At 72.4% G+C, this 57099-nt stretch carries 49 protein-coding genes and 2 pseudogenes (2 of these 51 cut by a window edge); 37 read left to right on the top strand and 14 right to left on the bottom strand.

The features are described 5' to 3' along the window. Positions 1-603: the 3' portion of a serine/threonine-protein kinase gene (locus tag AB5L52_RS20465; RefSeq protein ID WP_369365467.1), read on the top strand. 1344 nt of this gene lie to the left of the window's left edge; 603 of the gene's 1947 nt are visible here — the last part of the coding sequence; its start codon lies beyond the left edge, outside the window; its stop codon occupies positions 601-603. Between the two features lie 57 nt (positions 604-660). Here AB5L52_RS20465 and AB5L52_RS20460 read toward each other — a convergent pair whose 3' ends face one another. Then, the gene (locus AB5L52_RS20460) at positions 661-1410 is read right to left on the bottom strand and encodes an SLATT domain-containing protein (protein ID WP_351025935.1); all 750 of its coding nucleotides are present in this window, start codon (positions 1408-1410) and stop codon (positions 661-663) included. Between the two features lie 244 nt (positions 1411-1654). On the opposite strand from AB5L52_RS20460, the gene AB5L52_RS20455 reads away from it, so the two are divergent. From AB5L52_RS20455 to AB5L52_RS20430, 6 genes and pseudogenes are all read left to right on the top strand, one after another. After that, positions 1655-1999, top strand: a complete 345-nt coding sequence (locus AB5L52_RS20455) for a YbaB/EbfC family nucleoid-associated protein (protein ID WP_351026212.1) — start codon at positions 1655-1657, stop codon at positions 1997-1999. A gap of 51 nt (positions 2000-2050) precedes the next feature. Beyond that, positions 2051-2650 carry a recombination mediator RecR gene (recR, locus tag AB5L52_RS20450; RefSeq protein WP_351025937.1) on the top strand — a complete coding sequence of 200 codons (600 nt, stop codon included), beginning with the start codon at positions 2051-2053 and terminating at the stop codon, positions 2648-2650. Then, entirely contained in the window at positions 2643-3305 is a 663-nt protein-coding gene (locus AB5L52_RS20445) for a DUF5063 domain-containing protein (protein WP_351025939.1), read from the top strand. Before recR ends, AB5L52_RS20445 begins: the two co-directional genes overlap by 8 nt. A gap of 131 nt (positions 3306-3436) precedes the next feature. Further along, positions 3437-3625: pseudogene (locus tag AB5L52_RS20440) on the top strand (type II toxin-antitoxin system RelE/ParE family toxin); the annotation flags it as partial. After that, the gene (locus AB5L52_RS20435; protein ID WP_351025944.1) at positions 3622-3954 is read left to right on the top strand and encodes a helix-turn-helix transcriptional regulator; all 333 of its coding nucleotides are present in this window, start codon (positions 3622-3624) and stop codon (positions 3952-3954) included. The pseudogene AB5L52_RS20440 and the gene AB5L52_RS20435, both read left to right, overlap by 4 nt. Positions 3955-4012: 58 nt before the next feature. Beyond that, a complete protein-coding gene (locus AB5L52_RS20430) occupies positions 4013-4918 on the top strand; it encodes a hypothetical protein (protein WP_369365462.1) in 906 nt (301 codons plus the stop codon). On the opposite strand, the gene AB5L52_RS20425 is transcribed toward AB5L52_RS20430, so the two are convergent. Further along, complete coding sequence (locus AB5L52_RS20425; RefSeq protein ID WP_351566674.1) at positions 4908-5636, bottom strand: sulfite exporter TauE/SafE family protein; 729 nt, start codon at positions 5634-5636, stop codon at positions 4908-4910. The genes AB5L52_RS20430 and AB5L52_RS20425 overlap by 11 nt on opposite strands. Before the next feature lie 240 nt (positions 5637-5876). On the opposite strand from AB5L52_RS20425, the gene AB5L52_RS20420 reads away from it, so the two are divergent. The 4 genes from AB5L52_RS20420 to AB5L52_RS20405 all read left to right on the top strand — a co-directional run bounded on the left by AB5L52_RS20420 (position 5877) and on the right by AB5L52_RS20405 (position 10601). Continuing rightward, on the top strand, positions 5877-7148 hold the full coding sequence (locus AB5L52_RS20420) for an aspartate kinase (protein WP_351566782.1): 1272 nt from the start codon (positions 5877-5879) through the stop codon (positions 7146-7148). A 31-nt stretch (positions 7149-7179) separates the two neighbouring features. Next, positions 7180-8232 (top strand): aspartate-semialdehyde dehydrogenase, encoded by a 1053-nt coding sequence (locus AB5L52_RS20415; RefSeq protein ID WP_369365459.1) that lies wholly within the window; start codon positions 7180-7182, stop codon positions 8230-8232. A gap of 336 nt (positions 8233-8568) precedes the next feature. Continuing rightward, positions 8569-9243 (top strand): SigE family RNA polymerase sigma factor, encoded by a 675-nt coding sequence (locus AB5L52_RS20410; RefSeq protein WP_351025954.1) that lies wholly within the window; start codon positions 8569-8571, stop codon positions 9241-9243. A 344-nt stretch (positions 9244-9587) separates the two neighbouring features. Continuing rightward, positions 9588-10601: a hypothetical protein gene (locus AB5L52_RS20405; RefSeq protein WP_369365456.1), complete on the top strand. Its 1014-nt coding sequence runs from the start codon at positions 9588-9590 to the stop codon at positions 10599-10601. A 42-nt stretch (positions 10602-10643) separates the two neighbouring features. On the opposite strand, the gene AB5L52_RS20400 is transcribed toward AB5L52_RS20405, so the two are convergent. Then, on the bottom strand, positions 10644-11450 hold the full coding sequence (locus AB5L52_RS20400) for an SURF1 family protein (protein WP_369365454.1): 807 nt from the start codon (positions 11448-11450) through the stop codon (positions 10644-10646). 67 nt (positions 11451-11517) lie between these two features. Further along, the gene (locus tag AB5L52_RS20395; protein ID WP_369365452.1) at positions 11518-12297 is read right to left on the bottom strand and encodes a class I SAM-dependent methyltransferase; all 780 of its coding nucleotides are present in this window, start codon (positions 12295-12297) and stop codon (positions 11518-11520) included. Positions 12298-12440: 143 nt separating this feature from the next. Here AB5L52_RS20395 and AB5L52_RS20390 point away from each other — a divergent pair, with 143 nt between their 5' ends. After that, on the top strand, positions 12441-14258 hold the full coding sequence (locus AB5L52_RS20390; protein WP_369365450.1) for a prolyl oligopeptidase family serine peptidase: 1818 nt from the start codon (positions 12441-12443) through the stop codon (positions 14256-14258). A 59-nt stretch (positions 14259-14317) separates the two neighbouring features. Here the strand turns inward: AB5L52_RS20390 and AB5L52_RS20385 are convergent, their stop codons facing one another. Then, positions 14318-16144 (bottom strand): NAD-binding protein, encoded by a 1827-nt coding sequence (locus tag AB5L52_RS20385; RefSeq protein WP_351025970.1) that lies wholly within the window; start codon positions 16142-16144, stop codon positions 14318-14320. Positions 16145-16312: 168 nt separating this feature from the next. Here AB5L52_RS20385 and AB5L52_RS20380 point away from each other — a divergent pair, with 168 nt between their 5' ends. Both AB5L52_RS20380 and AB5L52_RS20375 read left to right on the top strand, forming a co-directional pair. After that, complete coding sequence (locus tag AB5L52_RS20380) at positions 16313-17323, top strand: permease (protein ID WP_369365448.1); 1011 nt, start codon at positions 16313-16315, stop codon at positions 17321-17323. Further along, positions 17320-18051: a TIGR03943 family protein gene (locus AB5L52_RS20375; protein ID WP_369365446.1), complete on the top strand. Its 732-nt coding sequence runs from the start codon at positions 17320-17322 to the stop codon at positions 18049-18051. The genes AB5L52_RS20380 and AB5L52_RS20375 overlap by 4 nt, the downstream gene beginning before the upstream one ends. 45 nt (positions 18052-18096) lie before the next feature. Here AB5L52_RS20375 and AB5L52_RS20370 read toward each other — a convergent pair whose 3' ends face one another. Beyond that, positions 18097-20154 carry an NAD(+) synthase gene (locus AB5L52_RS20370; protein WP_369365444.1) on the bottom strand — a complete coding sequence of 686 codons (2058 nt, stop codon included), beginning with the start codon at positions 20152-20154 and terminating at the stop codon, positions 18097-18099. Between the two features lie 208 nt (positions 20155-20362). Here AB5L52_RS20370 and AB5L52_RS20365 point away from each other — a divergent pair, with 208 nt between their 5' ends. Then, positions 20363-21346 carry an ATP-binding cassette domain-containing protein gene (locus tag AB5L52_RS20365; RefSeq protein WP_351025993.1) on the top strand — a complete coding sequence of 328 codons (984 nt, stop codon included), beginning with the start codon at positions 20363-20365 and terminating at the stop codon, positions 21344-21346. Next, positions 21343-22137, top strand: coding sequence for an ABC transporter permease (locus tag AB5L52_RS20360; RefSeq protein ID WP_351766581.1), 795 nt, complete (start codon positions 21343-21345; stop codon positions 22135-22137). Before AB5L52_RS20365 ends, AB5L52_RS20360 begins: the two co-directional genes overlap by 4 nt. 18 nt (positions 22138-22155) lie before the next feature. Here the strand turns inward: AB5L52_RS20360 and AB5L52_RS20355 are convergent, their stop codons facing one another. Both AB5L52_RS20355 and AB5L52_RS20350 read right to left on the bottom strand, forming a co-directional pair. Next, on the bottom strand, positions 22156-25302 hold the full coding sequence (locus AB5L52_RS20355) for a BTAD domain-containing putative transcriptional regulator (protein WP_369365442.1): 3147 nt from the start codon (positions 25300-25302) through the stop codon (positions 22156-22158). 71 nt (positions 25303-25373) lie between these two features. Further along, a complete protein-coding gene (locus AB5L52_RS20350) occupies positions 25374-26786 on the bottom strand; it encodes a hypothetical protein (RefSeq protein WP_369365440.1) in 1413 nt (470 codons plus the stop codon). 538 nt (positions 26787-27324) lie between these two features. Between AB5L52_RS20350 and kdpB (AB5L52_RS20345) the strand changes: the two genes are divergently transcribed. The 4 genes from kdpB (AB5L52_RS20345) to AB5L52_RS20330 all read left to right on the top strand — a co-directional run bounded on the left by kdpB (AB5L52_RS20345) (position 27325) and on the right by AB5L52_RS20330 (position 31943). Next, positions 27325-29478: a potassium-transporting ATPase subunit KdpB gene (gene kdpB / locus AB5L52_RS20345; RefSeq protein ID WP_369368940.1), complete on the top strand. Its 2154-nt coding sequence runs from the start codon at positions 27325-27327 to the stop codon at positions 29476-29478. 390 nt (positions 29479-29868) lie between these two features. Next, positions 29869-30696: an SDR family NAD(P)-dependent oxidoreductase gene (locus AB5L52_RS20340; protein ID WP_369365438.1), complete on the top strand. Its 828-nt coding sequence runs from the start codon at positions 29869-29871 to the stop codon at positions 30694-30696. Between the two features lie 125 nt (positions 30697-30821). Continuing rightward, entirely contained in the window at positions 30822-31598 is a 777-nt protein-coding gene (locus tag AB5L52_RS20335; protein WP_351766575.1) for a GNAT family N-acetyltransferase, read from the top strand. Between the two features lie 66 nt (positions 31599-31664). Next, entirely contained in the window at positions 31665-31943 is a 279-nt protein-coding gene (locus AB5L52_RS20330) for a ribosomal protein L7/L12 (protein WP_351026010.1), read from the top strand. A 42-nt stretch (positions 31944-31985) separates the two neighbouring features. Here the strand turns inward: AB5L52_RS20330 and AB5L52_RS20325 are convergent, their stop codons facing one another. Further along, the gene (locus tag AB5L52_RS20325) at positions 31986-33560 is read right to left on the bottom strand and encodes a Na+/H+ antiporter (RefSeq protein WP_351026013.1); all 1575 of its coding nucleotides are present in this window, start codon (positions 33558-33560) and stop codon (positions 31986-31988) included. Positions 33561-33798: 238 nt separating this feature from the next. Between AB5L52_RS20325 and AB5L52_RS20320 the strand changes: the two genes are divergently transcribed. The 11 genes and pseudogenes from AB5L52_RS20320 to AB5L52_RS20270 all read left to right on the top strand — a co-directional run bounded on the left by AB5L52_RS20320 (position 33799) and on the right by AB5L52_RS20270 (position 47831). Then, positions 33799-36420 carry an ATP-binding protein gene (locus tag AB5L52_RS20320; protein WP_351026016.1) on the top strand — a complete coding sequence of 874 codons (2622 nt, stop codon included), beginning with the start codon at positions 33799-33801 and terminating at the stop codon, positions 36418-36420. Then, positions 36420-37217: a DUF4118 domain-containing protein gene (locus AB5L52_RS20315; protein WP_351026019.1), complete on the top strand. Its 798-nt coding sequence runs from the start codon at positions 36420-36422 to the stop codon at positions 37215-37217. Before AB5L52_RS20320 ends, AB5L52_RS20315 begins: the two co-directional genes overlap by 1 nt. Positions 37218-37463: 246 nt before the next feature. Beyond that, positions 37464-39305, top strand: a complete 1842-nt coding sequence (locus AB5L52_RS20310) for an APC family permease (protein WP_369365436.1) — start codon at positions 37464-37466, stop codon at positions 39303-39305. A 47-nt stretch (positions 39306-39352) separates the two neighbouring features. Beyond that, positions 39353-39586: pseudogene (locus AB5L52_RS20305) on the top strand (hypothetical protein); the annotation flags it as partial. Next, positions 39583-39735 (top strand): hypothetical protein, encoded by a 153-nt coding sequence (locus AB5L52_RS20300; protein ID WP_351026023.1) that lies wholly within the window; start codon positions 39583-39585, stop codon positions 39733-39735. The pseudogene AB5L52_RS20305 and the gene AB5L52_RS20300, both read left to right, overlap by 4 nt. Positions 39736-39992: 257 nt before the next feature. After that, positions 39993-40082: a K(+)-transporting ATPase subunit F gene (gene kdpF / locus AB5L52_RS20295; protein WP_023547871.1), complete on the top strand. Its 90-nt coding sequence runs from the start codon at positions 39993-39995 to the stop codon at positions 40080-40082. An 8-nt stretch (positions 40083-40090) separates the two neighbouring features. Further along, positions 40091-41752 carry a potassium-transporting ATPase subunit KdpA gene (gene kdpA / locus AB5L52_RS20290; RefSeq protein WP_351026026.1) on the top strand — a complete coding sequence of 554 codons (1662 nt, stop codon included), beginning with the start codon at positions 40091-40093 and terminating at the stop codon, positions 41750-41752. Further along, complete coding sequence (gene kdpB, locus AB5L52_RS20285; protein WP_369365433.1) at positions 41752-43881, top strand: potassium-transporting ATPase subunit KdpB; 2130 nt, start codon at positions 41752-41754, stop codon at positions 43879-43881. The genes kdpA and kdpB (AB5L52_RS20285) overlap by 1 nt, the downstream gene beginning before the upstream one ends. A 7-nt stretch (positions 43882-43888) precedes the next feature. Then, on the top strand, positions 43889-44521 hold the full coding sequence (locus AB5L52_RS20280) for a potassium-transporting ATPase subunit C (RefSeq protein ID WP_369365432.1): 633 nt from the start codon (positions 43889-43891) through the stop codon (positions 44519-44521). A gap of 81 nt (positions 44522-44602) precedes the next feature. Beyond that, a complete protein-coding gene (locus tag AB5L52_RS20275; protein WP_351026033.1) occupies positions 44603-45286 on the top strand; it encodes a response regulator in 684 nt (227 codons plus the stop codon). Position 45287: 1 nt separating this feature from the next. Beyond that, positions 45288-47831 (top strand): sensor histidine kinase KdpD, encoded by a 2544-nt coding sequence (locus tag AB5L52_RS20270; RefSeq protein ID WP_351566731.1) that lies wholly within the window; start codon positions 45288-45290, stop codon positions 47829-47831. Positions 47832-47877: 46 nt separating this feature from the next. On the opposite strand, the gene AB5L52_RS20265 is transcribed toward AB5L52_RS20270, so the two are convergent. Further along, positions 47878-48444 carry a universal stress protein gene (locus AB5L52_RS20265; protein WP_351026037.1) on the bottom strand — a complete coding sequence of 189 codons (567 nt, stop codon included), beginning with the start codon at positions 48442-48444 and terminating at the stop codon, positions 47878-47880. Between the two features lie 274 nt (positions 48445-48718). Between AB5L52_RS20265 and AB5L52_RS20260 the strand changes: the two genes are divergently transcribed. Together AB5L52_RS20260 and lysA are read left to right on the top strand one after the other, a co-directional pair. Then, the gene (locus tag AB5L52_RS20260; RefSeq protein WP_351026038.1) at positions 48719-49057 is read left to right on the top strand and encodes an SAV_915 family protein; all 339 of its coding nucleotides are present in this window, start codon (positions 48719-48721) and stop codon (positions 49055-49057) included. A gap of 14 nt (positions 49058-49071) precedes the next feature. Beyond that, positions 49072-50406 carry a diaminopimelate decarboxylase gene (gene lysA, locus AB5L52_RS20255; protein WP_351026039.1) on the top strand — a complete coding sequence of 445 codons (1335 nt, stop codon included), beginning with the start codon at positions 49072-49074 and terminating at the stop codon, positions 50404-50406. 97 nt (positions 50407-50503) lie between these two features. Here lysA and AB5L52_RS20250 read toward each other — a convergent pair whose 3' ends face one another. Together AB5L52_RS20250 and AB5L52_RS20245 are read right to left on the bottom strand one after the other, a co-directional pair. Further along, positions 50504-51877, bottom strand: a complete 1374-nt coding sequence (locus AB5L52_RS20250) for an ATP-binding protein (protein ID WP_369365429.1) — start codon at positions 51875-51877, stop codon at positions 50504-50506. After that, complete coding sequence (locus AB5L52_RS20245; protein ID WP_351026042.1) at positions 51874-52545, bottom strand: response regulator transcription factor; 672 nt, start codon at positions 52543-52545, stop codon at positions 51874-51876. The genes AB5L52_RS20250 and AB5L52_RS20245 overlap by 4 nt, the downstream gene beginning before the upstream one ends. A 151-nt stretch (positions 52546-52696) precedes the next feature. Between AB5L52_RS20245 and AB5L52_RS20240 the strand changes: the two genes are divergently transcribed. From AB5L52_RS20240 to AB5L52_RS20230, 3 genes are read left to right on the top strand one after another with little or no spacing between them, the layout of a single operon-like run. Further along, on the top strand, positions 52697-53359 hold the full coding sequence (locus tag AB5L52_RS20240; RefSeq protein ID WP_351026044.1) for a DUF4956 domain-containing protein: 663 nt from the start codon (positions 52697-52699) through the stop codon (positions 53357-53359). Further along, positions 53356-54192 carry a polyphosphate polymerase domain-containing protein gene (locus AB5L52_RS20235; RefSeq protein ID WP_369365426.1) on the top strand — a complete coding sequence of 279 codons (837 nt, stop codon included), beginning with the start codon at positions 53356-53358 and terminating at the stop codon, positions 54190-54192. Before AB5L52_RS20240 ends, AB5L52_RS20235 begins: the two co-directional genes overlap by 4 nt. Continuing rightward, entirely contained in the window at positions 54189-55040 is an 852-nt protein-coding gene (locus AB5L52_RS20230) for a phosphatase PAP2 family protein (RefSeq protein WP_369365423.1), read from the top strand. Before AB5L52_RS20235 ends, AB5L52_RS20230 begins: the two co-directional genes overlap by 4 nt. 57 nt (positions 55041-55097) lie before the next feature. Here AB5L52_RS20230 and AB5L52_RS20225 read toward each other — a convergent pair whose 3' ends face one another. After that, complete coding sequence (locus AB5L52_RS20225; RefSeq protein WP_369365421.1) at positions 55098-56015, bottom strand: hypothetical protein; 918 nt, start codon at positions 56013-56015, stop codon at positions 55098-55100. A gap of 96 nt (positions 56016-56111) precedes the next feature. Then, positions 56112-56684: a hypothetical protein gene (locus tag AB5L52_RS20220; protein WP_369365419.1), complete on the bottom strand. Its 573-nt coding sequence runs from the start codon at positions 56682-56684 to the stop codon at positions 56112-56114. 183 nt (positions 56685-56867) lie between these two features. Between AB5L52_RS20220 and AB5L52_RS20215 the strand changes: the two genes are divergently transcribed. Further along, on the top strand, positions 56868-57099 hold the start of the coding sequence (locus AB5L52_RS20215; RefSeq protein WP_369365418.1) for a PucR family transcriptional regulator. Its footprint extends 980 nt past the window's final position; only the first 232 of its 1212 coding nucleotides appear in the window; it begins with the start codon at positions 56868-56870; its stop codon lies beyond the right edge, outside the window.

Here is a 57099-nt window from a genome sequence, read left to right as displayed (position 1 = left end):
CGGCGTAACGGGCGGTCCACCGTGTTGCTCGTCGTGGTCGCGCTGGTCGTGGCGCTCGGTGCCGGCGGCTCGGTGTATGCGTTGATGAACAACAGGGGCGGTGGCCAGGCCGAGGGGGACGGGCGGAGCAGTTCCGCACCCCACGCCGACTCCGGGGGTGCCGGTGACGGGACCTCGGGGGCACCCGACCCCACCTCGTCCACGCCGTCCGGCTCGGCCTCCTCCTCGTCCGCGTCCACGGACGGGGTCGTCCCGGGCGGCTACCTGGGCACCTGGCGGACGGCGATCGACAACACCAACGGGAACAACACCCGCCAACTGACCATCCGGCAGGGCCAGGTGGGCGACAGCGTGCTGACGCTGGTCGCGGACGGGCCGACGGAGGACGGTGGCACGTACCACTGTGTCTTCGCCGCAAAGCTCGCCCAACAGCCGGGCGCCAACGGCTCGTTGGAGATGGGACCGTCCACCGTCACCAGCGGTGAACCCGCCTCCTCCTGCACCCCGGGCGAGGCCACCGTGGTCACGCTGCTGCCGGGCGGCAGGCTGAAGCGGGCGAAGGCGGGCGGCGAGGAGAGCCTGACGTACACCAAGCAATCCTGACCCCGTCGGCGCGGGCAGGCGAAACCCCGCCCCCCGACCTGCCTGGCGGGACCTGGCCTAGCGGGGCTCCGGCGGTCGCTGGCGCGGCATGTTCGGGCGGGTTCCGTTCGCCGGGGGCAGGGGGGAACGGCCCCCGGAGCCGCCCGCCTCCTGCCGTGGCACGTACGTCGCCGCCGCCTGGATCCCGAGCGGTGCCGCCCCGGTGCGGAACTCCACCATCCAGTCGGTGGTCTCCGTGCGGACCAGTTCCGTGATGTCCTCCGAGAAGCGGCGCAGGACTCCGAGGCACCGGTCCGCCGCCTCGCTCGCCGTGCCCTCCGCCGGGCCCAGCACCTCCCGGATGCTCTCGGAGGCCCAGTCGTACTGCAACGCCTGAAGACGGCGCTGCACCGCCTGCGCCGTGGCCACGTCCCGCATCCAGCCCGACGTCACGCCGAAGAACCGGTCGACGCCGACGCAGGAGACCGCGATCAGCAGCGCCAGACAGCCCCACGGCGCCACCCCGCGGGCCGCGCCCGCCAGGTCCAGCAGTGGCAGCGCGGCACCGGCCACCGCGCCCGCCGCCGCGGCCGACCGCAACGCACGGGCGCCGCGCCGCTTCCACACCCGGTCCCGCAGATACCAGGACGCCGTGTCCAGCGCCCCGCGCTCCACCCACCGGTACAGCTCGTCGAGCCGCTCGGCGGGCTCCCCCCAGTCCCCGAGCGGAAAGGCCCGCCCGATCAGATCGCCCGGCCGCAGCCCGGCCGCACCCTCGCCCCGCCCGTCCTGTGGCGGACCCTCGGGCTGCATCTCCGGCTGACCCACCCGGCACTCCCAACTGATCACTGATCACGACCGGTCACGCAGCGTGACACAGCTTTCCGACGCGCGGCATCCTTCCTACCGCCCAATGGGTGGCGAAGAAGGAACTTTCCCAGCTTTTCCGCCCGGAAGAGGGTCTTGATCAGGTATAGGCCTGCTGGACTTCTCACTCGAAAGAGTGGCGGGGCGACGGGGCCGTGGACCACGTAGGCTCATGCTCAAGGAGAAGAACGTAGAGGAGCTGATCGTGATCCCCGGTGGTGGCCAGCCCAACATGCAGCAGTTGCTCCAGCAGGCCCAGAAGATGCAGCAGGATCTCCAGCGGGCGCAGGAGGAACTGGCGAACACGGAGGTCGACGGGCAGGCGGGCGGCGGTCTGGTGCAGGCCACCGTGACCGGTGCCGGTGAGCTGCGGGCGCTGAAGATCGACCCGAAGGCCGTGGACCCGGAGGACACCGAGACCCTCGCCGACCTGATCGTCGCAGCCGTACAGGCGGCCAACGAGAACGCGCAGTCGCTCCAGCAGCAGAAGCTCGGCCCGCTGGCCCAGGGCCTCGGCGGCGGCACCGGCATCCCCGGTCTGCCGTTCTGAGGCCGGGCCAACTACGGTACGTACCGAAAGGTCTCCAGGAAGGGCATTCCGGTGTACGAAGGCGTGGTCCAGGACCTCATCGACGAGCTGGGGCGGCTGCCCGGCGTCGGTCCCAAGAGCGCGCAGCGGATCGCCTTTCACATCCTGCAGGCCGAGCCGACGGACGTGAAGCGGCTCGCGCAGGCGCTCATCGAGGTCAAGGCGAAGGTCCGCTTCTGTGCGACGTGCGGCAACGTGGCGCAGGAGGAACTGTGCGGCATCTGCCGTGACCCGCGCCGTGACCCCTCGGTCATCTGCGTGGTGGAGGAGCCGAAGGACGTCGTCGCCATCGAGCGCACCCGCGAGTTCCGCGGGCGTTACCACGTCCTCGGCGGCGCCATCAGCCCGATCGAGGGCGTCGGTCCCGACGACCTGCGTATACGAGAACTTCTCGCGCGGTTGGCCGACGGGACGGTCACGGAACTGATCCTGGCCACGGACCCGAATCTGGAGGGCGAGGCGACGGCGACGTACCTCGCCCGCATGATCAAGCCCATGGGCCTGAAGGTCACCCGCCTGGCCAGCGGCCTCCCGGTGGGTGGCGACCTGGAATACGCGGACGAGGTCACTCTCGGCCGCGCCTTCGAGGGGAGACGACTCCTAGATGTCTGACGCCACACTGCACGCGACCGCTCAGAACCCGGACGATTTCGTGGTCCAGATCGCGGACCAGGTCGAGAGCTTCCTGGTGGCCGTCACGGAGGTGGCGAGGGGCGACGAGCCCGGCTCGACCGTGCCCTTCCTCCTCCTGGAGGTCTCCCAGCTGCTGCTGGCCGGCGGCCGCCTCGGCGCGCACGAGGACATCGTCCCCGAGGAGCGCTACGAGCCCGATCTGGGCCCCGAGCCGGACGTGGACGAACTCCGCGAGAACCTGGCCCGCCTGCTCGACCCGGTCGACGTCTACTCCGAGGTCTTCGACCCGTACGAGCCGCGCAAGGCCCCGGTCCCGGCGCGTATCTCCGACGACCTGGCCGACGTCATCACCGACCTGCGCCACGGCATGGCCCACTACCGCTCCGGCCGCACCACGGAGGCCCTGTGGTGGTGGCAGTTCTCGTACTTCTCCAACTGGGGCCCGACGGCCTCCGCCGTGCTGCGCGCTCTGCAGTCGGTCCTCATCCACGTCCGCCTCAACCAGCCCCTGGAAGAGCTCGACGGCCTCGACACCGACCAGGCCACCATGGGCGACGAGACCCTGGAGTTCGAGGCGGGCCGCGTGATGGCGGAGGAGATCGGCGCACCGCTGGGGATCCAGCGGGGGAAGTAGGGGCGAGTCCGCCCAGCGCAGAGGATGGGTGGATTCACCCGTTGAGCTGAACATATAAGGATTCCCTTCTGCCGGTAGGCGCCGTACGCTCAGATGCGGAGCATGAACTGGGAGATCAACCTCCACCCTGCACGGAAGTGCGGATTCTGTTCGTCTTCGACCCCAGGCGGGAGGCGATCCTGCTGGTCGCCGGAGACAAGTCGGGTCGCTGGCGGGAGTGGTACCGCGAGGCGATCCCGGTTGCCGAAGCCCGCTACGACGAGTACCTGGAGTACCTGGCGGTCGCCGACGAGGCAGAAAAGGACGGGAGGACTCGATGAGCCGGTACAGCAGCTGGGCAGAGGTCAAGCGGCGGCTGCGGGAGAACCAGCCTGAGGTGTCCGACGCCGAGTGGGAGTCCCGTAAGCAGGTGGCTCGAACGGCGACCGAGGCATACGTGGTTGGTCACCACCTTCGGGAGATCCGGGAGGAACAGGGGCTGACACAGGCGGAGGTGGCCAAGGTGGTGGGCATCTCCCAGGCCCGGGTTTCCCAGATCGAGCGGGGTGAGATCCACAATCTGGAGACCATGCGGATGTACGCACAGGCTCTCGGGGCCCGGATCACTGTGACCATCGAGTACGGCGATCGGGCCGCAGGGGCGGCTTGATCGGCGTTTTCGGTCATCTGCTCCTGGCTTCCCACCAGTTGGGAGTGACATGTGAGGCGTGACGAGTCATGTCGGACACCTGCATCAGATCCGGGAGCACATCACCGTCGAGGACAACTCGATGCGCTGGGTCACGCGGACCTACTGGTCGCGTACGCGCAGGTCGGCGGCCTGGTGGGAAGAGTTCGCCCGGGCGCGCAATGGCAGGATCGTGACCGACGGCTATGAGCCGGGGCTGGCCCGGGTCGAGGAGGCCGAGCCCGTCGGTCCGTCCGAGCCCGTCGGTCAGGCCGAGGCCGACCAGGAGCCGGATGGCGAGCCTCGGCCCAGTGCGGCCTACCAGGCTCTCGCGGAACTCCATGGCACAGACCCCCGTATGCCGCTGTCCGAATCCGACTGCCGGTCCCTCGAATCCCTTGCCGCGGAGTGGCTGTCGCGTGGCTCGACGCCCCAGGACATCACCCGCGCCCTCACCGGCGGACTCCCGTCCGAGGTCACCAATCCGGGCGGTCTCGCCCGCAAGCGACTGGAGAAGAAGATGCCCCCGAAGAAGTCCAAGGTGCGCCAGAAGAAGGCCCCGCTCCGCGCCCGGATCGACCGGGTGCTCCTGGCCTGCATCACGTGCGACGCCGACGAGCGGACCGTGGAGATCGTCGGTGGCGTGTGCCGCCCGTGCCGGGTGGAACTCGGGCTGACACGCCCGACGGCGAGCCGATCCCGTCCCTGCCGGAGATGCTTCTGGCCGGGCCGGTCTCCAGCGCCGTGGACGTGCACGCCTGGGCGGCCCGGGTGCGGGCGGCGGGCGGTCTGCGCACTCCTGCCGGCAAGGCGCTTTGGGAGGGCGTGTGAGCGTGCAGGACGTGCCGGTCCGGGCACCATGGAGCCGAGGGGCATCATCGCCTGGTTGTTCGGAATGGCCGGGCTCGCCCGGACGGCCTGCTGGCTCAAGGAGTTCAGCGACTGAGCCACATCCCCCACAGGCCCTTCGTCATCGCCGTGGCGCCGCCCGCCAGGGCCAGCGCGAGGACCAGGTGGCGGGCGCGGCGCTCGGGGATGCGGGCGGCGACCGCGTTGCCGATCAGGGCGCCGGTCGTCATCGCCGCGCCGACGACCGCCCACTGGGGCCCGGTCAGCCGGGGCGTGCCGTTCGCGGCGACGGAGAAGGCGTTGACGGCGACACCGTAGAACTGCGCGTTGGGGACGAACTCCCGTACCGTCCAGCCCGCGTTGAGTGCGTAGAGGGACACCGGCGGGCCGCCCACGCCCGCCGCCGTGTTCATGAAGCCGCCCAGCGCTCCCGCCGTCACCGCTCCCGTGCCGCCCTTGAGGGCCGGGACCCGGGCGCCGCGCAGCACGAGCAGGACGGCCGCCGTCACCAGTGCCCCCGTCGCCAACAGCAGGACGGGTCGCGGGAGTTGGCGCGTCGTCCAGGCGCCCGCCGGGACCGTGCAGGCGGCCGCCAGACACAGTGGCACCATCGCCGCCGGCCGGACCCGCCGCCAGCCGCCCGCCAGGCCCACGACGCTGATGGCGCCGGCCGCGCAGTTGGCGAGCACCACCCCGTCGGCGGGGCCGAGCAGCAGCACCAGCGCCGGTACGGCGACCAGGGCGAAGCCCATGCCGGTCAGCCACTGCACGCTCGCGCCGAGCAGGACGATCGCCGCGAGCAGGATGTCCGTCATGCCGCACCCCCCGTACGCCCCGTGCGTCTCCTTGATAGTTGAAACCTAATGCGGTTACGACTGTGACGCGGGGCACTTTTCCGCGTGGTCCGGCGGAGGCTGGGCAGATGCGGGACGCGGACGTCCGATGCCGCACCATTCGATGCCACCGATGTATGTCTCACCATGCGGGAGCAGGCCGGTGGAATTCGGGCGCTCGTTAGACTGAGCCGACACAAACGAACCGAGCGAGGAGCGCACGTGGGCCTTGTCGTGCAGAAGTACGGAGGCTCCTCCGTAGCCGATGCCGAAGGCATCAAGCGCGTCGCCAAGCGGATCGTGGAAGCGAAGAAGAACGGCAACCAGGTTGTCGTCGTCGTTTCCGCGATGGGCGACACGACGGACGAGCTGATCGATCTCGCCGAGCAGGTTTCGCCGATGCCTGCCGGGCGCGAATTCGACATGCTGCTGACCGCCGGGGAGCGGATCTCCATGGCCCTGCTGGCGATGGCGATCAAAAACCTGGGCCACGAGGCCCAGTCCTTCACCGGCAGCCAGGCAGGCGTCATCACCGACTCGGTCCACAACAAAGCCCGGATCATCGACGTCACGCCCGGCCGGATCCGGGACTCGCTCGACAAGGGCAACATCGCGATCGTCGCCGGGTTCCAGGGCGTGAGTGCCGACAAGAAGGACATCACCACGCTGGGCCGTGGCGGTTCCGACACGACGGCCGTGGCGCTCGCCGCCGCGCTCGACGCCGAGGTCTGCGAGATCTACACCGACGTCGACGGCGTGTTCACCGCCGACCCGCGCGTGGTGAAGAAGGCGAAGAAGATCGACTGGATCTCCTTCGAGGACATGCTGGAGCTCGCCGCCTCCGGCTCCAAGGTGCTGCTCCACCGCTGTGTGGAGTACGCCCGCCGCTACAACATCCCGATCCACGTCCGGTCCAGCTTCAGTGGGCTGCAGGGCACGTGGGTCAGCAGTGAGCCGATTGGGGACAAGAAGGTGGAGCAGGCCATCATCTCCGGTGTCGCGCACGACACCTCCGAGGCCAAGATCACGGTCGTCGGTGTGCCGGACAAGCCGGGTGAGGCTGCGGCGATCTTCCGGACCATCGCCGATGCCGAGATCAACATCGACATGGTCGTGCAGAACGTGTCCGCCGCCTCCACCGGCCTGACGGACATCTCCTTCACGCTGCCGAAGACCGAGGGCCGCAAGGCCATCGACGCGCTGGAGAAGAACCGGCCGGGGATCGGCTTCGATTCCCTTCGGTACGACGACCAGATCGGCAAGATCTCGCTGGTCGGCGCGGGTATGAAGACCAACCCCGGGGTCACCGCGTCCTTCTTCGAGGCGCTGTCCGCCGCGGGCGTGAACATCGAGCTGATCTCCACCTCGGAGATCCGTATCTCGGTCGTCACCCGCGAGGACGACGTGCCGGAGGCCGTGCGCGCCGTGCACACCGCCTTCGGGCTCGACTCCGACACCGACGAGGCTGTCGTCTATGGCGGCACCGGCCGATGACCGGCGCCACGACGCACGGAGGCGTACGACGATGACCGGCAAGCCGACGCTCGCGGTCGTGGGAGCGACCGGGGCCGTCGGCGCGGTCATGCTCCAGATCCTGTCCCAGCACGCGGACATCTGGGGCGAGATCCGCCTGATCGCCTCCCCGCGCTCGGCCGGCCGCAAGCTGGCCGTGCGCGGGGAGGAGGTCGAGGTGGTGGCCCTCAGCGAAGAGGCCTTCGACGGGGTCGACATCGCGATGTTCGACGTCCCGGACGAGGTCGCCGAGCATTGGGCGCCGATCGCCGCCGCGCGGGGCGTGGTCGTCGTCGACAACTCCGCCGCCTTCCGGCTGCACCCCGAGGTGCCGCTCGTGGTGCCCGAGGTCAACCCGCACGCGGTACGGACCCGGCCGCGCGGGATCATCGCCAACCCCAACTGCACGACCCTGACGATGATCGTCGCCCTGGGCGCGCTGCACGCCGAGTTCGGGCTGCGCGAGCTGGTGGTGTCGTCGTACCAGGCGGTGAGCGGGGCCGGGCGGGCCGGTGTGGACACGCTCCGGGCCCAGCTGTCCCTGGTGGCCGGGACCGAGCTGGGCACCAAGCCCGGTGACGTACGGCGGGTCGTCGGCGAGGACACCGGGCCGTTCCCGGAGCCGGTCGCGCTGAACGTCGTGCCGTGGGCCGGGTCGCTGCGGGAGGACGGCTGGTCGTCGGAGGAGATGAAGGTCCGCGACGAGGCCCGCAAGATCCTCGGGCTGCCGCAGCTGCCCGTCGCCGTGACCTGCGTACGCGTCCCCGTGATCACCACCCATTCCCTCACCGTCCACGCCCGCTTCCAGGGCGACGTGACGGTCGACCGGGCCCGGGAGATCCTCGCGACGGCGCCCGGGGTGGTGCTGTGCGACGACCCGGCCGCCGGTGAGTTCCCGACCCCCGCGGACGTGGTGGGCACCGACCCGACCTGGGTGGGCCGGCTGCGGCGGGCCCTGGACGACCCGACCGCGCTGGAACTCTTCGTCTGCGGGGACAACCTCCGCAAGGGAGCGGCGCTGAACACCGCGCAGATCGCGGAGCTGGTGGCGTCGGAGTTCTCCTGAGTGCCATTTGTAGGATCTCCGTAAGAAATGTGTTCAGAAGCATGGTCCGGACCACTTGAACCAGGCTGTACCGGCAACGGAAGATCACCACAGGAACCTCCTCCCCGCCCCGCGCAACCGCTTGCAGGGCGGGGAGCGTCTTTGCGGTCGCCCTTGCGGGGCCGTGGGCGTGAGGATCCTGGCGTGGGGGCGCCGTGATCGGGGCGTGGGGACGCCCGTTCATACAGGACATAAGGGAAGAGCGGGACGCATGACGGCACTTGACGTACGGCCGGATGTCGCACATGTGACACCCCGCACGTACAACCCTGGCGGGGGTGGGCGTGTCCAACTGGCGTGGCAGAGGTACTCGAACTCAGCGCGGCCCGCGGCGCGGCGGCCCTCCGGCCGCCCCGTGCGGCGCTCCGGCCCCGCACGCCCGGCGGCATGCCGGTGATCGCGCCCATGCCCGCAGCGCGGCCCGCCCGCATACCCAGTCAGCGTGACGACTCCGACGAGGCCGCGGCGACGGCCGCCGCCGGTACGACCGTCGACCACCTCACCGAGACCTACCGGGCGCACTACCGCTCGCTGCTCGGTCTCGCCGCGCTGCTCCTCGACGACACCGCCTCCTGCGAGGACGTCGTCCAGGAGGCCTTCATCCGCGTGCACTCCGCCCGCAAGCGCGTCCGCGACCCCGAGAAGACCCTCGCGTACCTCCGCCAGACGGTCGTCAACCTCTCCCGCTCCACGCTGCGCCGCCGCATCCTCGGCCTGAAGCTGCTCTCCAAGCCGATGCCGGACATGGCGAGCGCGGAGGAGGGCGCCTACGACCAGCTGGAGCGCCGCGACCTCATCAAGGCCATGAAGGGCCTGCAGCGCCGCCAGCGCGAGGTCCTGGTGCTGCGCTACTTCGCGGACATGACCGAGGCCCAGGTCGCCGAGAGCCTCGGGATCTCGCTGGGTTCGGTGAAGGCCTACGGCTCACGGGGCATCGCCGCGCTGCGCGTGGCCATGGAGGCACCGGCATGAGCGCGCGAGCCGAAGGGGGCGATTCAGATGAACGCCACTCCCACGAACGTCATGAGCCCTTCGCCTGGCACGAACCGGCGGACCGGGACGAGCAAGACCACACGCAACCGCACGCTGGGAACGGAACTGTGAACCACGGCCCCGACGAGAAGGGTCCCGAGGGGCTCGAACTGGGTCCTGCGGGGCATGACCCGGGCGCCGAGGAGCGTGGCCGCGGTGCCGAGGGGCGCGGGAACGGGCCCGCGGGGTCCGGTTCGGGTCCTGACGGGCGCGGCGCGGGCTTCGCAGCCGGGGGATCCGGACCCGGCCCGGACGGGTCCGGACCGGGTTCGGACGGCCCCCGGGTGGATCTCGCCGGGCTCGGTGACGACGAGCTGGCCCTGCGGCGGATGCTGCACTCCGCGGTCGACGACCTCGAACCGCGTACCGGCACGCTGGACCGGCTGCGCCGGGCCGTGCCCGCGCGGCGGGCGCGCAAGCGGCAGGCCGCCGTCGGCATGGCCGCCGCGGCCCTGTTCATCGGCACCGCGATCCCGGCCCTCGTGCACGTCTCCCACTCCGGCGGCACCGAGCCCGACACCGCCATGGCCGGCCAGTCCTCGCAGGCCCAGGGCGGCACCGGGCAGAGCCCGGACCAGGGCGGCGACACGGGCACCGGCAAGGGCCCCGGCAGTACGAGCGTCCAGCCCGGCAGGCCGTCCGGCAAGCCCGGCGGGAAAGCCAGGCCCGGCGGCGGCACCACCGGCTCCACCGGCGGCGTCAACCCGTCCCCCACCCTCGCCGCGGGCGGGGTCCCGCAGTGCAAGCCGGCCCAGCTGGGCTCCGCGACCGGCACCGCCGACGCCCCCGACTCCGCGGGCGTGGTCTACGGCACGTTCCGCGTCGCCAACGTCTCCTCCGGCGCGTGTACCGTCGTCGGCGCGGGCACCGTCACCCCGACCGCGGTGGGCGCGGCCGACAAGACCCGGATCAGCGCCGTACGGCATGCGGCCGGGGACGCGGCGACCAGCCTGCCCGATCCCTCGCAGGAGGTCTCCGGGCTGGTCCTGCAGCCGGGCTCGGCCTACGAGGAGAAGTTCGCCTTCGTGCCCTCGCAGGGCTGCCCCACCACCAGCCCCACCGGGGGGTCGGGTACGGGGGGTGCGTCGCCGGATCCGACGCCGACCGCCTCCGGTGGTTCGGCCGACGGTGCGGGCCCGGGGGGCACCGCCACCCAGCCGGCGGCCGAGGACGGCACGGCGGGCGGGAGCGTGCGGATCACGCATACCGGCCAGGGCGGCTCACCCTCGGCCACGGCGACCGTGCCGGGGGAGTGCGCGGGGACGGTGTATTACACCGGGGTGCTGGCCGGGTCGTAGAAACGGGGTGGCCCGGGTCATGGTCCGACGGTTCCCGCGCCGCTAGGGAACCGCGGTGCGGTCCGCCGTGACGGGCGTCGGCGACTCCTCCTCCGGGGTGAGGCCCAGGGCGGCGTCCCGAGCCGCCTCCACCTCGCGTCGCAGCAGCCGGAACCACATGAACACCACGAACCCGGCGAAGACGAACCACTCGCCGGTGTAGCCGAGGTTCTGGAACGCCTTCAGGTCCAGCCCGGTGCCGTCCGGCGCGCTCGCGGGTACGGCCTTCATCCCGGAGTCGGCCCTGTCGAGGGTGATCCACGCGTCGTACAGCCGGTCCGGCACCAGGTTCACCAGTGACGCCGAGCTGATCGCCGCCGTCTGCCCGGCCGGCAGCCCGCCCTGCGCGCCGACCCCGTTGTCCCCGGGCGTCTCGGACGCCTGCAGCGCGCCGGTGACGGTGACTTCACCGCTCGGTGGCGCGGGCGCCCTCGCCGCGTCGGCCGTGCCCGGCAGCCAGCCCCGCACCACGGGCAGCGCCTTGCCGGAGTCCGTGCGCAGCAGGGTGAGGACGTAGAAGCCGCTCTTGTCGTCCAGCTGCCGGCCGGGCACCAGCAGCTGCTTGCCGTAGTGACCGCTCGCCGTGACCCGGCGGCCCGAGGTCGCCTTGTCGACGGGCAGCATCCGGTCCAGCGGCTGTGCGGTCTCTTGCTGGTCGGAGGCGGCCCGCTCGGTCGCGGCGCGACTGTCGTGCACCCGCCCCTCGAACCGGCTCAGCTGCCACGACCCCATGAAGACGCAGAACGGGATGGCGAGCAGCACGAAGACGTTGATGCCCCACCAGCGGGGTGTCAGCAGAAACCGGTACACGCCCTCCACGGTACGGCGCCGCCGCCCGGCCCCGGCTCGCGGGGCACTCCTCGGCCGGTGCCGGCGGTCAGCCCTTGGTGGCCTTCAGCGAGTAGATCAGCGGGATGCGCGGATGGTCCGCCGGGAAGCGGTGATAGCCGTCCCGGATCTCGAAGTTCTCGAAGCGCGGGAAGAGCGACACGTCGTGCTCGTGCAGGAACTCGATGCGCAGCCCGGCCGCGGCGAGCGCGGAGACGACGTCGCCGAGGGTGTGCTGCCACTCCACGCTGCGGTTGTGGACGGTGGGGGCGTCCGGGTCGGCGTAGGTGCCGGGCTCGTCCCACACCTGGGCCTCGCGGCGGAAGTAGTCGTGCACGATCCGCGAACCCGTCGCGTCGTCCAGGGCCTCGGTGAGCGGATGGAACTCGGCGAGATAGAGGAAGCCGCCGGGCGCGACGAGCGAGGCGGCCGTCTTGGCCCAGCGGCGGATGTCGGGCAGCCAGCACAGCGCGCCCAGCCCGGTGTAGACGATGTCGTACGACGCCTCGGGCACCGCCCGCGCCGCGTCGTACACGTCGCTGGTGACGAAGGCCGCGCGCTCGGGGCCGTAGCCGAGGTCGGCCGCGAGGGTGCGGGCCGCCTCGACGGCGGGGGCGGAGAAGTCCAGGCCGACGACGCGGGCGGCGCCCCGGTGGGCCCAGGAGAGGGTGTCGGTCCCGATGTGGCACTGCAGATGCAGCAGGGTCCTGCCGGTGACGTCGCCGACCTCGGCCGTCTCGAAATCCCGCAGGGCGTCCCGGCAGGCCCGGAAGCCGTCGAGGTCGTAGTACTCACCGGCGACATGGACGGGGACCCTTTCGTCCCACATAGCTCGATTGTCCTCACGCCAGTTCGAGGGACCGGACACGGAAGTCGTCTCTGTGCTCACGTTGGGGAAGTTATCCACAGGCTGCGCACATGCGCCAGCCAATTGTCGGCGCGGCCAGGCAGTATGGGCGCATGACTGGGGCGATGAGTGAGAGCAGTACGTCGAGTACGCCGGCGAGCAAGCCGGACATGCCGGACTGGGAGAAGCGCTTCCGGGCGCCGCGGGTGTCGCTGCCCGACTGGGCGGAGGATGCGCCGCACCGCTCCCTGTTCGTGTCGAACGCGACGGGGACGTACGAGCTGTATGCCTGGGACCGGGCGACAGGCGAGCAGCGGCAGGCGACGGACCGGCCGAACGGCACGACGGACGGCGTGCTCTCCCCGGACGGCGCCTGGATCTGGTGGTTCGACGACAAGGACGGCGACGAGTTCGGCATCTGGCGCCGCCAGTCCTTCGGCGGCGGGGCGGACGAGCCGGCCGTCCCGGGCCTCGCCCCCTCCTACCCGGCCGGGCTCGCCCTGGCCCGCGACGGCCGCACGGCGGTCGTCGGCCGCTCCACGGACGAGGACGGTACGACGCTGCACCTCGCGCGCGAGGGCGCGGACCCGGTGGAGATCTACCGGCACCGCGAGTCGGCGGGCGTCGGCGACCTCTCGCACGACGGCTCCCTGATCGCGATCGAGCACACCGAGCACGGCGACGCCATGCACGCGGCGCTGCGCGTGCTCCGCCCGGACGGCACGCCGGTCGCCGAGCTGGACGACACCAAGGGCGGCACCGAGGAGCTGGGCCTGGAGGTGCTGGGCTTCGCGCCGGTGCACGGCGACGCCCGCCTGCTCATCGGCCATCAGCGCCGGGGCCGCTGGGAGCCGCTGGTGTGGGACGTGGCCACGGGCGAGGAGACCGACCTCGCCCTGGACCTGCCCGGTGACGTCAGCGCCGAGTGGTATCCGGACGGCTCGGCCCTGCTCATCGCCCACGGCTTCGAGGCCCGCAGCGAGCTGTTCCGCTACGACCTGGCGACCCGCGAGCTGACCCGTATCCCCACCCCGCCCGGCACGGTCTCCGGCGCCACGGCCCGCCCCGACGGCAGCGTGGAGTATCTGTGGTCGTCGGCCGCCGAGCCGCCGGCGGTGCGCTCGACGCAGGGCCGCGTCGTCCTGGACCCCCCGGGCATGGTCTGCCCGCCGTCGGTGCCGGTGGAGGACGCCTGGGTGGAGGGCCCCGGCGGCCGTATCCACGCCCTGATCCAGAAGCCGGCCGGCGCCACCGGCCCTCTCCCCACGGTCTTCGACCTGCACGGCGGCCCGACGTGGCACGACAGCGACTCCTTCGCCGCGGGCCCGGCCGCCTGGGTCGACCAGGGCTACGCGGTGATCCGCGTCAACTACCGCGGCTCCACCGGCTACGGCCGCGCCTGGACCGACGCCCTGAAGCATCGGGTCGGCCTGATCGAGCTGGAGGACGTGGCCGCGGTGCGCGACTGGGCCGTCGCCTCCGGCCTCGCCGACCCCGCCCGTCTGATCCTCACCGGCGGCTCCTGGGGCGGCTATCTCACCCTGCTCGGGCTCGGCACCCAGCCCGACGCGTGGACGGTGGGCATCGCGGTCGTGCCCGTCGCGGACTACGTCACCGCGTACCACGACGAGATGGAGGCCCTGAAGGCCATGGACCGCACCCTGCTGGGCGGCACCCCCGAGGAGGTCCCCGAGCGCTTCGAGGCCTCGTCCCCGCTGACCTACGTCGACGACGTCAAGGCCCCCGTCTACATCTCGGCGGGCGTCAACGACCCCCGCTGCCCGATCCGCCAGATCGACAACTACGTCAAGCGCCTGGAGGCAAGAGGCGCGACCCACGAGGTCTACCGCTACGACGCCGGCCACGGCTCCCTGGTGGTCGACGAGCGGATCAAGCAGCTCAGACTGGAAATGGACTTCGCGGAACGGCACTTGGGAGCGTAGGGGTGCGCCCCGGGCAGAACTTCGCTGCCGACCGAGTCGGGTGGGTGGGCCCGTGAGGGTCAGCGGAGTTCTGCCAGGCCTCTGCGGGTGGCGGCGACCACGACACGGTCGCCCTTCTCCAGTACGTGGTCCGGTGCCGTGTCGGTGCGGCCCTCCAGGGCCAGTACTCTCCAGGACCCGGCCCGGAAGGCGTCCCGTACGGTGTGCCCCTCCAGTCGGGGATGCCCGGCCACATCGACCGCGGCGAACAGCAGCACCCTCCGCTCCACCGCGATCGCACCGAGCACCTGCCGCCCCAGCATCGCCCCGGCGAACGCGGGCGCGGCCAGATGCGTGACGCTCCGGCTCCGGGTCAGCGCATGCGGATACGCCGCCCGCAGCGTCCGGTACACGGCGGTGGCGAAGTCGTCGTCGTACAGCCGTAGCACCACCCGCAGATCGGGCCGTACGGAGCGGGCGTACAGCACGGCCTCCAGGTTCGTGGTGTCCGCGCTGGTCACCGCGAGCAGCGCGTACGCCCGGTGGATCTTGGCGGACTCCAGCACCCCTTCCTGGGTGACATCGCCGAGCACCACCGGCACCCGCAGCCGCCGCGCGGTCGCGAGGCCCCGCGCCTCCGGATCGGACTCGACGCACACGACGGGGATGTTCAGCTCGCGCAGCCGGGTCAGCACCCGGGTACCGATCTTCCCCAGCCCGAGCAGCACCACATGCCCGCCGAGGCCGCGCGGCGGCTTGCGCAGGGCGGAGGCGGTGCGGAAGGTACCGAGCGCCTCCAGCACGGCCGCCATCAGCACCGGAAGCAGCAGTAACCCGACCAGCCCGGAGAGGAGTTGAAGGATTTGCCGGCTCAGTGGCTCCCCGATGGCGGGGTTGTCGATCGCGAACAGGTCGAGAAGGGTGTAGTAGAAGGCCCGCAGCGGATGGATCCCGGGGGTGGCCACCCACAGCGCCACCGCGAGGGCGACCACGCAGGCCACCATGCCCGCCAGCGACCACCGCAGCCGCCGCGAGAACAGAGAGGCGAGCGGCGGCACCCCGCCCCGGCCGGGCACGGCCGACTCCCCGCCGCCCGCCGAGGACACCTGCTCCAGCACCACGGCCGCCCGCCCGCCAGCCTGCCGTACCTCGTCGTCGTCCGGCAGCAGCCGCGGCTCCTGGTCCCCGCTGCCCTCGGGGTCCGTACCGGTGGGCGAGAGCAGGGCGAGCGTGCACAACCCGGCGCCGGCCGTGGGTCGTTCGACGGCCCGCAGCAGCAGCCCCTCGGTCTGGACGACCTTGCTGGTGCCGGCGACGGCGGTGGCCGCCAGCGCGGGCGCGGCGGTGTCGGCGTCGGACAGCACGGTGGTGGAAGCGTCCCGGCCGCCCTCGCCGTCGCCGGTGGCCAACGCGGCGGCCTGGTCGAGGAGTTCCTCGATGTGCTGGCCCAACCGCCGGTTGTAGAGCCGGAGGACGAGCCGGATCCGCGGGTTGAGCCGGCGGGCGGTCAGCGCGGCCCGGATGTTGGTCTCGTCGTCGTCGAAGACGAGGGCGAGCGCGGTGGCCCGTTCCACCCCGGCCTCGGCGAGCACGGCCTCGGTGATCTCGGGGGACGCCAACACCCGTGTGGTGTCACCGCCGTTGTTGCCGTTGCCGGTGCCCGTGGCCGTCGTGGCCGATCCGGATCCCGGCCCGGATCCCGACCCGGATCCGGTGCCGGCGCGGCCAACCGTGGCGCTCACCACCCGGTCGAACAGCGCGGCCGAGGCCAACCGGGCCCGGCCGACCACCGGAGGCCGGACGGTGCGCTCGTTCGGCGGTACCACGAGGGTGACCTGCTCGCCGTAGACTCCGCGCAACTCGGCGGCCAGCCGGTGCGCGAGCCCGTCGTCACCGCACACCACCATGTGCGCCGGCGGGGCACCCGGCCCCCCTTGATTCGGAACGCTCGCCACGAGGGAGAAGACTGCCCCAAGGACACGGGTGGTTCCAGCAGTGCCGTGAACACCCGTGCGCCGCCCCGCGTACTGACGGGGAGGGAGCGCACCAGGACAGCCAGCCGGAGGTAACCGTACGTGGCCATCACCGAAGACGCCCCGCCGGGCACGGAGGCCGGCCCCGAGCCCGGTCCCGAGAGCCGGCGGCTCAGCTCCCCCTTGGTGCTGACGCTGATTCTGCTGCTGGCGGTGCTCGCCCAGTCCCCGATCCGCGGGTTCCTCGGCACCCCGCTGATGCAGAGCTGGATGACGGTGTTCGTCGCGGTGACCGTGCAGGCGCTGCCGTTCCTGGTGCTCGGCGTGCTGCTGTCGGCGGCGATCGCGGTGTTCGTGCCCCCGTCCTTCTTCGCCCGCGCCCTGCCGCGCCGCCCCGCCCTCGCCGTGCCGGTCGCCGGGGTCGCGGGCGCGATCCTGCCCGGCTGCGAGTGCGCGTCGGTGCCGGTGGCGGGCGCCCTGGTGCGCAGGGGCGTCACCCCGGCCGCCGCCCTCGCCTTCCTCCTCTCCGCCCCCGCGATCAACCCGATCGTGCTGACCGCCACCGCCGTCGCCTTCCCGCGCGACCCGGAGATGGTGCTGGGCCGGTTCCTGGCGAGCCTGCTGGTGGCGTGCGCGATGGGCTGGCTGTGGCAGCGGCTGGGCCGCACCGAATGGCTGCGCCCGCCGGCCCACGGCGCGCACGAGGGCGCGACGAAGGGGGAGGCGTTCTGGAACTCGGTACGGCACGACACCATGCACGCCGGCGGATTCCTGGTGCTCGGCGCGATGGCCGCGGCCACGCTGAAGGCGGCCACCCCGGCGGACTGGCTGCGCGCGGCGGCCGGAAGCCCCGTCTTCTCCGTGCTCGCCCTCGCCGTGCTGGCCGTGCTGCTGTCCATCTGCTCGGAGGCGGACGCGTTCGTCGCGGCCTCCCTCACCCAGTTCTCCCTGACGGCCAAGCTGGTGTTCCTGGTGGTGGGCCCGATGATCGACCTCAAGCTCTTCGCGATGCAGGCCGGCACCTTCGGCCGCGCCTTCGCGCTCCGCTTCGCGCCCGCCACGTTCGCGATGGCCCTCGCGGGCGCCGTGGTGACCTCGGCGGTGCTGTTGTGAACCGCCAGGCGCAGGCCGCCGTCATGTTCCTGCTCGGCGCCGCCCTGCTGCACGCGGGCAGCACCGGCCTGTATCTGCGGTACGTCAAGGCGGGCCTGCAGCCGCTGCTGCTGGCCTCGGGCGCGGTCCTGATCGCGGCGGCGCTGGCGACGGTCTGGTACGAGCACCGACGGACCCGACGCCAGGCCCTCGCCGGGGGACACGCCGACGACCACGGGCACCCCGAACCCCGGATCTCCTGGCTGCTGCTGCTCCCCCTCCTCGCCCTCATCCTCGTCGCCCCGCCCGCCCTCGGCTCCTACAGCGCGCTGCGTTCCGGTACGGCCCTGCAGAAGCAGTACGCCTACGGCAAACTGCCCGCGGCCGACCCGGCCCCGCTCTCCGTGATCGACTACGCCTCCCGCGCGGCCTACGACCACGGCCGCTCCCTGCACGGCCGCCCGGTCCGCCTCACCGGCTTCCTCGCCCTGGACCACTCGGGGGCGCCGTACCTGGTCCGGATGGCGCTCAACTGCTGTGCCGCGGACGCCCAGCCGGTCAAGATCGCCCTGACCGGTGAGCTGCCCCCGGTGCTGCGCCCGGACGCCTGGCTGGAGGTGACCGGCACCTATTCCCCGCGCCTCACGCACGACCCGGTCAACAACGGGCCCATCCCGTATCTGAAGGTGACCTCGGCGAGGCCGGTCCCGGTGCCGCACGACCCGTACGACGAGACCTGGAACAACTGAGACGCGCCGGACGCCGCGGCGCCTTCAGGGCGGCCCAGGCCTGGCCTAGGCCTCCGTAAGGTCGAACCGCTCCAAGTCCCGCAGCCAGGCGTGTGCGTTGCCGTCCGACGGGGCCCGCCAGTCGCCGCGGGGGGACAGGGCGCCGCCCGCCGAGACCTTCGGGCCGTTCGGCATGGCCGAGCGCTTGAACTGGGAGAAGGCGAAGAAGCGGCGGATGAAGACCTCCAGCCAGTGCCGGATCTGGGCGAGGTCGTACGCGCCGCGGTCGGCCTCCGGGAAGCCGGGCGGCCAGGCGCCGGCCTCCGCGTCGTGCCAGGCGTGCCAGGCGAGGAAGGCGATCTTCGAGGGACGGAAGCCGTAGCGCAGGACGTGGAAGAGGGTGAAGTCGTGCAGCGCGTACGGGCCGATCTTCGACTCCGTGGACTGCATCTCCTCGCCCGGCACCAGTTCGGGGCTGATCTCGGTGTCCAGGATGGCGGCCAGGATCTTGCCGGTCTCCTCGTCGAACTGCTCGCTGCTGATGACCCAGCGGATGAGGTGCTGGATGAGCGTCTTCGGAACACCGGAGTTGACGTTGTAGTGGCTCATCTGGTCGCCGACGCCGTACGTGGACCAGCCGAGCGCCAGCTCGGAGAGGTCGCCGGTGCCGAGCACGATGCCGCCGCGCTGGTTGGCCAGCCGGAACAGGTAGTCGGTGCGCAGGCCCGCCTGGACGTTCTCGAAGGTGATGTCGTACACCGGTTCGCCGGCGGCGAAGGGGTGGCCGATCTCCTTCAGCATGAGCCGCGCGGTCGGCGTGATGTCCAGCTCGGCTGCGGTGATGCCGAGGGCCCGCATCAGCCGGTGTGCGTTGTCCTTGGTGTGGTCGCTGGTGGCGAAGCCGGGCAGGGTGAAGCCCAGGATGTCGCTGCGCGGGCGGCCGGCCCGGTCCATCGCGCGGGCGGCGACGATCAGGGCGTGCGTGGAGTCGAGTCCGCCGGAGACACCGATGACGACCTTGGGTCCGCCGATCGCCGCGAGGCGCTGCTGGAGGCCGGCGACCTGGATGTTGTACGCCTCGTAGCAGTCGAGGGCGAGCCGATCGGCGTCGGCGGGCACGAACGGGAAGCGCTCCACGCGCCGGCGCAGGCCGAGGTCGGTGGCGGCCGGCGGGGCGAGTGCGAAGGACACCGTGCGGAAGTCGCCGGTGCGGGCGGCGTGGGTCCGGCGGTTCTCGCCGAACGTGCCCATCCGCTGCCGCTCCTGCCGCAGCAGGTCCAGGTCGACGTCGGCCACCGCGTACTGCTCGCCGAGCGGGAACCGCTCGCTCTCGTCCAGCAGCACGCCGTTCTCGTAGATCAGGGTCTGGCCGTCCCAGGACAGGTCGGTGGTCGACTCGCCGAGACCGGCCGCCGCGTAGACGTACGCGGCGAGGCAGCGCGCGGACGCCGAGCGGCACAGCAACTTGCGGTCCTCGGCCCGGCCGACCGTGATCGGGCTGCCCGAGAGGTTGACGAGCACGGTCGCGCCGGCCAGCGCCGCCTCCGCGCTCGGCGGCACCGGGACCCACATGTCCTCGCAGATCTCCGCGTGCACCACCAGTCCGGGCACGTCCGCCGCCGCGAAGAGCAGGTCCACGCCGAACGGTACGTCCGTGCCGCCGAGCCGGATCGTTCCGCCGCGCTCGTCGTCGCCGGCGGCGATCTGCCGGCGCTCGTAGAACTCCCGGTAGTTCGGCGGGTACGACTTCGGTACGACGCCGAGGATCCGGCCGCGGTGCACGAGCACCGCGCAGTTGAAGATCCGGTCGCGATGGCGCAGCGGGGCGCCGACGACCAGCACCGGCAGCAGGTCCGCCGACTCGGCCACGACGGTGGCGAGCGCCTTCTCGACGTCGTCGAGCAGCGCGTCCTGCAGCAGCAGGTCGTCGATCGCGTACCCGGTCAGGCACAGCTCCGAGAACACGGCGACGGCCACGCCCTCCTCGGCACACCGGCGCGCATGCCGCAGGACCGCCTCGGCGTTGGCGGCCGGGTCGGCGATGACGGTGTGGCCCGTACACGCGGCGACGCGCGCGAAGCCGTGCTGGTAGATCGACCAGAAGCTCAACGGGACCTCTCTCATGACTCCACGGACTCCACGGACTACGGGAGGGACTACGGGAGCAAGCCTAAGAGGAAGCCTAAGAGGAAGCCGGAGGGCCCGTCCCACCGAGCTCCGCACGCCCGCCGCCCGCCGTCCACCTGCGGGTTTCAGCGCACCACGGCCCCGCCCGGCCGGCTGAAACCCGGTTGAAGCCGCTCTGAACCGGCGAGGGCGCACGCTCTGCGGCATGACGACGACAGAGCGAGGACTCGCGATCGCGGCCACCGGGCTGCGGAAGGCCTACGGGGACAAGACCGTCCTCGACGGCATCGACATCCAAGTGCCCGCGGGCACGATCTTCTCCCTCCTCGGGCCGAACGGCGCGGGCAAGACCACGGCGGTCAACATCCTGTCCACCCTGATCTCCGCCGACGCCGGCGAGGCACGGGTCGCCGGGCACCACCTCGTCTCCGAGGCCCACGCGGTCCGGGCCGCCATCGGGGTCACCGGCCAGTTCTCCGCCGTGGACGGGCTGATCACCGGTGAGGAGAACATGCTGCTGATGGCCGACCTGAACCACCTGTCCCGGCGGGAGGGACGGCGGGTCGTCGCCGGCCTGCTGGAGCGCTTCGACCTGGTCGAGGCCGCGAAGAAGCCCGCCTCCACCTACTCCGGCGGCATGAAGCGCCGCCTCGACATCGCCATGACCCTGGTCGGCAACCCGCGGATCATCTTCCTCGACGAGCCCACCACCGGCCTCGACCCGCGGTCCCGGCACACCATGTGGGGGATCATCCGTGAGCTGGTCGCGGGCGGTACGACCGTCTTCCTCACCACCCAGTACCTGGAGGAGGCCGACCAGCTCGCCGACCGGATCGCGGTGCTCAACGGCGGCAAGCTCGTCGCCCAGGGCAGCGCCGAGGAGCTGAAGCGGCTGGTCCCCGGCGGCCACGTACGGCTGCGGTTCTCCGACCCGGTGGCGTACGAGCGGGCGGCGACCGCGCTGCGCGAGACCACGCGCGACGACGAGGCGTTCACCCTGCAGATCCCCAGCGACGGCAGCCAGCGCGAGCTGCGTGCCGTCCTCGACTGGCTCGACGCCGCCGGTATCGAGGCCGACGAGCTGTCCGTGCACACCCCGGACCTGGACGACGTGTTCTTCGCCCTGACCGGAAGCTCCGTACCCGCCCAGTCCACCGCTCAGCCCACCGGCAAGGAGACCCTCCGATGAGCAACGCCACCTACGCGGTTCGCGACAACCTCACCATGCTGCGGCGCAACCTCCTGCACGCCCGCCGCTACCCCTCCCTCACCCTGAACCTCCTGCTCACGCCGGTCATGCTGCTGCTGATCTTCGTCTACGTCTTCGGTGACGTGATGAGTGCCGGCATCAACGGCGGCCACGCCGACCGCTCCCAGTACGTCGCCTACCTGCTCCCCGGCATCCTGATGATGACCATCGGGGGCACCTCGCTCGGCACCGCGGTGTCCGTGGTCACCGACATGACCGAGGGCATCATGGCCCGCTTCCGCACCATGGCCATCTCCCGGGCCTCCGTGCTGATCGGCCATGTGATCGGCAGCGTGATCCAGACCATGATGTCCCTGCTGCTCGTGCTGGGCATCGGCCTCGCCATCGGCTTCCGGCCGAACGCGACACCGCTGGAGTGGATCCTGGCCGTCGGACTGCTGGCACTGGTCAGCATCGCGCTGATCTGGATCGCCGTCGGCATCGGCCTGGCGAGCCCCAACGCCGAGGGCGCCAGCAACCTGGGCATGCCGCTGATGATCCTTCCCCTGCTGGGCAGCGCCTTCGTGCCGGTGCACCTCATGCCGGGCTGGTTCCGCTGGTTCGCCGAGTACCAACCCTTCTCGCCCGCCATCGAGACCCTGCGCGGACTGCTGCTGGGCAGCGGGATCGGCACGAAGAACGCGGTGCTGGCCGTGGCGTGGTGCCTGGGACTGAGCCTGCTCGGCTATCTGTGGTCCAAGGCGCAGTTCAACCGCGAGCCCAAGCGGTGAGGCGTGAGACCGGGCGGGTCACCCGCCGGTCAGCTCGCGCAGCGCCTCCGCCCGCAACTCCTCCCGCCCCAGGGCGGCGTACCTCGACTTCGCGTCGGTGTACGCCGCCCCGTCGGCGTTCTGGGCCGCCTGCCGGGACCGGGCCAGGGACAGGGTGGGGAACTCCCGTACCGCGGGCATCCGTTCCGCCAGCGCCACCAGCCGTACCGCCGCCGCCTCGCCCCGGGCCAGCCCGGCGAAGCCGAGCGCCAGCAACACCGTGCCGTACACGGGCAGTTCCACCGGGGCATGCTCGGTCCCGGACCTCGACAGCATGCCGAGCAGCCGCTCCCGCAGCTCCTCGGCGAGGTCGGCCACCGGCTCCAGCCGGCCGGCCTGCGCATGCGCCGCCAGCGTGGCCGACCGCACCTCCAGCAACCACGGATCCAGGAACGGGTCACCGGGATACAGCAGGCTGTCCTCGTGTGTCTGCGCGACCGCCCGGCGCCACAGTCCGAGCCCCAGCTCGGTCAGCCCCCGGGCCAGCGCGATCTCGGCCCGGGCCGACAGATCGGGGGTGTAGACCCGGGCGGACTCGGGCGGCTGGTCCAGCGCCGCGAGCTGCAGCCAGTACTCCGCCTCGTCGACGTCCCCGCGCTGCAGACAGGCCAGGACCAGTCCCCAGCGCACCCCGACCGAGTCCGACCAGTCGCCGACCCGGCTGAACTCGCCGAGCGCGTCCAGCGCGGCCCGCAGATGGCCGTACGCCTCCGCACCCCGCTCGGACTGCAGGCACAGCTGGCTGATCCGCCCGTGGCTGAGCAGCAGGGTGGCCGGATTGCCGAGCGGCTTCAGCGCTTCGAGCATCCGGCGGGCGTACGCCAGCGCGCGCTCCGTCTCGTGCTGGGACTCCCACACATAACTCGCCACGCCTGCCGCGATGCCCGCCAGCAGCGGCTCGCCGGACTCGCACAGTTCCTCCAGCCGCGCGTAGTGCGGCGGATGGATGTCCGGAACGGCACACAGCACGATCGCCAGCGCTCGCAGCAGGGTGTCCGGCGGCGCGGGCGGCAACCGGCGCAGCGTGACCAACTGCCGTATGGCCTGCGGGCCGTGGCCCATGAACAGGCTCGCCGCGCACACCGCTGCCGCGCTGCGGGCCGACTCCACGTCCTCGGGGCGGTCGGGGGAGGGGCGGAACCGGGACAGCGGCCCTCCGGTCTCGGCGATGAGGGTGGCGAGCCGGTTGTAGTTGGAGTCGGTGGCCCACAGCGAGGCCAGTACGGCGGTGACGGCGGCCGTGGTCGGGCCGTCGGCGCGGGCCAGGGCGTGGCGCAGTGCCAGGACGAGGTTGTCCTGCTCGGCCCGGACGCCCAGCCAGGCGGGCACGGGGTCGCTGCTGAACATCACGTCGTGGTGGGCGCGGCCGAAGTCCCGTGCCCAGGACAGGAACCGGCCGGTGACCGTCTCCTCCTCGCCGGCCTCGGCACGCTGGGCGGAGCCGAACGCGCGCAGCGTCTCCAGCATGTGGAAGCGCACCCCGGCCGGGCCGTCGCCCACCTTGATCAGCGACTGGCCGGCCAGCTGTTCCAGCAGCTCCAGCGCGTCCCCGGTGCCGCCGAGCACATACTCCGCCGCGTCCTCGGTGAAGCCTTGGGGGAACACGGACAGGGCGCGCAGCGCCGCCCGGCCGTCGGGCTCCAGCAGATTCCAGCTCCACTCGACCACGGCCCGCAGCGTGCGATGCCGCGCGGGTGCGTCACGGGCACCGCCGCGCAGCAGCGCGAACCGGTCCCGCAGCCGGCGGGAGATGTCGGCCACGGACAGCACCCGGACCCGGGCCGCGGCCAGCTCCACGGCGAGCGGCAGCCCGTCCAGATGCCGGCAGATCTCGGCCACCGCGTCCGCGGGCAGCTCCACACCGGGCCGGGCGGCCCGCGCCCGCTGTACGAAGAGTTCCTCCGAGGTCGCCCGGGACAGCTCCGGCAGGGCGTACACGGACTCCGAGGTCAGGCCGAGCGGGGCCCGGCTGGTGGCCAGGATGCGCAGGGTGCCGGCCCGCGACACCAGCGCCTGGGCGAGCGCGGCCGCACCCGCGATGACGTGCTCGCAGTTGTCCAGCACCAGCAGGACCGGTCCGGCGCCCAGGGCGCCGGCGATGCCGCTCACGACGTCCCCGCCCCCGGCGAACTGCCGGCCGTCCCCGGCGCCGACCGCCGACGCGACCTCACCGGCGACGTCGTCGTCGGTGGTGACACCGGCCAGCGGGACGAAGTGCACCACGGGCTGCTCGGCGGCCCGGCTCACCGCGTGGGAGAGCCGGGTCTTGCCCAGTCCACCGGGACCGACGACGGTGACCACCCGGGCCTGGCGCAGCAGCCCGGTCACGGCGGTGAGGTCGGCGTCCCGGCCCAGCAGCGGATTCGGCTCGTGCGGCACACCGTGCCGGACCGGGGCCGCGTCCGCGCTGAGCAACTCCTGGTAAACAGCCTTGAGTTGGGGCCCTGGGTCGGTCCCCAGCTCGTCCCGCAGCCGCCGCCGGTAGGCGTCGTACCGGGTCAGCGCCGCGGCTCGCCCCGCCCCGGCGGCCTCGCAGCGCAGCAGCTCCGCCAGCACCTCCTCGTCCCGCGGCAGCTCCTCGGCCAGGTGGGCCAGCGGAGCCAGGGCCTCCTCCCGCCGCCCCAGCCGGGCGAGCGCGAGCGCCCGGGACCGGACCAGCGCCCGGTGCGTCCGCACCCGCCCGGCCCGCAGCGCGGCGACGGGATCACGCAGATCCTCCCCGTCCCCGGCCCCCACACCCCCGTCCCACAGCGCCAGCCCGGCCTCGGCCTCGGCCAGGGCGCCCGCATGATCCCCGCCCCGCGCCCGCTCGGCGCTCGCCGCCTCGTGCACCAGCACCGCGGAGCTGTCCACCTGCGTCTCGTCCAGCGCCAGCCGATAGCCGGCCGGCGTGCTCACGACCAGCTCGGGCCCCACCTGCGCCCTGAGCCGCGACACAAGAATCTGCACCGCCTTACCCGGCCGCTCCGGCAACTCCTCCGTCCACAGCCCCTCCACCAGCCGCCCCGTACTGCAGCCGGACCGCAGATCCTCCGCGAGCAACGCCAGCAGCCCGCGCAGCCGCGGCGCGGTGATCTCCCGCCCACGACAGGCGACTTTGGACAGCAGGGTCAACTCGGTGGTCACGCTCGGAAGAGTAGGCCGTTTCTTCCGGCCTCGGTTGCCGACGGCCCAGCCGGCTTCATGCCCGCGCGATGTCAGCCGAACTCCGCCAGTCTCGGTCGCAGTCCCAGTGCGGTCAGGAGCATCGCCGCGCACAGCAGGCCGCCCGCCCACGGGAGCAGGTCGCTCACCGCCGAGCGGCCGTCCTGCACGGAGGACGTGAAGTGGGCGCGGTTGATGTCGGCGGCTTGGTCCAGGGCGGACATCCAGGCGCCGAAGTGGGCGTTGGAGGTGGCCGGTTCCCAGCCCATGCAGAACTCGGCCGCCTCCCGCTCCTTGCCGGCCGCCAGCAGGGCGCGGACCTTGCGGTCGTCGCGCTGGTAGACGGCGTACGACTCGACCGTCTTCTCGGCCGCGGCGCGCTCGCCGGGGAAGGTGATGTTGTCCAGCTCGCGGCGGAACTCGCCGGTGAAGCGCAGGTCGTGGTGGTCGGTGCGGTACGCCTGCCAGGTCGTGGACAGGTCCGCGTCGTACGTCGACAGGGTCGCCCCCTTGAGGCCGTACAGCTGCTGGGACTTGGCCAGGAACGATGCCTCGTACTGGGGGCGGCGCTCGGGGTCGAGCAGATAGCGGCTCTCGTCGGCGTTGGCGTCGTAGGCGATGGCGCGGGCGCGGGAGAGGGCGACGACGGAGTCGAAGGCGTCGTGGCGGGCCACCCGCAGGTGGGCGGTGGAGGAGGACAGCAGCTTTGCGCCGAGGATCACCGCCAGCAGGGTGGAGAGCGTGGCCGCCAGTACGCCCGGGTTGAGGACGCGGTGGAAGCGGCGGGCCAGGTACCACTGCAGGAGGCCGAGCACGGCCAGGAGCAGGACGCCCAGCGCCAGGACGGCGGCGAGCTGCGCGGAGAGCGTCGAGTCCGACGAGGTGTACTCGGCCTCGAAGGCCTTGTCGTTCGAGGACACCAACATGCTTGCCGCGGGCAGGAGTTGGGTGCGCAGCAGGTCGGTCGCGCGGCGGTAGTCGGCGAGGGCGGCCGGTCTGCCGTCGTGGTGGCCGTCGTTCTCCAGGGCCCGGCCGATCAGCTCCTGGTACTCGGCGAAGTCGTCGGTCAGCGACTCCACGGTCTTCTCGTCGGCCGGGCTGCCCTGCGCGGCGACGGCGAGGGTGCGCAGATCGTGGCCTATCGCGCGCCGGGCGTCGCCGTAGAAGCCGACCGCCTTGGTGTACGGCGTCTGCAGCCGGCCCTGGCCCGCATCGCCGTTGGACAGCAGGATGTTGGCGGCCTGGGCATCCATGTTGTTGAGCGCGAGGTTCAGGTCCGCGGCGCTGGTCGTGCGCGGTGCGTCCTGGCCGCTCACGCGGTTCCAGGTGCCGTCCAGGGCGAGCCCCGCCACGAGCAGCAGGACGGCCAGGGCGCCGGCCGGCACGAGCGTGGCCGCGCGCAGAAGGCGCAGCCGTGCGGGCACGGTGGCCCAGTAGCGGCGACGCAGAGCGGCCCGCGCGGCCACGGCCCGTCGCGCCGGGCGCAGCCCCGGACCCGGTCCGGCCGTCCGCGAGCCCTCTTGGCTCCGCGGTCCGGGGCTGCTCCCGGACGGGGCGACCCCCTCTCGTCGTGGCGGTGTCTCCCCCTCGGGCTGAGTACCCCGCGCTGTTCCGGCCGTGAGAGTCACGGTCCCTCCAACGTCACGCCACGGACGGTCGCCCGTCCCCCGTTGCCGATCAGTCTGCGACGGGATCCGGCCACCCATGCGCCGCGTTGACGCGTCCCTGATGGCTGCTCAGCCCGGTTTGACGGGACCTTGACGACGGACGCACCCGCGCCGTATGGGAGCCGCAAATTCCTTGGCGACCCGGGCGGCCGGCCCGGCGGACCGGGCTAGATTCCCTGTCGGCCGCCGCCGGGGCCGAGCAGGTCCCGGGCACCGTACGACCAACGGAGCGCCCCACTCCACGGTGACGCGAAACCGCGGTGATGCGAATCCGCGGTGACGCGCCGGGCGGCCGTCGACCACCGTCCCCGTCTCGCCTCACGGCACGAAGGTGTCCATGCTTCCCGCCGCCCCCGAGCAGGCCCCACCGTCCCGCCCCGAGAGCCGAGCCCGCACCGGAGGCGAGCGAAGAACGCGGCGCCGTGCGCCGAGCGGGCTCTTCGAACCGGTCCAGCTCGTCCGCTCGTTCCCCGAGGCCGTACGCAAACTGCACCCACGCGTCCTGGCGCGCAACCCGGTGCTGTTCGTCGTCTCCGTCGGCGCGCTCCTGACCACCCTGTCCGCGCTGCTCCATCCGGCGGTCTTCACCTGGGTCATCAGCCTGTGGCTGTGGCTGACGGTCGTCTTCGCCAACCTTGCCGAGGCCGTCGCCGAGGGCCGCGGCAAGGCACAGGCCGAGTCGCTGCGCAGGGCCCGCACGGACACGGTGGCGCTGCGGCTCGAACACTGGAGCTACGGCACGAACCTCGCCACCGCCCGCACGGAGGCCGTCGCCGCCACCGATCTGAAGCCGCTGGACGTCGTCCTGGTGGAGGCGGGCGAGATGATCCCGGCGGACGGCGATGTCATCGACGGGGTCGCGGCCGTGGACGAGTCCGCGGTCACCGGTGAGTCGGCGCCGGTGATCCGGGAGGCCGGCGGCGACCGCAGCGGGGTCACGGGCGGTACGACGGTGCTGTCCGACCGGATCGTCGTCCGGGTCAGCGCCCGCCCCGGACACAGTTTCCTGGACCGGATGATCGCGCTGGTCGAGGGAGCCTCCCGGCAGAAGACCCCGAACGAGATAGCCCTGAACATCCTGCTGGCCTCCCTCACGATCATCTTCGTGCTGGTCGTGGTGGCCCTGCAGCCGATGGGCGAGTACGCGGGCGCAGGCCAGTCCACGACCGTGCTGGTCGCCCTCCTCGTCACCCTCATCCCGACCACCATCGGCGCCCTGCTCTCCGCGATCGGCATCGCCGGCATGGACCGCCTGGTGCAGCGCAACGTCGTCGCCATGTCCGGCCGCGCGGTCGAGGCGGCCGGCGACGTGCACACCCTGCTGCTCGACAAGACCGGCACCATCACGCTCGGCAACCGGGAGGCCGCCGCCTTCATCGCGCTGCCCGGCATCGACGAAGGGCAGCTCGCCGACGCGGCCCAGCTGTCGTCGCTGGCCGACGAGACGCCCGAGGGCCGTTCCGTCGTCGTCCTCGCCAAGGACCGGTACGGCCTGCGGGCGCCCGCCCAGGGCGAGCTGGCGAACGCCCGCTGGGTGCCGTTCAGCGCGCAGACCCGGATGAGCGGGGTCGATCTGCGCTGGGACAACGGAGCCGTCTGCGCCATCCGCAAGGGCGCCGCCCAGCAGGTCATCGACTGGGTGCAGATGTACGGCGGCCGGGTCCCGGCGGAGGCGCGCAGATACGCCGATGCCGTGGCCGCCGCCGGCGGGACCCCGCTGCTGGTCGCGGTGCACGACTGGGACGGCCCGCGGGCCCTCGGCGTGATCCAGCTGAAGGACGTCGTCAAGGACGGCATCCGCGAACGCTTCGCCGAACTGCGCCGCATGGGCATCAAGACGGTCATGATCACGGGTGACAACCCGCTGACCGCGAAGGCCATCGCCGAAGAGGCGGGCGTGGACGACTACTTGGCCGAGGCCACCCCCGAGGACAAACTCGCCCTGATCAAGCGGGAACAGGAGGGCGGCAAGCTGGTCGCGATGACCGGCGACGGCACCAACGACGCCCCGGCCCTCGCGCAGGCGGACGTCGGCGTGGCCATGAGCACGGGCACGTCGGCCGCCAAGGAGGCCGGCAACATGGTCGACCTCGACTCCAACCCGACCAAGCTCATCGAGATCGTCGAGATCGGCAAGCAACTCCTCATCACCCGGGGCGCGCTCACGACGTTCTCCATCACGAACGACGTGGCGAAGTACTTCGCCATCATCCCGGCGATGTTCGCGGGCTCGTACCCGGGCCTGGAGTCGCTGAACGTGATGGGCCTGCGGAGCCCGACCTCGGCGATCACCTCCGCGATCATCTTCAACGCGCTGATCATCGTCGCCCTGATCCCGCTGGCCCTGCGCGGGGTGCGCTACACCCCCGCCTCGGCGCACGACCTGCTCCGCCGCAACCTGCTCGTCTACGGCCTCGGCGGACTCGTCCTGCCTTTCGTCGGCATCAAGCTGATCGACCTGCTGATCTCCCAGGTGCCCGGCCTTGGCTGAGCCGCGTCCGCCCTTCCGGCTCCCCCGTCAAGGCCCCGTATGCGCACGTCAGAACCCCGTCAGAGACCGGCGTTCCGCCTTGCCCGGCGGCTGCGGGACGGCTTCCATGGACGATGTGAACAGCGCCTGGCTCCTGCTCGACCGGCCGCCGAGTCCCGCTCGGCCGTCGCGTCGTGAGCCACGCTGACCGGAAGCGCCCGCGCCGCCCGGCACCGCGTTCCGTCGACGCATGCCGTTGCGGCGCCGCGTCCCGCCGACGCCGCTTTCCGTGACACGAGGGGCGCCGTGATCGGCTCCGGCGCCCCTCGCCCTCCTTTCCCCACCTTCACCACCGCACGCCCGCCCCCTGAGACGGGGCCGCCTCGGCGTGCCGCGACCCCGGATCGGATCATGTCCAACTCCACGCTTTCCTCCCTTTCTGGCCGTACCGTCCTGGTCACCGGCGCCACCTCCGGCATCGGCTACGAGACCGCACGACAGCTCGCCGAGCGCGGCACCACCGTGCTGCTGCACGGCCGTACCGCCGAGGAGGCCCGCGCCGCCGCCGACCGCCTGGTCGCCACCGCCGGCGTCCGCGAGGACCAACTCGCGTTCTACGCCGCCGACTTCACCCGCCTGGAGGAAGTCGAGCAGTTCGCCAGCGCGGTGGTCGCCGAGCACCCGCACCTGGACGTCCTCGTCAACAACGCCGGCATGGCGGCGCCCGAGCGGCACACCGTGACCGCCGACGGCAACGAGATCGCCTTCCAGGTCAACTTCCTCGCCCACTACCTGCTGACCTGCCTGCTGGAGCCGGCGCTCACCAGCGACCCCGGCGGCCGCGTCGGCCGGATCGTCAACGTCTCCTCCTCGCTGCACCGCACGGCCTCCATCAGCTGGGCCGACCCGAACCGCGCCCGCCGCTACTCGCGTCTCGCCGCCTACGCCCAGTCGCAGCTCGCGCTCACGGTGTTCGCGGCCGACCCGCGCGTCACCGCGGTCTCCGTCCACCCGGGCGTCTGCGACACGGCCCTGCTCCCCCTCTACGCCCACCAGGGCGTCTCGCCCGTCGAGGGCGCCGCGCACGTGGTCCGGCTGTGCGACCCGGCCGTCGAGATCGTCAACGGCGCCTACTACGACCGCGAGGAGCGGGTCGACCCGGCCCCGGCGGCGACCGAGGACCGCACGGTCCGGCGCCTGACCAAGCTGGCGGACCTGCTGGTCGGCCGCACCGCTTGAAGAACCTTCCCGTTCCGAGGAGTTGACGTACATGTCCAAGCGCGCCCGCAAGAAGAGGGACCGCCGCAAGAAGAAGGCCAACCACGGCAGCAAGTCCGGCCAGGGCTGACGAAGCAGAGGCACTGATGATCGAGATCTCGCCGCTGGACGCACGGGCGCTCGCCGACTGGTTCCCCACGGGCGCGCCCGGTCCTGCCACGATCGGTGAACACGCACTGGCCACGGGTGTCGGCCGCTGGTGGGCCGACCGCCCGGTCCAGCCGCGTACGATCGCCGTCTCCTGCGCCGGCCATGCCGTGCTGCGCGGCAGCCCGGCCGACCTCACGCCCGGCCTGCTCGCCCCGCTGGCCGGCAACCGCTTCGAGGCCCCGGCACGGTTCCTGCCGGCCCTCGGCGCCGCCTTCGACCGGCTCGTCCCGTGGGAGCGCATGGTCTGGACGCTCCAGGCCGCCCCGCAGCCCGCCGCCGTCCCGCACGGGGTGACGGTACGGCACCTGGAACCGGCGGACACCGACGCCGTGCACGCCCTCGGCCCCGACGCGTCCTGGCTCTCGGCCAGCTGGGGCGGCCCGCTCGCCCTCGCCTCCTCCGGCCACGCCTGGGCGGCCGTGGACCGGGCCGGCCGCATCCAGGCGGTGGCCTGCACCTACTTCCGCGGCACCGGCTACGAGGACGTCGCCGTCTACACCGTCCCCGACCGCCGCCGCCACCGCCTCGCCCTGGCCTGCGTCACCGCCCTGTGCGCGGACATCGCGGCCCGCGGCCACACCCCCAGCTGGAACTGCTCCGTCCACAACCGCCCCAGCCGCCTCCTGGCCTGGCAGGCCGGCTTCCGCCTGGTCCGCGAGTACCTCCACCATGCGGCGGGCAGCCCGGTGACCCACGACCGGCTGAGCGCCTGACGCGCTTGACGCGGGCACACGCATGTCCACGTCAGGTGGATGCGCGGGCGCCTTTAGGATCACCGGATGGACAATGTGGGTTTTCTCGCGCTCGCCCTGGCCGTGCTCGGCGGCGTCATCGGCTTCGAGAGCCGGCTCGCACGGAGCGACCGGCGCCTCGCGCGCGTCGAGCGCAAGCTCGACCTGATCATGGAGCACCTGGACCTCCGTGAGGAGTACCCGCGCATGGACGAGGTGGCCGCGCTCCTGCGCGAGGGGAAGAAGATCCACGCGATCAAGGTGTACCGGGACATCACGGGCGCCGACCTGAAAGAGGCCAAGGACGCCGTCGACCGCCTCGGCTGAGCGCTCCGCTGGAATCGCCAACTCTGCTTGGACCTGGACGGGTCACGCGTCCGACAGCCGTGCCTCCTCCAGGTCCAGCGCCCGCTGCAGGCGCCGGCGGGTCGTGTCGCTGATGGTGTGGGCGTCGTAGAGGCGCTGCAGTTCGCCGGTCTCGACGGCTATCAGGTCGCGGCGGAGCTGGCGGTAGACGCGGTCGGCGGACTCCCTGCCCGTGCTGTCGGTGCCGTTGTCGGCGAGGCGGTCGCGGGCGTCGTCGAGGCGGGCGGTCAGGCCGCGGCGCAGCCGGTCCAGGACGACGTCGGGTACGACCTCCAGTTCCGCCAGTTCCTCCAGCCGGGCCAGGCCGGCGTGGGCGAGGCGGGAGCGGGCCTGGGCCTCCTCGCGGGCGGTGTGCGCGGGCTCCAGGGCGATGCCGGAGGCGCGGACGACGGGGGCCAGGGTGAAGCCCTGGACGACCAGGGTGACCACCACGACCGACGTGGTCAGGACCAGGACGAGCGGGCGGTCGACGAGCGGGCTGCCGTTCTTCGCGATCTCCGGGATGGACAGCGCGGCGGCCAGCGGCATCACGCCGCGGGTGCCCGCCCAGGTCAGCACCATCGGCACTCGCCAGTTCAGCCGGCCGATCCCGCCCTTGCGCTGCACGACCGCCGACAGCGGCGCCAGCCACAGCATGCGTACGGCCACGAGTGTGGCGGCGACCGCCAGGGCGTACAGCGGCCACGCGCGGTCGCCGTCCGCCAGGGCCCTCACCTGGGCGGGGAGGGCCAGCCCGATCAGGCTGAAGACCACGCTCTCCAGCAGGAACACCACCGTGCCGTACACCGCGTGCAGCTGGAGTCGTATGCGGGCGTTGGTCAGGCGGTCGCCCCGGCCGCCCAGGACGACCCCGGCGACCACGCAGGACGTCACGCCCGAGGTGTGGGCGGCCTCCGCCAGGAGATAGGCGGCGTACGGGGTGACCAGGGCGATCACCGTCTCCAGGACCGGGTCCTCGGTGCGGCGGCGGATCAGGGTGATCACCGCGGCCACGGCCGTTCCGATCACCGTGCCGCCGCCCGCGAGCAGGAAGAACTCGCCGCTCGCCGAGCCCCAGTCCGCCGCGGCCGAGGCGATGGCGATGCCCGCCGCCACCCGGACCAGCACCAGGGAGGTCGCGTCGTTGAACAGGCTCTCCGCCTGGACCAGCACCTGGACCCGTGGGGGCAGGGCGAGGCGGCGGCCGAGCGCGGTCACGGCCACCGGGTCGGTGCTGGCCAGGACCGCGCCCAGCACGAATGCCATCTGCCAGGACAGCGGGGTGACCCAGACGGCCACCGCGGCCACGGCGGCGGCGGAGGCCAGTACCAGGCCTATGGCGAGGATCCCGACCGGTTTCCACACCGCGGCCAGCTCCCGCCAGGGCATGTCCTCGGCGCTCGCGTACAGCAGGGGCGGGAGGACGACGAGGCCGATGATCTGCGGGCTGATCTGGATCTGCGGGGTGCCCGGCAGCAGGGCCACCGCGAGGCCGGCGACCACCAGCAGGGAGGGGGCGGGGATGCGCCAGCGGCGCGCGAAGGTGGCCACCACCGTGGCGAGGACCACGAGGCCGAGAACCGTACCGACGCTGCGCATGCCGTCCCCCTGGGGCTCCCACGGGGAGCCGCCTCGGCTTCCCGGCCGACCAGACTTCCCGGCACACCTGTGCTCACCCTATCGGCCCAGGTCACGTCAAGACAGTGTCAAGGTCCCCGGGACCGACGCCAAGGAACCGCTAACAACCGCGCCGCCCGCTTCGCGAAGCGGCTTCCTTAAGAGGAGAAACCGTGCTGCGAAGGGGAGTTGGATCAGTGAGCGGAGTGCGTCGGCGGCGATGAGTGACGTACGGCCCGGACGACTGAAGGTCTACCTCGGCGCGGCTCCGGGGGTCGGCAAGACCTACCGGATGCTCGACGAGGGGAGGCGCCGTGCCGCCCGCGGGGCGGATGTGGTGATCGGGTTCGCGGAGTGCCACGGCCGCCCGCACACGGAGGCGATGCTCGACGGCCTGGCCACCGTCCCCCGGGCGAGCTGCAGCTACCGCGGGGGACAGTTCCAGGAGATGGACCTGGCCGCGGTCCTGGACCGCCGGCCGCAGGTGGCGATCGTCGACGAGATCGCCCACAGCAACGTGCCCGGCGGCGGCCGCAACGCCAAGCGCTGGCAGGACGTCGAGGCCCTGCTCGACGCGGGCATCGACGTGATCACCGCGCTGAACATCCAGCACCTGGAGTCCCTCAACGACGTCGTCGAGAAGATCACGGGGGTGCCGCAGCACGAGACCGTGCCGGACGAGGTGGTACGGCGGGCCTGGCAGATCGAGCTGGTGGACATGCCCCCCGAGGGGCTGCGCCGGCGCATGGCGCACGGGAACATCTACGCCCCCGAGAAGATCGACGCCGCGCTCGCCAACTACTTCCGGCCCGGCAATCTCACCGCCCTGCGCCAGCTGGCGCTGCTGTGGGTGGCCGACCGGGTCGACGAGGCGCTGCAGGAGTACCGGTCGCAGCACGGGATCGGGCGGGTGTGGGAGACCCGGGAACGGGTCGTCGTCGCGCTGACCGGCGGGCCCGAGGGCGACACGCTGGTACGGCGGGCCGCCCGCATCGCCGACCGGTCCGCCGGCGGCGATCTGCTCGCCGTGCACGTGGCCCGCAGCGACGGCCTCGCCGCCGGTGTCTCGCACGCCTCGCTGGCCCGGCAGCGCCGGCTCGTGGAGGACCTGGGCGGCAGCTACCACTCGGTCGTCGGCGACGACGTCGCCACCGCGCTGGTGGAGTTCGCGCGCGCCGAGAACGCCACCCAGCTGGTGCTGGGGACCAGCCGGCGGGGGCGGCTGGCGCGGTTTCTGACCGGGCCCGGAACCGGGGAGACGGTCACCGAGCTGTCCGGCGACATCGACGTGCACCGGGTCACCCATGAGCGGGCCGGGCGCGGCACCCTCCTGCCGTCGCGGCGGCGCACGCTGTCGACGGCCCGGCTGATCGCCGGACCGGTGGCCGGACTGGTGCTGCCCGTGCTCCTCACCGCCGTCCTCGCCCAGCTGCGCGGCACGCTGAACCTGACCAGCGAGGCCCTGCTGTTCCTGCTGGCCGTGGTGGGCGTGGCCTGCATAGGCGGGGTCGCCTCCGCGGTGATCGCGTCGGTGACGGCGTCCCTGCTGCTCAACTACTGGTTCATCCCGCCCATCGGCGCCTTCACGCTGAACGATCCCAACGCCCTGGTGGCGCTCACGGTGTTCGCGGTCGTCGCGGCCACCGTGGCCGCGGTCGTCGACCGCTCCCTGCGGCTGTCCCGCCGCTCCGCGCGGGCCACCGCCGAGGCGGAGACCATGTCGTCCCTGGCCGGCAGCATCGTGCGCGGCGAGGCGACCATCCCGGCCCTGCTGGAGCGGACCCGCGAGACCTTCGGCATGGAGTCGGCGGACCTGGTGGACGAACCGCCCGATGCGGCCGGGTCCCACGTGCTCGGGTCCCACGCGTGCGGGCCGGATGCGACCGGGTTCCAGGTGGTGGGGTCCCGCGCGTCCGGGCCGGATGCGGCCGGGTCCCGCGTGACCGGGTCCCCTTCCGCTTCGGCCGGGGCGACGGCCGTCCCGGCGGGCCCCGGCGCCTGGCTCGTGCTGCGCGGCCGTACCCTCTCCTCCTCCGAGCGGCGGGTCCTCGCCGCCTTCGCGGCGCACGTCGGCTCGGCGGTGGAGCGGGCCCGGCTGGCCGAGGCGGCGGCCGAGGTGGAGCCCGTGAAGGCCGCCGACCGGCTGCGCACCGCCCTGCTGCGGGCCGTCGGCCACGACCTGCGCACCCCGCTGGCCGCCGGCTGGGCCGCCGTCACCTCGCTGCGCAGCCGCGACGTCGCCTTCACCGTGGAGGACCGCGACGAACTCCTCGCCACCGCCGACGAGTCCATGGCCAAGCTGAACCGCCTGGTGGAGAACCTCCTCGACCTCAGCCGGCTGGAGGCCGGCGCCCTCACCCTGAACCTGCGGGCCACCACCCTGGAGGAGGTGCTGCCCATGGCGCTGGCCGATGTGCCGGACGTACGGGTGACGGACATGGAGGGCATCCCCGAGGTGCTGGCCGACCCGCCGCTGCTGGAGCGGGTGATCGCCAACCTGGTCGGCAACGCCGCCCGGCACACCCCGCCGGGGAAGCAGGTGCTGGTCACCGCCAGCGCCCTGGCCGGGCGGGTGGAGGTGCGGGTGGTGGACCGGGGGCCCGGACTGCCCGTCGACGGCCGCGACCGTCTCTTCGAGCCGTTCCAGCGGCTCGGCGACACCGACAACACCGCGGGCCTCGGCCTCGGCCTCGCCCTCGCGCGCGGCCTGACCGAGGCCATGAACGGCACCCTCGGCCCCGAGGACACTCCCGGCGGCGGCCTCACGATGGTGGTGTCGCTGCCGTTCGCGGGCCGGCCGGTGGGTGCCGAAGCGTCCGAGCAGAGCCTGGGAGGCTCCTGATGAGTGCTGTGACCGGTACCTGGAAGCTGCACCGTGCGCAATCCCGCGCGCCGTGGACCTGGCCGATGCGCGACCGGCTCGCCCTGGCGGCGGCCCTCGTCGCCCCGTTCCTCGTCTCCCTCGCGCTCGTCCCGTTCCGTACGAGCCTGACGCACACGAACGCCGCCCTGATCCTCGTCGTGGTGGTCGTCGCGGTGTCCGCGCTCGGCAGCCGTACGGCGGGCGTGGCCGCGGCCCTGTCGGCGGCGGCCTGGTTCGACTTCTTCCTGACGCGGCCGTACGAGACCTTCGACATCACCGCGTCCGCCGACATCGGGACGGCGGTGCTGCTGCTGGTCGTCGGGGTCATCGTGTCCCAACTGGCAGCCCGCGCCCGCCGGTTGGAGGTCGTCACCGTCACCGAAGCGGCGCATCTCACCCGTGTCCACCGGACGGCGGACCTGGCGAAGTCGGCCAACTCGGCGGACATCGTGGTCGACCACGTCCGCGGCGAGCTGACCGGACTCCTCGGCCTGCGCGCCTGCCGCTTCGAGTACGGCACCCTCCTGGGGCGGCCGCCGCGGCTGGAGACGGACGGCAGTGTCACGGTGGGCCGGCGCAGCCGGAACCCGGACACCGACGGCTGGCCCGAGGGCGAGATCGAGCTGCGCACCTACGGCAACGGCCACTACCAGGGCCGTTTCATGCTCACCCCAGGGCCGGGCCCCGTACCCCCGCTGCAGGCCCGCCTGGTGGCCGTGACCCTGGCCGACCAGACGGGCGCGGCACTGGACACGGCGGGCCCGGCGCGGAGGTGACTGGCGGTCCTGGCCACCACCCGGCGCGGGCCGGACAACCTGATGACGGGGGTGCGGCCGCATCCGGTGAACCGGAGGGACCGAGCTGTCCGGGCGCAGGCCGTCAAGATCGCGTCAAGGTCGGCCGGTTGCGCGCGAAGATGCCGCAAGGAGAAGCCGGATCCGGTCGCAAACGGACGGAACCTGGGTGCACCCGCGCACTCCTGAACCCTCATGCGCGGTGGAACGAAGAAGGAGCCCGCGCCCATGTCCGTCCTGACCACCGAGCAGCCGGATGCCGTACCCGCCGGCGAAGAGCCGCCTGATACCGGCGAGCGGCACCGGCTGACCGCCGTCACGGGGCTCGCGGCCCTGTCGCTGGACGCCATGGCGTCGGTGGCCTACGGTCCCGAGGCGATCGTCCTCGTCCTCGCCGCCGCGGGCGCGCACGGGCTGGGCTTCACGATGCCGGTCACGCTGGCGATCGCCGCCCTGCTGGCGGTGCTGGTGGCGTCGTACCGGCAGGTGATCGCGGCCTTCCCGGACGGCGGCGGGTCGTACGCCGTGGCCAAGACCCATCTGGGGGCGCGCACCAGCCTGGTGGCCGCCGCCTCGCTGGTACTGGACTACGTGCTCAACGTCGCGGTCGCGGTGACGGCCGGCGTGGCGGCCCTGACCTCCGCCTTCCCGTCCCTCTACGGCGACCGGCTGTGGCTGTGCCTGGCGGTGCTCGCGCTGATCACGGGCGTCAATCTGCGCGGGATCGTGGAGTCGGCGAAGGCGTTCATCGTGCCGACCGTCGTGTTCGTCGGTTCGATCTTCGTCCTCATCGCCGTCGGCCTGTTCCGTTCCCACCCCGTGAGCACGGTGACCGCCGCCGGGCACGCCTCGGTCCTCGCCGGCAACGCCTCCTCCGTGGGCGCGCTCCTGCTGCTGAAGGCATTCGCTTCCGGGTGTGCCGCGCTGACCGGCGTCGAGGCCATCGCCAACGCCGTCCCCTCCTTCCGGGTGCCGCGGGTGCGCCGGGCCCAGCGCGCCGAGGTCGCCCTCGGTGCCGTGCTCGGCCTGATGCTGATCGGCCTGTCGGTGCTGATCGGCCGCTTCCACCTCCAGCCGGTCGAGGGCGTCACCGTCCTCGCCCAGCTCGCGGACGCCGCGCTCGGCCACAACTGGGCCTTCTACATCATCCAGTTCGCGACGGTGATCCTGCTGGCGCTGTCCGCGAACACCTCCTTCGGCGGGCTGCCGGTGCTGCTGAAGCTGCTCGCCCGCGACAACTACGCGCCGCACGTCTTCGCGCTGAAGGCCGACCGCCAGGTGCACCGGCACGGTGTCCTCGCGCTCGCCGTCGTCTCGGCCGCGCTGCTGGTCTTCTCCGGCGGCGACACCAACACCCTGGTGCCGATGTTCGCCATCGGTGTCTTCGTCGGCTTCACGATCGCCCAGGTGGGCATGGTCCGGCACTGGCGGCTTGAAAAGGGACCCGGCTGGCGCGGGAAGGCGCTGCTGAACGGGTTCGGTGCCATCCTCACCGGCATCGCCGCCGTCGTCGTCACGGCGAGCAAGTTCACCGAGGGCGCCTGGCTGATCGTCATCGCCCTGCCGCTGCTGGTGGTCGCCTTCCAGACCGTGCACCGCGCCTACGGCCGGATCGGCGAGCGGCTCGGGCTGGGCCGTATCCCGGAGGCCCCGCACCGCGAGCGCTCGCTGGTGGTCGTGCCGGTGTCCACCCTGTCCCGGCTGACCTCCGAGGCCCTCAGCGCGGCCAGCTCCCTCGGCGACGAGGTCCGCGCGGTGACCGTGTGCTACCCGGACCCCGAGGACCGGGCCCAGCTGCACGCGCTGGAGCGCGCCTGGGCGGACTGGGACCCGGGGGTGGAGCTCGTCCGGCTGTCCTGCCGGCGGCGCACGCTCGGGCGCCCCATCGCCGCCTACGTCCGCGAGGTGGCCGCCGCCGAGCCCGGCACCCAGGTCACCGTGCTGATCCCGGAGGCCGAGCCGGAGCGGCTGTGGCAGCGGCTGCTGCAGAACCAGCGGGGTGCGCTCGTCGCGCACGCCGTGCGCCGGGAGACGGACGCGGTGATCTGCCGACTGCGGTTCCGGCTGTGACGGGTGTGACGGGCGGCGCATGCGGCCGCTGTGAGCCGGGGCATCCCCTCGGGCGTCCCATCGCCGCGTACGTCCGCGAGGTGGCCGCCGCCGAGCCCGGCACCCAGGTCACCGTGCTGATCCCGGAGGCCGAGCCGGAGCGGCTGTGGCTGGGGGTGCCCCCGCGCGAGCGAAGCCGAGCGTGGGGGAGGCTGCTGCAGAACCAGCGGGGTGCGCTCGTCGCGCACGCCGTGCGCCGGGAGACGGACGCGGTGATCTGCCGACTGCGGTTCCGGCTGTGACGGGTGTGACGGGCGGCGCATGCGGCCGCTGTGAGCCGGGGCATCCCCTCGGGCGTCCCATCGCCGCGTACGTCCGCGAGGTGGCCGCCGCCGAGCCCGGCACCCAGGTCACCGTGCTGATCCCGGAGGCCGAGCCGGAGCGGCTGTGACCAGGGTCACCTGCTGTCGCGGGTCGCTACCCGCCGGTACGGGTCAGGGGCCGTAAGAGACCCGTCAAAGGCGTAAGCGCGGCCGTATGAGAGGCGTCAACGGGCGCCCGGATCCGGCCAGACAGGCGCTTTCCTCGTACACGTCCGTTTCACCGAACCTCACTCCAGGAGTTCGCGATGGCCGATCTGGCCTTCGTCGTCACCGTCCTCGCGGGTTTCGCGCTGGTGGCCCTCGTCGCCAAGGGGGTGACGAAGCTGTGACCGTCGAGAACATCGTCGGCCTGGTCGTGGCCGTCGCCCTGCTGGGCTATCTCGTCCTCGCCCTGATCTACCCGGAGAGGTTCTGAGAGCAGACATGAGTCCCGTACTCGCAGGCGTGCTCCAGCTGCTCGCCCTCATAGGCGCGCTCGCGCTCGTCTACGTCCCCGTCGGCAACTACATGGCCAAGGTCTACTCCTCGCGCAAGCATCTGCGCGTGGAGAAGTGGATCTACAAGGCCATCGGTGCCAACCCCGACACCGAGATGACCTGGCCCGCGTACCTGCGCGGTGTCCTCGCCTTCTCGGCGGCCGGCGTCCTCTTCCTCTACCTGCTGCAGCGGCTCCAGGGCGTGCTGCCCGGCTCGATGGGCTTCTCGTCGGTCAACCCGGCGCAGTCGTTCAACACGGCTGTCTCGTTCGTGACGAACACGAACTGGCAGTCGTACTCCGGCGAGCAGACCATGGGTCACATCGTGCAGACCGCCGGCCTGGCCGTGCAGAACTTCGTCTCCGCGGCCGTCGGCATCGCCGTCGCCGTGGCCCTCGTACGCGGCTTCGCCCGCTCGCGCACCGGTGAGCTGGGCAACTTCTGGTCCGACCTGGTGCGCGGCACGCTGCGCATCCTGGTGCCGGGCGCCGTGATCGCCGCGGTCGTCCTGGTCGCCTGCGGTGCCATCCAGAACTTCTCCGGCATCCACGAGGTCGGCCAGTTCATGGGCGGCTCGCAGCAGTGGAACGGCGGCGCGGTCGCCTCCCAGGAGGCCATCAAGGAGCTGGGCACCAACGGTGGTGGCTACTTCAACGCCAACTCCGCCCACCCCTTCGAGAACCCGACGCCCTTCACCAACCTCTTCGAGATCTTCCTGATCCTGGTGATCCCGTTCTCGCTGACCCGCACCTTCGGCGTGATGGTCGGCAACGTGAAGCAGGGTTACGCGATCCTCGCCACGATGGTCACCATCTGGCTGAGCTTCACCGTCCTGATGATGTGGACCGAGTTCGCCCACCACGGCCCGGCGCTCCAGGCCGCGGGCGGCGCGATGGAGGGCAAGGAGGTCCGCTTCGGTGTCGGCGGATCGTCGATCTTCGCCGTAGCCACGACGCTGACCTCGACCGGTGCGGTGGACTCCTTCCACTCCTCCTTCACCGGCCTCGGCGGCGGCATCACCATGCTCGGCATGATGCTGGGCGAGATCGCGCCCGGCGGCACCGGCTCCGGCCTCTACGGCATGCTGATCATGGCGGTCATCGCGGTGTTCATCGCTGGTCTGATGGTCGGCCGTACGCCCGAGTACCTGGGCAAGAAGATCGGCGGCCGCGAGATGAAGCTCGCCGCCTGCTACATCCTCATCACCCCCGCCCTGGTGCTGGTCTTCACGGCGGCCTCCATGGCCCTGCCGACTCCGCCGCACTCGATGCTCAACTCCGGCGCGCACGGGTTCTCCGAGGTCCTGTACGCCTTCACGTCGGCGTCGAACAACAACGGCTCGGCCTTCGCCGGGCTGAACGCGAACACCGACTGGTACAACACCATGACCGGGCTCGCGATGCTGCTCGGCCGCTTCCTGCCCATGATCTTCGTCCTGGCCCTGGCCGGCTCGCTCGCCGAGCAGAAGCCGGTCCCGGTCACCGCGGGCACCCTGCGCACCGAGAAGCCGCTGTTCACCGGCCTGCTGGTCGGCGCGATCCTGATCATCACCGGTCTCACGTACTTCCCGGCCCTCGCGCTGGGCCCGCTCGCGGAAGGGCTGGCGTGATGACGACCGACACCAAGGAGCACGAGGACTCCATGTCCACTCCCACCCTTGCGCCCCACCAGGACGCGCCGACCGGGCACAAGCCCGACGAGGGCCGTGTCGGAGCGGGCCTCTTCGACCCCAAGGCACTGGTCAAGTCGCTGCCGGACGCGTTCCGCAAGCTCGACCCGCGGGTGATGGTCAAGTCGCCCGTGATGTTCGTGGTGTGGATCGGCTCCGTCCTGACCACCGTCTTCTCCTTCAAGGACCCGGGCGACTGGTTCGGCTGGACCATCAGCGCCTGGCTGTGGCTGACCGTGATCTTCGCCAACCTGGCGGAGGCCGTCGCCGAGGGCCGCGGCAAGGCGCAGGCCGACACCCTGCGCAAGGCCAAGACCGACACCGTCGCCCGCCGGCTGCTCAAGGACGGCACGGAGGAGGAGGTCCCCGGCACCGCGCTGACCATCGACGACCTGGTGGTCTGCGAGGCCGGTGACGTGATCCCCGGCGACGGTGACGTCGTCGAGGGTGTCGCCTCGGTGGACGAGTCGGCCATCACCGGTGAGTCCGCCCCGGTCATCCGTGAGTCCGGCGGCGACCGCTGTGCCGTCACGGGCGGTACGAAGGTCCTCTCCGACCGCATCGTCATCAAGATCACGACGAAGCCCGGCGAGACCTTCATCGACCGGATGATCAACCTGGTCGAGGGCGCTGCCCGGCAGAAGACGCCCAACGAGATCGCGCTGAACATCCTGCTCGCCTCGCTGACCATCGTCTTCCTGCTGGCCGTCGCCACGCTGCCGCCGTTCGCCACCTACGCGGGCACGCACCTGACCATGATCGTGCTGGTCGCCCTGCTGGTCTGCCTCATCCCGACCACCATCGGCGCCCTGCTCTCCGCGATCGGTATCGCGGGCATGGACCGGCTGGTGCAGCGCAACGTCCTGGCCATGTCCGGCCGCGCGGTCGAGGCCGCCGGCGACGTCTCCACGCTGCTGCTGGACAAGACCGGCACCATCACGCTCGGCAACCGGCAGGCCGCCGAGTTCGTGCCGGTCAAGGGCACCACGGAGGCCGAGGTCGCGGACGCGGCCCAGCTGTCCTCGCTGGCCGACGAGACGCCCGAGGGCCGCTCCATCGTCGTCCTGGCGAAGGAGAAGTACGGGCTGCGCGAGCGCCACCAGGGCGAGCTGGCGCACGCCGAGTGGATCGAGTTCACCGCCCAGACCCGTATGTCGGGTGTGGACGTCGACGGCAGGAAGATCCGCAAGGGCGCCACGGCCTCGGTCATCGCCTGGGTCGAGGAGCAGGGCGGCACGGTCGCGAAGGACGCCGACTCGGTCGCCAACCGCATCTCCGAGGCCGGCGGCACCCCGCTGCTGGTCGCCGTGAACGACGACAAGGGCGCCCGCGTCCTGGGTGTCATCCACCTGAAGGACGTCGTCAAGGACGGCATGCGGGAGCGGTTCGTCGAGCTGCGCCGCATGGGCATCAAGACGGTCATGATCACGGGTGACAACCCGCTGACCGCGAAGGCCATCGCCGAGGAGGCGGGCGTCGACGACTTCCTCGCCGAGGCCACCCCCGAGGACAAGATGGCCCTCATCAAGCGGGAGCAGGCGGGCGGCAAGCTGGTCGCGATGACCGGTGACGGCACCAACGACGCCCCGGCCCTCGCGCAGGCGGACGTCGGCGTGGCGATGAACACCGGTACGTCGGCCGCGAAGGAGGCCGGCAACATGGTCGACCTCGACTCCAACCCGACCAAGCTCATCGAGATCGTGGAGATCGGCAAGCAGTTGCTGATCACGCGCGGTGCGCTGACCACGTTCTCCATCGCCAACGACGTCGCGAAGTACTTCGCGATCATCCCGGCGCTGTTCGCGGCGGTCTACCCGGGCCTGGACAAGCTCAACATCATGCAGCTGTCCTCGCCCAACTCCGCGATCCTGTCGGCCGTCATCTTCAACGCGCTGATCATCATCGCGCTGGTGCCGCTGTCCCTGAAGGGCGTGCGCTACCGGCCGATGAGCGCGGACAAGATGCTCCGCCGCAACCTCGGGATCTACGGCATCGGCGGCCTGATCGCACCCTTCATCGGCATCAAGATCATCGACCTGCTCATCTCCCTCATCCCCGGAATCGGCTGATCGCGCCATGAACAACTCCGTAACGAACACCGCCCGGTTGCTCGGGGCGGGCCTCAGGGCCCTCCTCGTGCTGACCCTGGTGACCGGCGTCATCTACCCGCTGGTCGTCACCGGCGTGGCCCAGGCGCTGTTCAGCGACAAGGCGAACGGCTCCGAGATCAAGGCGGACGGCAAGGTCGTCGGCTCGTCCCTGATCGGGCAACAGGGCTACAGCCTCCAGTACTTCCAGCCCCGCCCGGCGAACGGCCTCGGCGCGAACAGCCTCAACACGCAGTACAAGCTGATCCTTTCCGGCGCCACCAACCTGTCCGCCGACAGCAAGGTGCTGCTCAAGCAGGTCGAGGACGCCAGGGACAAGGTCGTCAAGGACAACTCGGTCCCCGGCTACACCGTGCGGCCGTCCGACATCCCGGCCGACGCCGTCACCTCGTCCGGTTCCGGACTGGACCCGGCCATCTCCCCGGAGTACGCCGAACTGCAGGTGCACCGGGTCGCCGCGAAGAACGGGCTGTCCGTCGCCCAGGTCGAGAAGCTGGTCAAGGACAACACGACCGGCCGCACGCTCGGCTTCATGGGCGAGCCGCAGGTGAACGTCCTGAAACTGAACATCGCGCTCAAGGACCTCGTAGCCAAGAAGTGACGGCCCTACGCGATTCGCGACGGGAGTTGGCACCCTGCCGGTGCCAACTCCCGCAGGCATGACAGGAGAGGCAGACACCCCATGACCAGGGTGCTCGTGGTGGAGGACGACCCGCAGCTCGTACGGGCCCTCGTCATCAACTTGCAGGCACGTCACTACGGCGTGGACGCCGCCCCCGACGGTGCCACCGCCCTCCGGCTGGCCGCCGCGCGTCAGCCCGACGTGGTGCTGCTGGACCTCGGCCTGCCCGACATGGACGGCGTGGAGATCATCAAGGGCCTGCGCGGCTGGAGCCGGGTGCCGATCATGGTCCTGTCCGCCCGCCAGGCGTCCGACGAGAAGGTCGCCGCCCTCGACGCCGGCGCGGACGACTACATCACCAAGCCGTTCAGCATGGACGAACTCCTGGCCCGGCTGCGGGCCGCGGTCCGCCGTACCGAGGACACCCCGCTCGTGCCCGAGACGACGCTGGTCGAGACGGACGACTTCAGTCTCGACCTGCTCGCCAAGAAGGCCGTACGGGCCGGGCGGGACGTGCGGCTGACCCCGACCGAGTGGCATCTGCTGGAGATCCTGGTGACCAACCCCGGCCGGCTGATCACGCAGAAGCAGCTGCTCCAGGAGGTCTGGGGGGTCTCACAGCGCAACAAGACGAACTACCTGCGGGTCTATATGGCCCAGCTCCGCCGCAAGTTGGAGTCGGACCCCTCCCAGCCCCGCTATCTGATCACCGAGCCCGGCATGGGCTACCGCTTCGAGGGATGACATGGCACGCGGCAGACTCCGGATCTACCTCGGCGCGGCACCCGGCGTCGGCAAGACGTACGCGATGCTGGCGGAGGCGCACCGCCGGATCGAGCGGGGCACCGACTGCGTGGTCGCCTTCGTCGAGCACCATCGCCGGCCCCGCACCGAGGTGATGCTGCACGGCCTGGAACAGGTGCCGCGCAAGGAACTCGCCTACCGGGGCAGCGTCTTCACCGAGATGGACGTGGACGCCGTCCTCGCCCGCCGCCCCCAGGTGGCGCTCGTGGACGAACTGCCGCACACCAACATCCCCGGCTCCCGCAACACCAAGCGCTGGCAGGACATCGAGGAACTCCTCGCCGCCGGCATCGACGTGATCTCCACCGTCAACATCCAGCACCTGGAGTCACTCGGCGACGTCGTCGAGTCGATCACCGGGGTACGGCAGCAGGAGACCGTCCCGGACGAGATCGTCCGGCGGGCCGACCAGATCGAGCTGGTCGACATGTCCCCGCAGGCGCTGCGCCGCCGCATGGCGCACGGCAACATCTACAAGCCGGACAAGGTCGACGCGGCCCTCTCCAACTACTTCCGCCCCGGAAACCTCACGGCACTACGGGAGCTGGCCCTGCTGTGGGTGGCCGACCGGGCCGACGAGTACCTGAACGAGTACCGCCGCGAGCACCGGGTGTCGACCATCTGGGGTTCGCGGGAGCGGATCGTGGTCGGGCTGACCGGCGGCCCCGAGGGCCGCACTCTGATACGGCGTGCCGCGCGGCTGGCCGAGAAGGGCGCCGGCGGCGAGGTCCTCGCCGTCTACATCTCCCGCAGCGACGGCCTCACCGCCGCCTCCCCGAAGGAACTCGCCGTCCAGCGCACGCTGGTCGAGGACCTGGGCGGAACCTTCCACCACGTGGTCGGTGACGACATACCGGTCGCGCTGCTGGACTTCGCCCGGGGCGTCAACGCCACCCAGATCGTGCTCGGTGTCTCCCGCCGCCGCAGCTGGCAGTACGTCTTCGGGCCGGGGGTCGGTGCGACGGTGGCCCGGGACTCCGGTCCCGACCTCGACGTGCACCTCATCACGCACGACGAGGCGGGCAAGGGCCGCGGACTGCCGGTGACTCCGGGAACACGCCTCGGACGCTCCCGGGTCATCCGGGGCTGGCTCGTCGGCGTGTTCGGGCCCGTCCTGCTGACCTGGCTGCTCACCAGCGCCGCCCCGGACGTCGGCCTCGCCAACGACATGCTGCTGTACCTGACGCTGACGGTGGCGGCGGCCCTGCTGGGCGGCCTCTTCCCGGCGCTGGCCTCGGCGGTCGTCGGCTCCCTCCTGCTCAACTGGTACTTCACCCCGCCCGTCCACACCCTGACCATCGCCGACCCGAAGAACATCGTCGCCATCGCGATCTTCATCGGGGTCGCGGTGTCCGTGGCCTCGGTGGTGGACCTGGCGGCCCGCCGTACCCATCAGGCCGCGCGGCTGCGCGCCGAGTCGGAGATCCTCTCCTTCCTCGCCGGGAACGTCCTGCGCGGGGAGACGACCCTGGAGGCGCTGCTGGAACGGGTCCGCGAGACCTTCGGCATGGAGTCGGTGGCCCTGCTGGAGCGGACCGGCGAGACGGCGCCCTGGACCTGCGCCGGCAGCGTGGGCCCCGAGCCCGCGCGGATCCCCGAGGACGCGGACGTCGACGTACCCGTCGGCGACCACATGGCGCTGTCCCTGCGCGGGCGGGTGCTGCCCGCCGCCGACCGGCGGGTGCTGGCCGCGTTCGCCGCGCAGGCCGCCGTCGTCCTGGACCGCCAGCGGCTGCGGCGCGAGGCCGGGCGGGCCAAGGAACTGGCCGAGGGCAACCGCATCAGGACCGCGCTGCTCGCCGCCGTCAGCCACGATCTGCGCACCCCGCTGGCCGGCATCAAGGCCGCGGTGACATCGCTGCGTTCGGACGACGTGGAGTGGTCGCAGCGGGACCGGGCGGATCTGCTGGAGGCCATCGAGGAGGGCGCCGACCGGCTCGACCACCTCGTCGGCAACCTGCTCGACATGTCCCGCCTGCAGACCGGCACGGTCACCCCGATCATCCGGGAGACCGACCTGGACGAGGTCGTGCCGATGGCACTCGGCGGGGTGCCCGAGGACAGCGTGGAGCTGGACATCCCCGAGACCCTGCCGATGGTGTACGTCGACCGCGGGCTGCTGGAGCGGGCTGTGGCCAACGTGGTGGAGAACGCCGTCAAGTACAGCCCGCCGGGCGAGCCGGTCCTGGTGTCGGCGAGCGCCCTCGGCGACCGTGTCGAGGTGCGGGTCGTGGACCGCGGTCCGGGCGTCCCGGACGAGGCGAAGGACCGTATCTTCGAAGCGTTCCAGCGCTACGGGGACGCTCCGCGGGGGGTGGGGGTCGGGCTCGGCCTCGCCGTCGCCCGGGGATTCGCCGAGGCGGTCGGCGGTACGTTGCTCGCCGAGGACACGCCGGGCGGGGGTCTCACCATGGTGCTCGCGGTCCCGACGGCGCCGGAGCGCGAGCGTCCCGGGGGGCTCGTGGTGTCGGGCGGCGCCGGGTAGCCACACACAGCGGCACCCCGCCGGCGCCGGTGAGCGTGGCAACCGCTCAGGACTCCGGCGGCACCATGTGCAACTCCCGTTCCAAGTGACCGGAGTTCAGCCGCAGCCGCCAGGCGTTCCTGCGGTGGACCGAGGCCAGCTCCGCCTGCAACGGCGACGGCGGCACCGCGAGGACCGGGCACGTGGCGTGGGCGAGGCAGTAGCGGCTGACCGACGGCCACAGGGCCCGGTGCAGGCGGCCCCGCTGCCCCGCGCCGACGACGAGGACGTCGTCCTCGCGGGACGCGGTCCGCACCAGGGCGGGACCCGGCGCACCCCGGACGACCAGCGCCTGTCCGGGCAGCCCGGTGTCCGTGCCGCCGAACACCTCGCTGAGCGCCTCGACGAGGCGCTCACGCGCCAGCCGCTCCCACTCGGGGGCCAGGGCGGTCGCGGCCGGGAACCTGCGCGCGGTGAGATCGCCCTCCGGCGGCTCCCACGCCAGCACCGGCCACAGCTCCGCTCCGCGGCGCCTGGCCTCGACGGCGGCCCGGCTCAGGGCGGTCGCGCCGCCCAGTGAGCCGCTCACTCCCACCACGACCCGGGCGGTCGCAGGCGGGCGGTACTCGGACATCGGCTCCTCCTTGGAATCCCTTCCATGAGACCGCGCCGCGCCGTTCCCGAACAGCCCGAACGCCCGTTTCTGACACCCTTCTGACGGCCCTTTCCAGCCACTCCCACCAGCAGTGTCAGCGTGCCGTCAAGGTCGTCCGGGTCGGCGTCAGCGTCACGTCAGGGGTCGCCCGGTACCCCCGGACACCGGGCATAACGTCGGGACCGAGCCCCGGTCCGCCTCCCCGCGTCCGGGGCCCCAGATCCCACCCGCGCTGCCTTTCGGGAGGCACCCCATGGCAGAACTCCGCTACGGCGAAGACCCCGAGCCCTCCGATCCGTTCCCGGCCGGACCGCTGTACGTCCCGGTCCGGCCGGGGCACTCCGGGTGTGCGGCCCGGCTCTTCCGCACGCCGCTCGGCGACCGTACGGCCGTCGGCTTCACCTCCGAGCGCCGGCTGACCACCACGCTCGGCGCCGGACAGGCCTGGATCCGCCTCGCCGAGCCCGCCCTGCGCGCGCTGACCGCCCCGCTCGGCGTCACCGCTCTCACGGTGGACCCGCAGTTCACCGCCCCGGCCCCCGCGCCGGTCACGCCGGTCCCGTCCGAGATTCCCGCGCTGCGGATCGCCTGAGAGGGGCAGCACAGATGACCACGGTTCACGAACCCACCGTCCTCCCCGGAGCCGCCGAGCTGTCGGTGTGGCCCGCGTCGACCCTCGAACCGCCGCACGGCGACCTCACCGTGGGCGGCGTACCGCTCGCGGAGGTCGCCGACCGCTTCGGCACCCCCGTCTACGTCCTGGACGAGGCCGAGGTCCGCGACCGCTGCCGTACCTACCTGGACGCCTTCCCCGACGCCGAAGTCCTGTACGCGGCCAAGGCGTTCCTGTGCCGGGCCATGGCCCACTGGATGGACGAGGAGGGCCTCGGCCTGGACGTGTGCTCCGCCGGTGAGCTCGAACTCGCCGTCACCACCGGGTTCCCGGCCGAACGGATCGTGCTGCACGGCAACGCCAAGTCCCCGCGCGACCTGGACACCGCGCTGCGCCTCGGCGTCGGACGCATCGTCATCGACAGTCCGGCCGAGATCGCGCGGCTGGCCGCCGCCGTCGGACCCGACGGCCACCAGAAGGTCATGGTCCGGGTGGTGCCCGGGATCAGTGCCGGCGGCCACGAGAAGATCCGCACCGGCACCGACGACCAGAAGTTCGGCCTCAGCATCTCCGACGGGTACGCCCAGCACGCCATCACCCGGATCCTCGACCAGCCGCAGCTCGAACTCACCGGTCTGCACTGCCACTTGGGCTCGCAGATCACCAGCGTCAAGCCGTACCTCGTCGCCGTACGACGGATGGTGGGCCTGATGAGCAGGCTGTACGAGCAGCACCAACTGGTGCTGCCCGAGCTGGACCTCGGCGGCGGTCACGGCATCGCCTACCGCCCCGGCGAGGAGGCGCTGGACCTGACGGCGCTGGCCCGCAGGGTCCGCGCGGAACTCGCCGACGCCTGCGCCGCGGCCGGGCTTCCCGTGCCCCGCCTGATCATCGAGCCGGGCCGGGCGATCGCGGGCCCGGCGGGGATCGCCGTGTACCGCGTCCTGTCCGTGAAGCACACCGGCGACCACGTCTTCGTGGCCGTCGACGGCGGCATGAGCGACAACCCGCGCCCGGCCCTGTACGGCGTCCGGTACGCGCCGCGGCTGATCGGCCGGCACAGCACGGCGGACCGCGCCCGGGTCACGGTGGTCGGCCGGCACTGCGAGGCCGGCGACGTCCTGGCCACCGACGTGGCACTGCCCGCCGACACCCGGCCCGGCGACCTGCTCGCCGTCCCGGTGGCCGGCGCCTACCACCTGTCCATGGCCTCGGGCTACAACCTGGTCGGCCGCCCGCCCGTGGTCGCCGTACGCGACGGCCTCGCCCGGCTGCTGGTCCGCCGCGAGTCCCTGGAGGACATCCGCAGCCGGGACGTGGGCCTGTGACCCCGGGCGGTCTGTGCACCGCAGCCCCTTGAGACCCCCGGGCGGGTCGGTCCTCCTTCCCTCGCCGACCGACCCGCCCGGGCCACAACGGTGCTGATCAACACGGCATTTCGATGGTGACCGTCGCCCCGCCGCCGGCATTCTCCGCGCGGGCCGTACCACCGTGTGCCGTGGCCACCGCCTGGACGAAGGCCAGCCCCAGGCCGGAGCCCTCGCTCGTGCGGCTCGCCTCCGCCCGGGCGAACCGGTCGAAGGCGCGGGGCAGGAACTCGGGCGGGAAACCGGGGCCCTCGTCCGTGACGGCCAGCCGCAGCCGGCTTTCGTGGACGGTGGCCGTGACGCGGACGGTCCCGTGTCCGTGCCGCAGGGCGTTGCCGACGAGGTTGCCGATGGCGGGCACCAGCCAGCGGGTGTCGACGTCCACGGTCGTGTCCGCCGCGTCGGTCAGCAGGTCGCGTCCGGCGCGTTCGGCGCGGCGCAGATGGGGGGCCACGGCGGTCCCGACCAGGTCGGCCAGTGCTCCGGGCGTCCGGGTGAGGTGGTCGGCGCTGCCGAGTTCCTCCAGGTTCAGCAGGGCGTTGGAGAGGCCGATCAGGCGCTGCACCTCGGCGTCGACCGAGCGCAGGGTCTGGTTGAGCTCCCCGGCCGAGCGGGGGCGGTGCAGCGCGAGGTCGACCTCGGCCCGCAGCAGGGACAGCGGGGTGCGCAGTTCGTGGCTGGCGTCGGCGACGAACCGGCGCTCGCGGGCGGCGGACGCCGCGAGGCGGTCCAGCATGCGGTTCAGGGTGTGGCCGAGGCGGGTGATCTCGTCGTCGCGGTCGGCGGGCACGTCCAGCCGCAGGTTCTGCGCGCCGTCGGCGAGGGTGGCCGCCGCGGTGCGGTAGCGCTCGACCGGGCGCAGCGCGGCGCGGGCCGTGCGGTAGCCGACGTACGAGGCGGCGATCAGGGTCAGTCCGGAGGCGAGGGCGAGCTGGGCGAGGAGTTCGCGCAGCGCCTCGTCGCGGTGCCCGCGCCGGACGGCGGCGACGAGGACGCGGGTCGCCCCGCCCGCCCTGACGCGCTCGGCCTGCAGGCGCAGTGTGTCGGGAGTGATCGGCAGCAGGGAGCCGACGTCACGGCGCACCAGGTGCCCGTGGACGGCCGCGTCGACTTCGGCGGGAGTGAGCAGGGGCCGGTGGCCGACGGCGGCGCTGGAGGCCAGGTCCCGGCCGTGGGTGTCGAGGATCTGGTAGAGGCTGCCGCTGGGGCCCGGCGGCAGCGCGGTACCGGCGCGCAGGGCCCGGTCGAGGCTGTGCCGGTAGGCGGCGAGGTCGTCGTGGAGCTGCCGGTCCAGGGCGGTCTGGACGCGCCAGTACACCAGCCAGGCCGTTCCGGTCAGCACGAGCGACATGGTGACGGCGACGGCCAGCACGAGCCGTGTGACGACGGGCAGCCGCCCGAACCAGGGCCGAAGCCCGCCGGGCAGGGTCACGGGGCGGTCTCCAGCCGGTAGCCGCGTCCGCGCAGGGTCGTGATCGTCGTACGGCCGAAGGCGCGGTCGACCTTCGCGCGCACCTTGGAGACGTGGACGTCGATGGCGTTGCTGCGCAGGTCGGTCTCGCCGTCCCAGACCTCGTCGAGCAGCTGCAGCCGGGTCACCACCCGGCCGGCGTGCTCCATCAGCACCCGCAGCACCGCGAACTCCCGCCGGGACAGGCCGATTTCGGTGTCCGCCCGCCAGGCGCGCTGCTGCCCGGGGTCGAGGACGAGGTCGCCGACCCGCAGCCGGTCGCAGGAGTCGGGGCGGCGCCGGGACATCGCCCGCAGCCGGGCCAGCAGTTCCTCCAGCGCGAACGGCTTGAGCACGTAGTCGTCGGCGCCGGCGTCGAGCCCCGCGACCCGTTCGCTGATCGCGCCGCGCGCGGTGAGCAGGATCACCGGCACGTCGATGCCCTCGCCGCGCAGCGTCCGGCACACCTCGACGCCGTCCATGCCGGGCAGCATCACGTCCAGGACGATCCCGTCCAGGCGGGGGTCACGGGCGGCGGCCAGCCCGGAGGGGCCGTCGTAGCGGCCCTCGGCGGTGTGTCCGGACTCGGTGAGGTAGCGGACGACGAGGTCGGTGAGGCGGGTCTCGTCGTCGACGACCAGGTAGTGCATGGCGGCAGGCTAACGGCCCGCCGCGCCGGTCCCGGGCACGGGGAAGGCTTCATGGTCTCTTCATGTGACATCCCTACCGTCCTTCACGTCGCGGCGCACCGCGGGCCGCGACCGGTCCGCCGTCCTGTGCGCCGGGGCGGAAGGGACAACCATGCACGCACTGGTGCTCGCCGCCAAGGGCATCACCCACCACATCGCCCCCGGCGACCTCGGCACACGCGGCGGCCTCGACATCGTCGCCCTGCTGATCCTCGTCGGCCTGCTCTACCGGCGCCGTCCCAGCGCACCGGCGATGCCGCTGGTCCTGGTCACCCTCAACGTCGGTCTGTTCGCGGCGATGAGCACGATCAGCGCGGGCAAGTTCTCCGCCGGGGTCGGCTTCGGGCTGTTCGGCATCCTGTCCCTGGTCCGGCTGCGCAGTGCGGCCTTCACCCTGCGCGACGTCGCCTACACCTTCGTGACCCTGGTCATCGCCCTGTGCACCGGACTTCCGCAGCGCGCCGGCTGGCTCGTCATCGCGGTGGACGCGGTGGTGCTGGTCGCGGTCCTGCTGGTGGACGATCCGCGCGGCGACCAGCCGCCCACCCGCACGGTGCGGCTGACCCTGGACCGCGTCTACGACGACCCCTCCCTGATCGCCCGGGACGTCGCCTTCCGCTTCGGCCGCGCGCCGCTGTCGGTCGAGGTCGACGAGGTCGACTACGTCCGCGAGACCACCCGGGTGTCCGCCCGCTACCCCGCCGTACCGGGCGAGTCCGTCGCCGAGTCCGTCGCCCAGGACACGGAGCCGCGCGAGCAGGTGACCGTCGTATGACGGCTCCCGCTTCCTTCGTGCCCGACCTCGGCTTCGTGCCCGACCTCGGCCTGTCCGCGCTGCGCGGTGCCACGCTCGCCGAGGTCGACGCGGCGGCCGCGCTGCAGCACCGCACCGACCGCAAGTACCTGGTCCCGCTCGACCTCGCCCGCCTCCTCGTGGACCGGCTCGCCGACAGCCACCGGGTCCTCGACCTGGCCGGCCGCCGTACGACGAGCTACCTCAGCACCTATTTCGACACCGAGCGGCTCGGCGCCTGGCGCGCCCATGTGCAGCGGCGCCGCCGGCGCTGGAAGGTCCGCACCCGCCTGTACGCGGAGGACGGGCTGTGCCGGGTGGAGGTGAAGACGAAGGACGGCCGCGGCGCCACCGTCAAACACGCGCTCAGCACCCCTGCCGAGGACTACGGCCGACTCGACGGCTCCGGCGCAGAGTTCGTCGACGAGGTGCTGCGCCGGGCGGACATCCCCGTCACCACCGCGGCACTGTCCCCCGCCGCGGAGATCCGCTATGTCCGCGCGGCCCTCGCCGACCTGGACCACGGCACGCGCGTCACCCTCGACGTCGGCCTCGTCTGCCGGCACGGGGACCGCAGCACCGGCCTCGACCCGGGGCAGGTCCTGGTGGAGACCAAGGGCGGCGCCCGGCCCGCCCCCGCCGACCGCCTCCTGCTGGGCCTGGGTGCCCGGCCCGTCTCCCTCAGCAAGTACATCGTCGGCCAGTCCCTGCTCAACCCCGGCCTCCCCGACAACGACGTACGCCGGCTCGCCCGCGCCCACTTCAGCACCGGGGGCAGCCCCGCACCGCTCCTCGAAAGGACCCCCGTCGCATGAACGTCCTGCGCGGCATCACATGGCCGTACGCCGTCATCGCGCTCATCGCCGTGGCCGCCGCCTCCTTCGGTCTGCTCACACCGCAGCTGGCCGCCGCCGGCGTCCCCGGCTTCACACTCTCGGCGACCGACCGCATCAAGCAGAGCCCGCCCCCGGCTCTCTTCAGCGACGCCGAGATCGCCCCGGCCGGCAAGCTGGCCGACGCCCAGCGGACGACGGCCGACGCCCTCTTCGCCCAGTGGAAGAAGGCGCACGGCACCGCCCGCGACGACAAGGCGTTCGCCGCCTGGGCCGCCCGCCAGATCCCCGCACCACCCGCGGCGAAGCAGCGCACCGCCGAACTCCGCCAGGTCCAGGCCCTCGCCAAGACCCGTACGGCCGCCGGGAAGCAGGCGGCCACCTGGCTGGAGCTGAACGGCAAGAGCGACGTCTGGAAGCTCTACCTCCACGACCGGAGCGAACTCGTCCCCGCCGCGAAGGGCACCGCGGAGAAGACCGGCCTCAAGGCGGCCCTGAAGATGGCCAAGACGATCTGCGACCAGCTGGCCGCCAAGGACCAGCAGCCGGCCCCGTACGTCCTGGACCCGACCCTGCGCCCGGACAAGCACACCAAGCCCGGCGCCAAGGGCCCGTACTCCTACCCCTCCCGGCACGCGGCCCGCTCGGCCGCGGCCGTCACCTTCCTCAGCGCCCTCGCCCCGCACCGGGCCGGGGAATACGAGTGGATGCGCGCCGAGGTCCTCTACTCCCGCCTCTACATGGCCGGCCACGTCACCAGCGACCTGGCCGCCGGGACCCTGCTGGGCGACCTGATCGGTGACTACGAACTCACGGTCGGCGGGCACTGAGTCCCGCCGCTGAAGCGAACGCCTTGGCCGCCGTCGCGGCCAAGGCGTTCGGCGCGTTCAGCCGACGTGCAGGGTCAGGGCGGCGGTGTGGAGCGTGCCGCCGGTCTGGAACTGGAGGAACAGACGCCAGTTCCCGGACTGGGCGAACTCGGCGTGGAAGGTCAGCGCCGGCCCGCCGTGGCCGCCGTCGGCCTTCGACTCCGGGTGGAGGTGGGCGAAGGCGAGGTCGCCCTGGTGGAACGCGGTCAGATGCGCGTAGGTGTCGAGGTAGGGCTGGAGGTCGGTGACCGGCTTGCCGTCCTTGGTGACGGTGGCGGTCAGCTGGTGGGCCATGCCCGCCATCAGATCGCCCTTCACCGCGACGGTGTACCCGTCGGCCGTGGTGGTGCCGGACGCCTTGGGCAGCGCAGTGGTCATCGCCATGCCGGGCACCGTCACGGTGCGGCTGAGGACGAGGCCCTTGCCCTTGCCGGAACCGCTGTCCGGGGTGAACGAGGTGTACAGCCGCCAGGTGCCCGGCCGCAGCGCGGCCAGCGGCGCGCTCCAGGTGCCGTTGCCGGCCATCGTGGGGTGCAGATGCTGGAGGCCGGTGAGGTCGGAGCGGACGGCGTAGAAGTGCATCCGCTTGGTCTGGTCCACGGCGAAGCCGGTGACCGGCTTGCCGTCGGGCCCCGTGATGGTGAAGCGATAGGTGCTCGCCTCGCCGGCGGGGAGGGTGGCGGCCGTGGAGGTCATCCGGTAGCCGTCCTTCGCGGCGGCCAGGCCGTTGCCGCTGGACGCGGGCTCCATGCCGGGCATCGACGCCATGTCATGGCCCGGGGCGGAGGAGGACGGCGTGCTGCCGTGGCCGGCGTGCTTGTCGGAGCCGGAGCCGGAGCCTGTGCCTGTGCCGCAGGCGGCCAGGGCGAGGGTGAGTGCCGCGGTGGCGGCGGCCGCCATGAGGGCACGGCGGGACGTGCGGAAACGCTGGGACATCAGGTGTGTCTTTCCAGGGGGGGCGCCGTACGACGGCGCGGGTGATCGGGAGACCTGCGCGGGACCCCGGCACTGAGCCGGAGCCCGCGGGTCCCGTCACGTCCGCGCGACGCACACCTGGAGGAGGAGAGGGCGGCCGCCGGCGGGCGGACCCCGGCGCCGGGTGCCGTCGGAGGCCGGCCCGGCCCACGGCAGCAGGAGGGCGGCCGGCAGCACGAAGGCGGCCGCCGCGACCGGGGGCGGCGGGATCTCGGAGCGGGGCGTGGTGGCCAGACACAGCGCACCCCGCATGCCCGCCCCGTCCGCCCGTACGACGGCCTTGCCACCGGCCGCCTCGGGGTGACCGGCGGGATGACCGGCGGGGTGCGCGGCCGTCGCGGCAGGCATCCCGGCCGGTGTCGAGCCCAACGTGGGGGAGGTCTTGGCCGGTGTCGAGCCCAACGTGGGGGACGTCTTGGCCGGTGTCGAGCCCAACGCGGGGGACGTCTTGGCCGGTGTCGTAGCGGCCGTCGCGGTGGTGTCCTGCATCGCCCCGTGGCAGCCGTCCCCGGCTGCGGCCGGGCCGCCGTGCATCAGGAACAGCCCGAGCAGGACCACGACCAGCAGCCAGGGCCGCACCGCCGGGCGGTTGCGGGCCCCGGCCGTGCCGGAGACGGGCTGCCTGGGCATCACGGGTCCACCTTACGGGGATGCGGGAAACCCCTCGGGTCTTTGGCACCCAAGGGTGGTTCCCTGCATTTCACCATACCCCCAGGAGGTATCCATCCGCACTCTCGCCATCGTCGTGACCGCCCGTTACTGTGGCGGATCGCAATCGGCGCGGCGCGGAGTGGTCCGGTGGGGTGATCCAAGGTGCATGAGCTGTCCGATGCCGCGGTGGCGCTCGCCGCCCGTTGCGAGCCGCGGGTGAACGAGCTGGCGCGGCGCATGGCGCGCGACGTCTTCGAGGAGCTGCGCGGCTACGCCGAACTGCCCGCCGACGTCAAGGACATGGAGATCGCAGCGACGGCCCGGTACGGCATGCGGCTGTTCCTGCGCGGTGGCGTCCGCCGGCCGCGGCCGGACGCGCTCGACTACTTCCAGG

Origin of the sequence: Streptomyces sp. CG4 (assembly GCF_041080655.1) — a bacterium.
In the GTDB taxonomy this organism is placed as follows: domain Bacteria; phylum Actinomycetota; class Actinomycetes; order Streptomycetales; family Streptomycetaceae; genus Streptomyces.
Note: the sequence above shows the minus strand (reverse complement) of the source record. Positions and strands in the feature narration are given on the sequence as shown.

Bases quoted from the DNA above. Each gene is read 5' to 3' on its own strand.
- AB5L52_RS20445 (WP_351025939.1), top strand. From the start codon at position 2,643: ATGTCTGACGCCACACTGCACGCGACCGCTCAGAACCCGGACGATTTC.
- AB5L52_RS20435 (WP_351025944.1), top strand. From the start codon at position 3,622: ATGAGCCGGTACAGCAGCTGGGCAGAGGTCAAGCGGCGGCTGCGGGAG.
- AB5L52_RS20425 (WP_351566674.1), bottom strand. From the start codon at position 5,636: ATGACGGACATCCTGCTCGCGGCGATCGTCCTGCTCGGCGCGAGCGTG.
- AB5L52_RS20415 (WP_369365459.1), top strand. From the start codon at position 7,180: ATGACCGGCAAGCCGACGCTCGCGGTCGTGGGAGCGACCGGGGCCGTC.
- AB5L52_RS20395 (WP_369365452.1), bottom strand. From the start codon at position 12,297: ATGTGGGACGAAAGGGTCCCCGTCCATGTCGCCGGTGAGTACTACGAC.
- AB5L52_RS20390 (WP_369365450.1), top strand. From the start codon at position 12,441: ATGAGTGAGAGCAGTACGTCGAGTACGCCGGCGAGCAAGCCGGACATG.
- AB5L52_RS20385 (WP_351025970.1), bottom strand. From the start codon at position 16,144: ATGGTGGTGTGCGGTGACGACGGGCTCGCGCACCGGCTGGCCGCCGAG.
- AB5L52_RS20370 (WP_369365444.1), bottom strand. From the start codon at position 20,154: ATGAGAGAGGTCCCGTTGAGCTTCTGGTCGATCTACCAGCACGGCTTC.
- AB5L52_RS20365 (WP_351025993.1), top strand. From the start codon at position 20,363: ATGACGACGACAGAGCGAGGACTCGCGATCGCGGCCACCGGGCTGCGG.
- AB5L52_RS20360 (WP_351766581.1), top strand. From the start codon at position 21,343: ATGAGCAACGCCACCTACGCGGTTCGCGACAACCTCACCATGCTGCGG.
- kdpB (WP_369368940.1), top strand. From the start codon at position 27,325: ATGCTTCCCGCCGCCCCCGAGCAGGCCCCACCGTCCCGCCCCGAGAGC.
- AB5L52_RS20340 (WP_369365438.1), top strand. From the start codon at position 29,869: ATGTCCAACTCCACGCTTTCCTCCCTTTCTGGCCGTACCGTCCTGGTC.
- AB5L52_RS20335 (WP_351766575.1), top strand. From the start codon at position 30,822: ATGATCGAGATCTCGCCGCTGGACGCACGGGCGCTCGCCGACTGGTTC.
- AB5L52_RS20330 (WP_351026010.1), top strand. From the start codon at position 31,665: ATGGACAATGTGGGTTTTCTCGCGCTCGCCCTGGCCGTGCTCGGCGGC.
- AB5L52_RS20325 (WP_351026013.1), bottom strand. From the start codon at position 33,560: ATGCGCAGCGTCGGTACGGTTCTCGGCCTCGTGGTCCTCGCCACGGTG.
- AB5L52_RS20320 (WP_351026016.1), top strand. From the start codon at position 33,799: ATGAGTGACGTACGGCCCGGACGACTGAAGGTCTACCTCGGCGCGGCT.
- AB5L52_RS20315 (WP_351026019.1), top strand. From the start codon at position 36,420: ATGAGTGCTGTGACCGGTACCTGGAAGCTGCACCGTGCGCAATCCCGC.
- AB5L52_RS20310 (WP_369365436.1), top strand. From the start codon at position 37,464: ATGTCCGTCCTGACCACCGAGCAGCCGGATGCCGTACCCGCCGGCGAA.
- kdpA (WP_351026026.1), top strand. From the start codon at position 40,091: ATGAGTCCCGTACTCGCAGGCGTGCTCCAGCTGCTCGCCCTCATAGGC.
- kdpB (WP_369365433.1), top strand. From the start codon at position 41,752: ATGACGACCGACACCAAGGAGCACGAGGACTCCATGTCCACTCCCACC.
- AB5L52_RS20280 (WP_369365432.1), top strand. From the start codon at position 43,889: ATGAACAACTCCGTAACGAACACCGCCCGGTTGCTCGGGGCGGGCCTC.
- AB5L52_RS20275 (WP_351026033.1), top strand. From the start codon at position 44,603: ATGACCAGGGTGCTCGTGGTGGAGGACGACCCGCAGCTCGTACGGGCC.
- AB5L52_RS20270 (WP_351566731.1), top strand. From the start codon at position 45,288: ATGGCACGCGGCAGACTCCGGATCTACCTCGGCGCGGCACCCGGCGTC.
- AB5L52_RS20265 (WP_351026037.1), bottom strand. From the start codon at position 48,444: ATGTCCGAGTACCGCCCGCCTGCGACCGCCCGGGTCGTGGTGGGAGTG.
- AB5L52_RS20260 (WP_351026038.1), top strand. From the start codon at position 48,719: ATGGCAGAACTCCGCTACGGCGAAGACCCCGAGCCCTCCGATCCGTTC.
- lysA (WP_351026039.1), top strand. From the start codon at position 49,072: ATGACCACGGTTCACGAACCCACCGTCCTCCCCGGAGCCGCCGAGCTG.
- AB5L52_RS20245 (WP_351026042.1), bottom strand. From the start codon at position 52,545: ATGCACTACCTGGTCGTCGACGACGAGACCCGCCTCACCGACCTCGTC.
- AB5L52_RS20240 (WP_351026044.1), top strand. From the start codon at position 52,697: ATGCACGCACTGGTGCTCGCCGCCAAGGGCATCACCCACCACATCGCC.
- AB5L52_RS20235 (WP_369365426.1), top strand. From the start codon at position 53,356: ATGACGGCTCCCGCTTCCTTCGTGCCCGACCTCGGCTTCGTGCCCGAC.
- AB5L52_RS20230 (WP_369365423.1), top strand. From the start codon at position 54,189: ATGAACGTCCTGCGCGGCATCACATGGCCGTACGCCGTCATCGCGCTC.
- AB5L52_RS20225 (WP_369365421.1), bottom strand. From the start codon at position 56,015: ATGTCCCAGCGTTTCCGCACGTCCCGCCGTGCCCTCATGGCGGCCGCC.
- AB5L52_RS20220 (WP_369365419.1), bottom strand. From the start codon at position 56,684: ATGCCCAGGCAGCCCGTCTCCGGCACGGCCGGGGCCCGCAACCGCCCG.